56 protein-coding genes and 1 riboswitch (2 of these 57 running past the window's edge) are annotated in these 55344 nt (G+C 64.2%); of the genes, 34 read left to right on the forward strand and 22 right to left on the reverse strand.

Annotation, left to right across the window (positions count from 1 at the left end; translation table 11 throughout):
- From O0880_RS26160 to O0880_RS26210, 11 genes are all read left to right on the forward strand, one after another.
- Positions 1 to 631, forward strand: partial view of an ATP-binding protein gene (locus O0880_RS26160; RefSeq protein WP_289889422.1) — the 3' portion only. 1274 nt of this gene lie to the left of the window's left edge; 631 of the gene's 1905 nt are visible here — the last part of the coding sequence; its start codon lies beyond the left edge, outside the window; its stop codon occupies positions 629 to 631.
- Between the two features lie 28 nt (positions 632 to 659).
- A complete protein-coding gene (locus O0880_RS26165) occupies positions 660 to 1466 on the forward strand; it encodes a response regulator (protein ID WP_071325387.1) in 807 nt (268 codons plus the stop codon).
- Positions 1467 to 1520: 54 nt separating this feature from the next.
- Positions 1521 to 1790, forward strand: a complete 270-nt coding sequence (locus O0880_RS26170) for a hypothetical protein (RefSeq protein ID WP_071325386.1) — start codon at positions 1521 to 1523, stop codon at positions 1788 to 1790.
- Positions 1791 to 1898: 108 nt separating this feature from the next.
- A riboswitch (TPP riboswitch) is annotated at positions 1899 to 2014 on the forward strand.
- Positions 2015 to 2103: 89 nt separating this feature from the next.
- The gene (gene thiC, locus O0880_RS26175; RefSeq protein ID WP_289889423.1) at positions 2104 to 4017 is read left to right on the forward strand and encodes a phosphomethylpyrimidine synthase ThiC; all 1914 of its coding nucleotides are present in this window, start codon (positions 2104 to 2106) and stop codon (positions 4015 to 4017) included.
- Between the two features lie 10 nt (positions 4018 to 4027).
- Positions 4028 to 4240 (forward strand): sulfur carrier protein ThiS, encoded by a 213-nt coding sequence (gene thiS / locus O0880_RS26180; protein ID WP_232250976.1) that lies wholly within the window; start codon positions 4028 to 4030, stop codon positions 4238 to 4240.
- Positions 4241 to 4397: 157 nt separating this feature from the next.
- Positions 4398 to 5192, forward strand: coding sequence for a thiazole synthase (locus O0880_RS26185; protein ID WP_289889424.1), 795 nt, complete (start codon positions 4398 to 4400; stop codon positions 5190 to 5192).
- Entirely contained in the window at positions 5192 to 5956 is a 765-nt protein-coding gene (locus tag O0880_RS26190) for a hydroxymethylpyrimidine/phosphomethylpyrimidine kinase (RefSeq protein WP_289889513.1), read from the forward strand. The genes O0880_RS26185 and O0880_RS26190 overlap by 1 nt, the downstream gene beginning before the upstream one ends.
- 10 nt (positions 5957 to 5966) lie before the next feature.
- A complete protein-coding gene (gene thiE, locus O0880_RS26195; RefSeq protein ID WP_289889425.1) occupies positions 5967 to 6590 on the forward strand; it encodes a thiamine phosphate synthase in 624 nt (207 codons plus the stop codon).
- 79 nt (positions 6591 to 6669) lie between these two features.
- Positions 6670 to 7302 carry a response regulator gene (locus tag O0880_RS26200; protein ID WP_071325380.1) on the forward strand — a complete coding sequence of 211 codons (633 nt, stop codon included), beginning with the start codon at positions 6670 to 6672 and terminating at the stop codon, positions 7300 to 7302.
- Between the two features lie 101 nt (positions 7303 to 7403).
- Entirely contained in the window at positions 7404 to 8510 is a 1107-nt protein-coding gene (locus O0880_RS26205) for an S-(hydroxymethyl)glutathione dehydrogenase/class III alcohol dehydrogenase (RefSeq protein WP_034749160.1), read from the forward strand.
- Positions 8511 to 8856: 346 nt separating this feature from the next.
- The gene (locus O0880_RS26210) at positions 8857 to 9711 is read left to right on the forward strand and encodes a hypothetical protein (protein WP_289889426.1); all 855 of its coding nucleotides are present in this window, start codon (positions 8857 to 8859) and stop codon (positions 9709 to 9711) included.
- Positions 9712 to 9715: 4 nt separating this feature from the next.
- Here the strand turns inward: O0880_RS26210 and O0880_RS26215 are convergent, their stop codons facing one another.
- Positions 9716 to 10237, reverse strand: coding sequence for a GNAT family N-acetyltransferase (locus O0880_RS26215; protein ID WP_289889427.1), 522 nt, complete (start codon positions 10235 to 10237; stop codon positions 9716 to 9718).
- Positions 10234 to 10509: a hypothetical protein gene (locus O0880_RS26220; protein ID WP_289889428.1), complete on the reverse strand. Its 276-nt coding sequence runs from the start codon at positions 10507 to 10509 to the stop codon at positions 10234 to 10236. Before O0880_RS26220 ends, O0880_RS26215 begins: the two co-directional genes overlap by 4 nt.
- Positions 10510 to 10621: 112 nt before the next feature.
- On the opposite strand from O0880_RS26220, the gene O0880_RS26225 reads away from it, so the two are divergent.
- On the forward strand, positions 10622 to 12931 hold the full coding sequence (locus O0880_RS26225; protein ID WP_289889429.1) for a UvrD-helicase domain-containing protein: 2310 nt from the start codon (positions 10622 to 10624) through the stop codon (positions 12929 to 12931).
- A gap of 181 nt (positions 12932 to 13112) precedes the next feature.
- Here O0880_RS26225 and O0880_RS26230 read toward each other — a convergent pair whose 3' ends face one another.
- From O0880_RS26230 to O0880_RS26240, 3 genes are all read right to left on the reverse strand, one after another.
- Positions 13113 to 13904, reverse strand: a complete 792-nt coding sequence (locus tag O0880_RS26230; RefSeq protein WP_289889430.1) for a BPSS1780 family membrane protein — start codon at positions 13902 to 13904, stop codon at positions 13113 to 13115.
- Between the two features lie 2 nt (positions 13905 to 13906).
- On the reverse strand, positions 13907 to 14863 hold the full coding sequence (locus tag O0880_RS26235) for a homoserine kinase (RefSeq protein ID WP_071325374.1): 957 nt from the start codon (positions 14861 to 14863) through the stop codon (positions 13907 to 13909).
- Between the two features lie 92 nt (positions 14864 to 14955).
- The gene (locus O0880_RS26240; RefSeq protein ID WP_071326705.1) at positions 14956 to 15351 is read right to left on the reverse strand and encodes a hypothetical protein; all 396 of its coding nucleotides are present in this window, start codon (positions 15349 to 15351) and stop codon (positions 14956 to 14958) included.
- A 290-nt stretch (positions 15352 to 15641) separates the two neighbouring features.
- Between O0880_RS26240 and polA the strand changes: the two genes are divergently transcribed.
- Complete coding sequence (gene polA, locus O0880_RS26245; RefSeq protein WP_289889431.1) at positions 15642 to 18404, forward strand: DNA polymerase I; 2763 nt, start codon at positions 15642 to 15644, stop codon at positions 18402 to 18404.
- Between the two features lie 30 nt (positions 18405 to 18434).
- On the forward strand, positions 18435 to 19319 hold the full coding sequence (locus O0880_RS26250) for a dienelactone hydrolase family protein (RefSeq protein WP_289889432.1): 885 nt from the start codon (positions 18435 to 18437) through the stop codon (positions 19317 to 19319).
- A 226-nt stretch (positions 19320 to 19545) separates the two neighbouring features.
- On the opposite strand, the gene O0880_RS26255 is transcribed toward O0880_RS26250, so the two are convergent.
- Positions 19546 to 19800 carry a hypothetical protein gene (locus O0880_RS26255; protein ID WP_289889519.1) on the reverse strand — a complete coding sequence of 85 codons (255 nt, stop codon included), beginning with the start codon at positions 19798 to 19800 and terminating at the stop codon, positions 19546 to 19548.
- Here O0880_RS26255 and O0880_RS26260 point away from each other — a divergent pair.
- A complete protein-coding gene (locus O0880_RS26260; RefSeq protein WP_071325371.1) occupies positions 19688 to 20446 on the forward strand; it encodes a ZIP family metal transporter in 759 nt (252 codons plus the stop codon). The two genes, O0880_RS26255 and O0880_RS26260, sit on opposite strands and share 113 nt — an antisense overlap.
- 257 nt (positions 20447 to 20703) lie before the next feature.
- A complete protein-coding gene (locus O0880_RS26265; RefSeq protein ID WP_289889433.1) occupies positions 20704 to 22446 on the forward strand; it encodes an ATP-binding cassette domain-containing protein in 1743 nt (580 codons plus the stop codon).
- Between the two features lie 48 nt (positions 22447 to 22494).
- Here O0880_RS26265 and O0880_RS26270 read toward each other — a convergent pair whose 3' ends face one another.
- The 3 genes from O0880_RS26270 to O0880_RS26280 form a co-directional block, all read right to left on the reverse strand.
- Complete coding sequence (locus O0880_RS26270; protein WP_289889434.1) at positions 22495 to 23346, reverse strand: sulfurtransferase; 852 nt, start codon at positions 23344 to 23346, stop codon at positions 22495 to 22497.
- Positions 23347 to 23359: 13 nt separating this feature from the next.
- Positions 23360 to 24283, reverse strand: a complete 924-nt coding sequence (locus O0880_RS26275; protein ID WP_071325368.1) for a DMT family transporter — start codon at positions 24281 to 24283, stop codon at positions 23360 to 23362.
- A 183-nt stretch (positions 24284 to 24466) separates the two neighbouring features.
- The gene (locus O0880_RS26280; RefSeq protein ID WP_289889435.1) at positions 24467 to 25567 is read right to left on the reverse strand and encodes an aromatic ring-hydroxylating dioxygenase subunit alpha; all 1101 of its coding nucleotides are present in this window, start codon (positions 25565 to 25567) and stop codon (positions 24467 to 24469) included.
- 406 nt (positions 25568 to 25973) lie between these two features.
- Here O0880_RS26280 and O0880_RS26285 point away from each other — a divergent pair, with 406 nt between their 5' ends.
- From O0880_RS26285 to O0880_RS26330, 10 genes are all read left to right on the forward strand, one after another.
- Positions 25974 to 26225, forward strand: coding sequence for an exodeoxyribonuclease VII small subunit (locus O0880_RS26285; protein ID WP_071325366.1), 252 nt, complete (start codon positions 25974 to 25976; stop codon positions 26223 to 26225).
- Positions 26222 to 27139 (forward strand): polyprenyl synthetase family protein, encoded by a 918-nt coding sequence (locus O0880_RS26290; protein ID WP_289889436.1) that lies wholly within the window; start codon positions 26222 to 26224, stop codon positions 27137 to 27139. The genes O0880_RS26285 and O0880_RS26290 overlap by 4 nt, the downstream gene beginning before the upstream one ends.
- Entirely contained in the window at positions 27140 to 29008 is a 1869-nt protein-coding gene (gene dxs / locus O0880_RS26295) for a 1-deoxy-D-xylulose-5-phosphate synthase (protein ID WP_289889437.1), read from the forward strand.
- Positions 29009 to 29165: 157 nt separating this feature from the next.
- The gene (locus O0880_RS26300) at positions 29166 to 31265 is read left to right on the forward strand and encodes an FUSC family protein (protein ID WP_289889438.1); all 2100 of its coding nucleotides are present in this window, start codon (positions 29166 to 29168) and stop codon (positions 31263 to 31265) included.
- A 212-nt stretch (positions 31266 to 31477) separates the two neighbouring features.
- Entirely contained in the window at positions 31478 to 34030 is a 2553-nt protein-coding gene (locus O0880_RS26305; protein ID WP_289889439.1) for a TonB-dependent receptor plug domain-containing protein, read from the forward strand.
- Positions 34031 to 34055: 25 nt separating this feature from the next.
- Entirely contained in the window at positions 34056 to 35204 is a 1149-nt protein-coding gene (locus tag O0880_RS26310; protein ID WP_289889440.1) for a cytochrome c peroxidase, read from the forward strand.
- Between the two features lie 277 nt (positions 35205 to 35481).
- Positions 35482 to 35667 (forward strand): hypothetical protein, encoded by a 186-nt coding sequence (locus tag O0880_RS26315; RefSeq protein WP_289889441.1) that lies wholly within the window; start codon positions 35482 to 35484, stop codon positions 35665 to 35667.
- 89 nt (positions 35668 to 35756) lie between these two features.
- Positions 35757 to 36134 carry a glutaredoxin family protein gene (locus O0880_RS26320; RefSeq protein ID WP_071325361.1) on the forward strand — a complete coding sequence of 126 codons (378 nt, stop codon included), beginning with the start codon at positions 35757 to 35759 and terminating at the stop codon, positions 36132 to 36134.
- Positions 36135 to 36165: 31 nt separating this feature from the next.
- On the forward strand, positions 36166 to 36357 hold the full coding sequence (locus O0880_RS26325) for a hypothetical protein (protein WP_289889442.1): 192 nt from the start codon (positions 36166 to 36168) through the stop codon (positions 36355 to 36357).
- Positions 36358 to 36448: 91 nt separating this feature from the next.
- Positions 36449 to 36643, forward strand: a complete 195-nt coding sequence (locus tag O0880_RS26330; RefSeq protein WP_071325359.1) for a hypothetical protein — start codon at positions 36449 to 36451, stop codon at positions 36641 to 36643.
- Positions 36644 to 36694: 51 nt separating this feature from the next.
- Here the strand turns inward: O0880_RS26330 and O0880_RS26335 are convergent, their stop codons facing one another.
- Positions 36695 to 37249, reverse strand: coding sequence for a cob(I)yrinic acid a,c-diamide adenosyltransferase (locus O0880_RS26335; RefSeq protein WP_289889443.1), 555 nt, complete (start codon positions 37247 to 37249; stop codon positions 36695 to 36697).
- Between the two features lie 162 nt (positions 37250 to 37411).
- Here O0880_RS26335 and O0880_RS26340 point away from each other — a divergent pair, with 162 nt between their 5' ends.
- The 3 genes from O0880_RS26340 to glcF are packed head-to-tail and all read left to right on the forward strand — an operon-like array spanning position 37412 to position 41225.
- Positions 37412 to 38902 (forward strand): FAD-linked oxidase C-terminal domain-containing protein, encoded by a 1491-nt coding sequence (locus O0880_RS26340; RefSeq protein ID WP_289889444.1) that lies wholly within the window; start codon positions 37412 to 37414, stop codon positions 38900 to 38902.
- 16 nt (positions 38903 to 38918) lie between these two features.
- Entirely contained in the window at positions 38919 to 39989 is a 1071-nt protein-coding gene (gene glcE, locus O0880_RS26345; RefSeq protein ID WP_289889445.1) for a glycolate oxidase subunit GlcE, read from the forward strand.
- 6 nt (positions 39990 to 39995) lie between these two features.
- A complete protein-coding gene (gene glcF, locus O0880_RS26350) occupies positions 39996 to 41225 on the forward strand; it encodes a glycolate oxidase subunit GlcF (RefSeq protein WP_289889446.1) in 1230 nt (409 codons plus the stop codon).
- Here the strand turns inward: glcF and O0880_RS26355 are convergent.
- The 4 genes from O0880_RS26355 to O0880_RS26370 form a co-directional block, all read right to left on the reverse strand.
- Entirely contained in the window at positions 41218 to 43329 is a 2112-nt protein-coding gene (locus tag O0880_RS26355; RefSeq protein ID WP_289889447.1) for an EAL domain-containing protein, read from the reverse strand. The two genes, glcF and O0880_RS26355, sit on opposite strands and share 8 nt — an antisense overlap.
- A gap of 186 nt (positions 43330 to 43515) precedes the next feature.
- Positions 43516 to 44001 (reverse strand): glutathione peroxidase, encoded by a 486-nt coding sequence (locus tag O0880_RS26360; RefSeq protein ID WP_289889448.1) that lies wholly within the window; start codon positions 43999 to 44001, stop codon positions 43516 to 43518.
- A gap of 1 nt (position 44002) precedes the next feature.
- Positions 44003 to 45142, reverse strand: coding sequence for a PilT/PilU family type 4a pilus ATPase (locus O0880_RS26365; protein ID WP_289889449.1), 1140 nt, complete (start codon positions 45140 to 45142; stop codon positions 44003 to 44005).
- A gap of 3 nt (positions 45143 to 45145) precedes the next feature.
- The gene (locus O0880_RS26370; RefSeq protein ID WP_071325353.1) at positions 45146 to 46189 is read right to left on the reverse strand and encodes a type IV pilus twitching motility protein PilT; all 1044 of its coding nucleotides are present in this window, start codon (positions 46187 to 46189) and stop codon (positions 45146 to 45148) included.
- Positions 46190 to 46259: 70 nt separating this feature from the next.
- Here O0880_RS26370 and O0880_RS26375 point away from each other — a divergent pair, with 70 nt between their 5' ends.
- Positions 46260 to 46961, forward strand: coding sequence for a YggS family pyridoxal phosphate-dependent enzyme (locus O0880_RS26375; protein ID WP_289889450.1), 702 nt, complete (start codon positions 46260 to 46262; stop codon positions 46959 to 46961).
- Between the two features lie 18 nt (positions 46962 to 46979).
- Positions 46980 to 47810: a pyrroline-5-carboxylate reductase gene (gene proC / locus O0880_RS26380; protein WP_289889451.1), complete on the forward strand. Its 831-nt coding sequence runs from the start codon at positions 46980 to 46982 to the stop codon at positions 47808 to 47810.
- Between the two features lie 7 nt (positions 47811 to 47817).
- On the opposite strand, the gene O0880_RS26385 is transcribed toward proC, so the two are convergent.
- From O0880_RS26385 to O0880_RS26420, 8 genes are all read right to left on the reverse strand, one after another.
- Positions 47818 to 48537, reverse strand: a complete 720-nt coding sequence (locus tag O0880_RS26385; protein ID WP_289889452.1) for an anti-sigma factor — start codon at positions 48535 to 48537, stop codon at positions 47818 to 47820.
- Positions 48534 to 49100: a sigma-70 family RNA polymerase sigma factor gene (locus tag O0880_RS26390; RefSeq protein WP_071325349.1), complete on the reverse strand. Its 567-nt coding sequence runs from the start codon at positions 49098 to 49100 to the stop codon at positions 48534 to 48536. Before O0880_RS26390 ends, O0880_RS26385 begins: the two co-directional genes overlap by 4 nt.
- Positions 49101 to 49192: 92 nt before the next feature.
- Positions 49193 to 49666, reverse strand: coding sequence for a DUF3455 domain-containing protein (locus O0880_RS26395; protein WP_232251323.1), 474 nt, complete (start codon positions 49664 to 49666; stop codon positions 49193 to 49195).
- A 182-nt stretch (positions 49667 to 49848) separates the two neighbouring features.
- Positions 49849 to 50199, reverse strand: coding sequence for a hypothetical protein (locus O0880_RS26400; RefSeq protein ID WP_071325347.1), 351 nt, complete (start codon positions 50197 to 50199; stop codon positions 49849 to 49851).
- Positions 50196 to 50582, reverse strand: a complete 387-nt coding sequence (locus O0880_RS26405) for a phage holin family protein (RefSeq protein WP_289889453.1) — start codon at positions 50580 to 50582, stop codon at positions 50196 to 50198. The genes O0880_RS26400 and O0880_RS26405 overlap by 4 nt, the downstream gene beginning before the upstream one ends.
- Before the next feature lie 79 nt (positions 50583 to 50661).
- On the reverse strand, positions 50662 to 51015 hold the full coding sequence (locus O0880_RS26410; protein WP_071325345.1) for a DUF883 family protein: 354 nt from the start codon (positions 51013 to 51015) through the stop codon (positions 50662 to 50664).
- Positions 51016 to 51132: 117 nt separating this feature from the next.
- Positions 51133 to 51987, reverse strand: coding sequence for a 4-hydroxybenzoate octaprenyltransferase (ubiA, locus tag O0880_RS26415; protein ID WP_071325344.1), 855 nt, complete (start codon positions 51985 to 51987; stop codon positions 51133 to 51135).
- Positions 51988 to 52080: 93 nt separating this feature from the next.
- Positions 52081 to 53013 (reverse strand): hydrogen peroxide-inducible genes activator, encoded by a 933-nt coding sequence (locus O0880_RS26420; RefSeq protein WP_071325343.1) that lies wholly within the window; start codon positions 53011 to 53013, stop codon positions 52081 to 52083.
- A 134-nt stretch (positions 53014 to 53147) separates the two neighbouring features.
- Here O0880_RS26420 and O0880_RS26425 point away from each other — a divergent pair, with 134 nt between their 5' ends.
- The 3 genes from O0880_RS26425 to O0880_RS26435 form a co-directional block, all read left to right on the forward strand.
- Positions 53148 to 53390, forward strand: coding sequence for a DUF3717 domain-containing protein (locus O0880_RS26425; RefSeq protein WP_289889454.1), 243 nt, complete (start codon positions 53148 to 53150; stop codon positions 53388 to 53390).
- Positions 53391 to 53423: 33 nt separating this feature from the next.
- Entirely contained in the window at positions 53424 to 53900 is a 477-nt protein-coding gene (gene rfaE2, locus O0880_RS26430; RefSeq protein ID WP_071325341.1) for a D-glycero-beta-D-manno-heptose 1-phosphate adenylyltransferase, read from the forward strand.
- 133 nt (positions 53901 to 54033) lie between these two features.
- Positions 54034 to 55344, forward strand: the 5' portion of a protein-coding gene (locus O0880_RS26435; protein WP_289889455.1) for a hypothetical protein. 177 nt of this gene lie beyond the right edge of the window; only the first 1311 of its 1488 coding nucleotides appear in the window; its start codon is at positions 54034 to 54036; the stop codon falls past the right edge of the window.

A 55344-nucleotide genomic window follows, 5' to 3' on the forward strand; every position in this document is an offset into this window, starting at 1 on the left:
GTTCAACCGCCTGGGGCAGGAAAACAGCACGGAAGAGGGCACGGGTATCGGCCTGGTCGTCACCAAGCAGCTGGTCGAACTGATGGGCGGCGCCATCGGCGTCGACAGCACCGTCGGCGTGGGCACCACCTTCTGGTTCGAGCTGGCCGCCAGCACCGCACCGTCACTGGTGCTGGGTGACGGCGATGCGTTGCCGCAGGTGCAAGAGCCGCAGGAAAGCCAGCGCACCTTGCTGTACGTGGAAGACAATCCCGCCAACCTGGCGCTGGTGGAGCAATTGATCGCCCGCCGCAGCGACCTGAAGCTGCTGACGGCCATCGATGCGCACCTGGGCATCGACCTGGCGCGCACCTACCAGCCCGATGTGATCTTGATGGATATCAACCTGCCCGGCATCAGCGGCTATGGCGCGCTGCATATCCTGCACGACGATCCGCTGACCAGCCACATTCCCGTGATGGCGCTGTCGGCCAACGCCGTGCCGCGCGACATCGAAAAAGGCCTGGAAGCGGGCTTCTTCCGCTACCTGACCAAGCCGATCAAGGTCGTCGAATTCATGGATGCGCTCGACGTGGCCCTGCACCATGCGGCCGCGCATGGCCTGGCCGACGACACTCACGCAGTACGCTAATTCAGCATTTATTTTTAGGAATACCGCCATGCTTCAAGCCACCGAGATTCTGAACGCCAGCATCCTCATCGTCGATGACCAGGAGGCCAACGTCATGCTGCTGGAACAGGTGCTGCGCAATGCCGGCTATACGCGCATCACGTCCACCATGGACCCGCAAGCCGTGCGCGCGCTGCACCAGCAGCACCGCTACGATTTGATCCTGCTCGACTTGCAGATGCCGGAAATGGATGGCTTCGAGGTGATGGAAGGCTTGCGCGACATCGAGGCGGGCAGTTATCTGCCCGTGCTGGTGATCACGGCCCAGCCTGGCCACAAGCTGCGCGCGCTGCAGGCCGGCGCCAAGGATTTCGTCAGCAAGCCCTTCGACCTGGTGGAAGTCAAGACGCGCATCCACAACATGCTGGAAGTGCGCCTGCTGTACCAGAAGCTGGGCGACTACAGCAAGTCGCTGGAACAGATGGTGGAAGCGCGCACGGCCGAACTGCGCGAAAGCGAAGCGCGCTTCCAGCGCTTCACGGAACTGTCGTCGGACTGGTACTGGGAACAGGATGCGCAGGGCAATTTGACGCGCTTTTCCGGCCCCGTGGCCGAGATGCTGGGCATCGGCAGCGAAGACGAGCCGCAGCGCTGGAACGCCGCCGAGCGTGCCTTGCTCGACGCCAAGATCGCCGCGCGCGAACCGTTCCTCGACTTCATCTACAGCCGCGCCAACCCGGACGGCAGCACGCAGTACCTGCAGGTCAGCGGCGAACCGATGTTCGACAATGGCAGCCGCTTCATCGGCTACCGCGGCATCGGCCTCGATGTCACGGCGCGCCTGCGCACTGCCTGATTGGCGGGCGGCTGATTTATACTTGTTGCCATTCACATCGACAAGGAAAGCATCATGGCTGACAAACTGCCTCCGGCGACACCGCCGCAATACTGGTTCCCCGCCAAGACCTATGGCTGGGGCTGGGGCATGCCCATCACCTGGCAGGGCTGGCTGGTCTTCCTCGGCGCGCTGGCGCTGTTCGCCTGCGGCGCCTATCTGTTCCCGCCGCAGGAATCGCTGGCGCCCTACATCGTCTATGAAGTCGTCATCGCCGCCGCGCTCGTCGGCGTGTGCTGGCTGAAAGGCGAACCGACCAGCTGGCGCTGGGGCAAGAAGAAATAAACGTCCGCGCATCGTTTGCAAGGCAAGCGATGCGCAAAGACGACAGCTGCAAGAAATCATCTGGCCACGCGGCGCGAACCGCGTATAATTGGCTCGCTGCCGCAAGGCGGCAAACGCTAGGGGTCCTGCCTTTCGCTGTGGAAACACGGTGCAAGCGCGGGTGAGAAATACCCTCCGAACCTGATCTGGATAATGCCAGCGAAGGGAAGCTTTAGGATGAACGCACCCCGCTTTTCCGCGTGCGCGCAGCCGAACCTCCTTAGCTGGCTCCAGGCTATAAATAGTCTAGCTGCAGTCTAGCCAAGGAGCCAAAATGAACGCCAATCCGAAATTCCTTTCCGCCACCGCCACGGTCGACGAAGCCGCCATCGCGCCGCTGCCCAATTCGTGCAAGATCTATGTCGAAGGCAGCCGCCCCGACATCCGCGTGCCCATGCGCGCCATCAGCCAGTCCGACACGGAAGCGTCGTTCGGCGGCGAAAAGAATCCGCCGATCTACGTGTATGACACGTCCGGCCCGTACACGGACCCGGACGTGCAGATCGACATCCGCTCGGGCCTCGATACGCCGCGCCTGCCGTGGATACTCGAGCGTGCCGACACGGAAGAATTGCCCGGTCCCACCTCCGACTACGGCATCGCCCGCCTGGCCGACCCGAAACTGGCCGAGCTGCGCTTCAACCTGCACCGCAAGCCGCGCCGCGCCATTGCCGGCAAGAATGTGACGCAGATGCACTACGCGCGCCAGGGCATCATCACGCCGGAAATGGAGTTCGTCGCCATCCGCGAAAACATGCGCCGGCAAGAGTATTTGCGCGAGCTCAAGGCTTCCGGCCCCATGGGTGAACGCATGGCCGAGATGATGGGCCGCCAGCACCCGGGCCAGTCGTTTGGCGCCAGCATCCCTGCCGAAATCACGCCCGAGTTCGTGCGCGAGGAAATCGCCCGCGGCCGCGCCATCATTCCCGCCAACATCAACCACCCGGAAGTCGAGCCGATGATCATCGGCCGCAATTTCCTGGTGAAAATTAACGCAAATATCGGCAACTCGGCCGTCACGTCGTCCATCGGCGAGGAAGTGGAAAAGATGACCTGGGCCATCCGCTGGGGCGGCGACAATGTGATGGACTTGTCGACTGGCAAGCACATCCACGAGACGCGCGAATGGATCGTGCGCAACAGCCCCGTGCCCATCGGTACCGTGCCCATCTACCAGGCGCTGGAAAAGGTCAATGGCAAGGCAGAAGATTTAACGTGGGAAATTTTCCGCGACACCCTGATCGAGCAGGCCGAGCAGGGCGTCGACTACTTCACCATCCACGCCGGCGTGCTGCTGCGCTATGTGCCGATGACGGCCAAGCGCTTGACGGGCATCGTTTCGCGCGGCGGCTCCATCATGGCGAAATGGTGCCTGGCCCACCACCAGGAATCGTTCCTGTACACGCATTTCGAAGAGATTTGCGAGATCATGAAGGCGTATGACGTCTCGTTCTCGCTGGGCGACGGCCTGCGTCCCGGCTCCATCTACGACGCCAACGACGAGGCGCAGCTGGGCGAGCTGAAGACCCTGGGCGAGCTGACGCAGATCGCCTGGAAGCACGACGTGCAAGTGATGATCGAAGGCCCGGGCCACGTGCCCATGCAATTGATCAAGGAAAACATGGACTTGCAGCTGGAGCAGTGCGGCGAGGCGCCGTTCTACACCCTGGGGCCGCTGACGACCGATATCGCGCCCGGCTACGACCACATCACCTCGGGCATCGGCGCGGCCATGATCGGCTGGTACGGCACGGCCATGCTGTGCTACGTGACGCCGAAGGAGCACCTGGGCCTGCCGAACAAGGCGGACGTCAAGGACGGCATCATCACCTACAAGATCGCGGCGCATGCGGCCGACCTGGCGAAGGGCCACCCGGGCGCGCAGATCCGCGACAACGCACTGTCGAAGGCGCGTTTCGAATTCCGCTGGGACGACCAGTTCAACATCGGCCTGGACCCGGACAAGGCGCGCGAATTCCACGATGAAACCTTGCCCAAGGATTCGGCCAAGGTGGCGCATTTCTGCTCCATGTGCGGCCCCCACTTCTGTTCGATGAAGATCACGCAGGAAGTGCGCGAATACGCGGCCGGCATGGGCATCGCGGAAGACAAGGCGCTGAAGCAGGGCATGGAAGTGAAAGCCATCGAGTTCATCAAGAATGGCGCCGAGCTGTACCGCAAGGTCTGAGGGAGGCGTGATGAGTGCATTGATACCGATCATGCTCAACGGCGCGCCGCACCAGGTGCCGCCCGGGCAAACCCTGGATCAACTGATTGCCGCGCTGTCGCTGGAAAACCAGGCGCTGGCGCTGGCCGTCAACCGCAGCGTGGTGCCGCGCAAGGCGTGGCGGGACAGGGTCCTGGAAACCCAGGACCAGGTGGAGATCGTCCGCGCCATCGGCGGCGGCTAAAAACGTCCAAGCAAACCTGCTGCGCGTCGCGCTTTGCGGCCTGCGATGCTCACCGGCTCGGCGCGCCCGTGCCCTGGCACGGTGGCGCGTCTCGGCCACAAATCATCGCCGCTCGCGACGGTTTTCTTCGGACGTTTAAAAACTTAAGGAACAGCATATGCATACCGCAACAAACAACGACCTGCTGACGATCGCAGGAAAACAGTATCCATCGCGCCTGCTGGTGGGCAGCGGCAAGTACAAGGACTTGCCGCAGACGCGCGAAGCGACGGACGCGGCCGAGGCGCAGATCATCACGGTGGCGATCCGCCGCGTGAATATCGGGCAAGATCCGAATGCGCCCAGCCTGCTCGACTTCGTGCCGCCCGAGCAGTACACCATACTCCCGAACACGGCCGGCTGCTACAACGCCAAGGATGCCGTGTACACCTTGCAGCTGGCGCGCGAACTGCTGGGCGGGCGCAATCTGGTGAAACTGGAAGTGCTGGGCGACGAAAAGACCCTGTTCCCGCACATGCCGGAAACCCTGATCGCGGCCGAGGCGCTGGTCAAGGATGGCTTCGACGTGATGGTGTACTGCAGCGACGACCCGATCCAGGCGAAGATTCTGGAAGACATCGGCTGCGTGGCCGTCATGCCGCTGGCGTCCCTGATCGGCTCGGGCATGGGCATCTTGAATCCGTGGAACTTGTCCCTGATCATCGACCAGGCGAAAGTGCCCGTGCTGGTGGACGCGGGCGTGGGCACGGCGTCGGATGCGGCGATCGCCATGGAGCTCGGCTGCGATGGCGTGTTGATGAACACGGCGATCGCGGGCGCGCGCGACCCCGTGCGCATGGCGCGCGCCATGAAGCTGGCCGTGCGGGCCGGGCGCGAAGCGTTCCTGGCGGGACGCATGCCGCGCAAATTCGCCGCCTCGCCATCGTCGCCGATGGCAGGCCGCCTGGCGTGATGGTGCCTACGCTGCCGGCGGTGCTGGTGTTTGCCGGCGTCGATCCTTCCGGCGGCGCGGGCATCGCCGCCGATATACTCGCCATCGCGGCGCAGGGCGCGCATGCCTTGCCCGTCGTCACGGCGCTGACCGTGCAGGACAACGACCGCGTGTTTGGCGTGCAAGCCGTGGCGCCGGAGCTGCTGCGCCGGCAGGCGCAGGCGTTGATCGACAAGATCGCCATCCACGCCGTGAAAATCGGCATTCCCGGCAGCGCGGCAAACGCGGCCGTCATCGCCGACTTGATCGGGCAACTGCGGCAGGCCCGGCCGAATCTGCCCGTCGTGCTCGACCCCGTGCTGGCCAGCGGCCATGGCGACGTGCTCAGCCTGGACGATGCCGTGCTGGCGCTGGCGCCCCTGCTGGCAGTGACTACTGTCATCGTACCGAACGGGCCGGAGGCGGCGGCCCTGGGCGGAGCGGAAAACCTGCGCGCGCAAGGCTGCGAACATGTGCTGGTGACGGGCGGCCATGGCGCCGGTGACGAGGTGATCAACCGCTGGCGCGATGCCGATGGCGTGGAGCGCGAGTGGTGCTGGCCGCGCCTGCCCGGCGCCTTCCACGGCAGCGGCTGCACCCTGGCGTCCGCCATCGCGGCGCGGCTGGCGTCGGGTCAGCCACTCGCGCAGGCGCTTGATGGCGCGCAAACTTATTGCCATGCGGCCCTGGCTGGCGCGTATGCCATTGCGCCAGGTCAATTCATGCCGCAACGACTGACTGATTAAGGAAAACATCATGCGTGGACTGTATCTCGTCACTCCCAACTGGGATGACACCGACCGCCTGCTCGACGTAAGCGAGCAAGCCTTGCAGGGCGGCGTGGCCCTGCTGCAATACCGCCACAAGAGCGCCGATGCGGCGCAACGGCGCGAGCAGGCGGGCGCCTTGCTGGCGCTGGCCCGCAAGTATGGCGTGCCCTTCATCATCAATGACTTCATCGAGCTGTGCGAAGAGCTCGACGCGGACGGCGTGCACGTGGGTGGCACGGATGCGTCCGTCGCGCAGGTGCGCGCGCGGCTGGGGACGGACAAGATCGTCGGCGCTTCCTGCTATGGCGACATGGCGCTGGCGTACGCGGCGCAGGCGGGCGGCGCCAGTTACGTGGCCTTTGGCGGCTTCTATCCGTCGCTGGTGAAACAGTATCCGGTGACGACGCCGCTGGACATCGTGCTGCAGACGAAACGCGAGATCAGCTTGCCGTGCGTGGTGATCGGCGGCATGACGCCGGCGAATGCGGCGCCGCTGGTCGCGCGCGGCGCCGACATGGTGGCGGCGATCAGCAGCGTATTTGGCAACGGAGACCAGGCGGACGAGGTGGATATTGCAGTGCAGCAATTCAATCTGCTGTTTGCGCGTTAAGCGAAGGTCTTGCGCGGCGGATTTCACGCATAATCGGCATATAATAAGAGCATCATTCATTACCGAGGTTCCTTTGCCCATGAGTCAGCCTGCCGCCGCGAAACGCCTTATCCTGATCGTTGACGATGACCAACTCCTGTTGGAATTCCTTGGCGAAGTCCTGCGCCATGCCGGTTACGAGACGGCCCTGGCCAATTCCGCCGAAGTGGCGCTGCAGCTGATCGCGCAGCGCGAACCCGACCTGGCCTTGCTCGACATCCACATGCCGGGCATGTCCGGCCTGGAGCTGGCCAAGCGCCTGCACGGCGAGACGGCCGTGCCGTTCATGTTCCTGTCCGGCAGCGGCGACAGCGAGTCGGGCAAGCAGGCGGCCGCCTACGGCGCCGTCGGCTATGTGGTCAAACCCGTCGACGAAGGCCGCCTGATGCCCGCATTCGAAGCGGGCCTGGCGCGTGCCGACGAGATCCGCCAGCTGCGTCGTACCGAGCTGAACCTGAATGCGGCGCTGGCCGCCGGCCGCGAAACGAGCCTGGCCGTGGGTCTCTTGATGGGCAAGTTCCAGACGGACCGCAACACGGCGTTCGAGGTGCTGCGCGACCATGCCCGCTCGAGCCGCCGCAAGATCAATGAAATCGCCAGCCAGCTGCTGCTGGCCGAGGAAACCCTGAACGGCTTGCACGGCGCATTCCTCAACCGCGCGAAAACCAAGTAAGTGTTTCCCCTTGCGCCGGTGTGGCACGCCGGTGCGTGCCTTGTTATGATGTGACGATACGGCGCGCTGGCGCGCCTGATTCAACCACTGACAGGACACACATGAAAACCAAAGCCGCGATTGCATGGAAGGCGGGCGCTCCGCTGACGATAGAAGAAGTCGACCTGGCCGGCCCGCGCGAGGGCGAAGTACTGGTCGAGATCAAGGCCACCGGCATTTGCCATACCGATTACTACACCTTGTCGGGCGCCGACCCGGAAGGCATCTTCCCGTCCATCCTTGGCCATGAAGGCGCCGGCATCGTCGTCGACGTGGGGCCGGGCGTGAAAAGCCTGAAAAAGGATGACCACGTCATTCCCCTGTACACGCCGGAATGCCGCCAGTGCAAGTTCTGCCTGTCGCAAAAAACCAATCTGTGCCAGTCGATCCGCTCGACCCAGGGCCGCGGCCTGATGCCGGACGCCACCTCGCGCTTTTCCATCGACGGCAAGCCCATCTTCCACTACATGGGCACGTCCACTTTCTCGAACTACATCGTCGTGCCGGAAATCGCTCTCGCCAAGATCCGCGAGGACGCGCCGTTCGACAAGGTGTGCTACATCGGTTGCGGCGTGACGACGGGCGTGGGCGCCGTGCTGTTCACGGCCAAGGTCGAGGCGGGTGCCAACGTGGTCGTGTTCGGCCTGGGCGGCATCGGCCTGAACGTGATCCAGGCGGCGAAGATGGTCGGCGCCGACAAGATCATCGGCGTCGACATCAACCCGGCGCGCCAGGCCATCGCGCGCAAGTTCGGCATGACGCATTTCGTCAACGCCAATGAAGTGGAAAACGTCGTCGACACCATCGTGCAGCTGACGGACGGCGGCGCCGACTACAGTTTCGAGTGCATCGGCAATACCACCACCATGCGCCAGTCGCTCGAGTGCTGCCACAAGGGCTGGGGCCAGTCCATCATCATCGGCGTGGCGGCGGCCGGCCAGGAAATCTCCACGCGGCCATTCCAGCTGGTGACGGGGCGCGTGTGGAAGGGTTCCGCTTTCGGTGGCGCGCGCGGCCGCACGGACGTGCCGAAGATCGTCGACTGGTACATGGAAGGCAAGCTCAATATCGATGATTTGATCACACACCGCCTGAAGCTTGATGATATCAATCAAGGCTTCGACTTGATGAAGAGCGGCGAATCGATCCGTTCCGTCGTCTTGTACTAATGTAAATACGCCGTACCACGGCGTTTTTGCGGAGGCTGCGGCCTCCGTTTTTTTTTTGCCGTCGCGATTTACCATCCATCGCGCCTATCGGTCGTCCAGTCCCTCATCCGGGCACTTCATCGCATGGCGCTGGAAGCGCCGCCGGCACGCGGCTATCGTGGTCCCTGTCGCCGTACCACGGCGGCTTTGCGGAGGCCACTGGCCTCCTTTTTTTTTGCCCGCCGACTACCATCCATCGCGCAAGCCTGCCGTCCAGGCGCGCCTTTTTGCAGCCTGTCGCACGGCGCTGGAGCCGCCGGCCGGGCATGGCTAGAGTGGACGCTCCAACCATACCTATGAGGCAGCCATGTCCACTTCCCACCGTTTGATCCTCAGCCTGGCCGGCATCCTATTCGGCGGCAGCGCCCTGGCCGTGCAGCCGCCGCAGCCGCCCGCGCCGCCGGCCCCGCCTGCTGCGCCAAGCAAGCAGATCAGTATTTCCATGGACAGCGGCGATGGCTATGCACTGGTCGATGGCCAGAAGGACAGGGTCACCATGAGCGGCAGCGATGTGGATAACCAGCAGATCAAGCAGTTGAAACAGTCGATCAAGGGACAATTCCTGTGGTTTCGCGACCAGGGCAAGAGTTATGTGATGCAAGATCCGACGCTGCTGGCGCGGATCGACGAGGCCTGGAAACCATCGCAGCAACTGGGCCAGCAGATGAGCGTTCTGGGCCGGCAGATGGGGGCGCATGGCAAGGCGATGGGCGACTTGGGCAGCAAGATGGGCGACCGCGGACAGGCGCAGGCCAGGGCCGGCACGCGCGAGTCGGAACAGCTGCGCGCGCTGGGCCGCCAGCAGCAGGAACTGGGTCGCAAGCTGGGCGAGGCGTCGCGGCGCCAGGCAACGGCGACGACGGATGCGGCGCGCCGCACGGCCGAGCGCGATGTGGAACGCTTGCAGCAGCAGATCGAAGATGCCCAGGATGAAATGGAAGAAGCCAACGACCGCATCGCCGCCATCCATGAGAGCGAGGCCCAGCAGGCTGAAGTGATTTCGCGCCAGATGGAGCAGCGCAGCAAGCCGATGGAAGCGCTGGGCAAGCAGATGAGCGAACTGGGCCGCCAGCAAGAGAAGGCGGCCAAGGCGGCGGACAAGGCCACGCGGCAGGCCATCGCGCAATCGCTGAGCGAAGGCAAGGCCAAGCTGGTGCGCTGAGTGCTCAGGCCAGCCGCTTGCGCATCAGGCAGCGCAGCGCCGGATCATGGCCGTCTTGCGCCTCGCGCGCCAGCTTGTGCGCATGGCCCGCGCCCAGCGCCACGGCATCGGTTTCGCTGAAGCCGTGGCGCGCATAGTAAGGCGCATTCCAGGACAGGTGGCGATACGTGCTCAGGGTCAGGAAGGCGCAACCCAGCGCTTGCGCCTGGGCGGCAGCGGCCGCCAGCAGGCGCGCGCCCAGCCCCTGGCGCTGCTGCGGCAGGGCGACGGACAATTCCACGATGAACAGCTGGCCGTCGAGCGGTTCGGCGGCCAGGAAGCCTGCCGGCGCAGCGTGCCCATCGGTGGCGAGCCACACGCCGCCCTCGCGCTGCAGCGCTTGTAAGGTGCTCAAGGGCAAGGGGTCTCCCTGCGCCAGCCATGCCAGCTCCGGCCCGGCCTGCGCAAACAGGGCGGCGGCGCTGCGTTCGACCTGGGCCAGCAGGGGCAGATCGGCGCCGCTGGCCGCGCGGATGGCGTAGCTCATGGCGCGTGCCAGACGGCGGTTGTGGCGCGGTATTGCGCCGGCAGCAGCGCCCTGGCGTCTTCCACGCTGTCGTACAGCTGGTCTTGCTGGCATTGCCATTGGGCATCGCAGCTGAAGCGGTAGACGCGCGCCTCGCCTTCGTACTGGCACAGGGCTAGGCCGTGAATGGCGAGCGGCGCGGCGCCGGTGCCGCCGCTAACGTGGCCGAATGGCAAGTCGGACCAGGCCCAGGCCAGTACGCGGGCGCCGTCGATGTGGCTGGGAGGTGTCATGGTGGGCGGTTTCCGCGTGAATGTCATGACGCCGATTGTAGCGCGCACGCCCAAACTGGGCGACCGCTGGACAAATGCACAGTATTTTTAGCCATGCCGGTATAATCACGGCATGCAAAATCTTCTTCACAACCTCAATCCCGAACAATTGGCTGCCGTCACCTTGCCGGCCCAGCATGCGCTGATCCTGGCGGGCGCCGGTTCGGGCAAGACCCGCGTGCTGACCACCCGCATCGCGTGGCTGATCCAGACCCAGCAGGTATCGCCGCCCGGCATCCTGGCCGTGACCTTTACCAACAAGGCCGCCAAGGAAATGCTCACGCGCCTGTCGGCCATGCTGCCGATCAACACGCGCGGCATGTGGATCGGCACCTTCCACGGCCTGTGCAACCGCCTGCTGCGCACGCACTACCGCGACGCGGCCTTGCCGCAGACCTTCCAGATCCTCGATTCGCAGGATCAGTTGTCGGTGATCAAGCGCTTGTTGAAGGCGAACAATATTGATGATGAGAAGTTCCCGCCGAAGACGGTGATGTATTTCATCAACAACGCCAAGGACCAGGGCTTGCGCGCCACGGATGTGGAAGCGTATGACGCGCACGAGCGCAAGATGGTCGAGCTGTACCAGATGTATGACGACCAGTGCCAGCGCGAAGGCGTGGTCGATTTTGCGGAACTGCTGCTGCGCACGTACGAGTTGTTGAGCCGCAACCAGCCCTTGCGCGAGCACTACCAGGCGCGCTTCCGCCACATCCTGGTGGACGAGTTCCAGGATACGAATAACCTGCAATACAACTGGCTCAAATTGCTGGCCGGCCACGGCAGCCGCGATGGCGGCGCCCTGTTTGCCGTCGGCGACGACGACCAGAGCATCTACGCGTTCCGCGGCGCCAACGTGGGCAATATGAGCGCCTTCGAGCATGAATTCCAGGTGCAGAACTTGATCAAGCTCGAGCAGAATTACCGTTCGCACGGCCATATCCTCGACAGCGCCAACTTGTTGATCGCGAACAATAGCAAACGCCTGGGCAAGAACTTGCGCACGGACGCGGGCCATGGCGAGCAGGTGCGCGTGTACGAAGCCAGTTCCGACCTGCAGGAAGCGCAGTGGATCATCGAAGAGGCGAAGAGCCTGATTGCCGATGGCGCCTCGCGCAGCGAAATCGCCATTTTGTACCGCTCGAATGCGCAGTCGCGCGTGATCGAACATGCGCTGTTCTCGGCCGGCATGCCCTACCATGTGTATGGCGGCCAGCGCTACTTCCAGCGCGCCGAGGTCAAGCATGCGATTGCTTACCTGCAATTGATGGACAATCCGCACAACGATTCGGCCTTCTTGCGCGTGGTCAACTTCCCCACGCGCGGCATCGGCATGCGCTCGATCGAGCAATTGCAGGCCGCCTCCGAGCAGTACGGCATCTCGCTGTACGCGTCCGTGCCGTACGTGGCGGGCAAGGCGGGCAGCGTGCTGGCCGGCTTCGTCAAGCTGGTCGAAGGCGTGCGCTTCGAAACGCAGCAGCTGTCGCTGCCGGAAATGGTGCGCGTGGTGCTGGAAGCGAGTACCTTGCTCCAGCACTATCAGAATGAAAAGGAAGGCGCCGACCGCATCGAAAATCTGGAGCAGATGGTCAGCGCGGCCAGCCAGTTCATTTCCGAGGAAGGCTTCGGCCAGGGCGCGCCCGCGCACCTGGGGCCTGCCGCCCAGGCGCAGTCGGGTGCGCCCGTCGTCAACCAGGATGGCATCGAGATCCTCGACGCCGACGCGCCGTTGCCGGCCGTGATGTCGCCGCTCTCCGCCTTCCTCTCGCACGCGTCGCTGGAAGCGGGCGACAACCAGGCGCAGGCGGGCCAGGATGCGCTGCAGATGATGACCGTGCATTCGGCCAAGGGCCTGGAATTCGACAATGTCTTCATTACCGGCCTGGAAGAGGGCCTGTTCCCGCACGAAAGCAGCTCGAAGGAAGACAACGGCGTGGAAGAGGAACGCCGCCTGATGTACGTGGCGATCACGCGCGCGCGCAAGCGCCTGTACATGAGTTTTTCGCAGACGCGCATGCTGCACGGCCAGACGCGCTACAACATGAAGTCGCGCTTCTTCGACGAATTGCCGGAAGAATCCTTGAAATGGCTGTCGCCGAAGGTGCAGGCGAACTGGTTCGGCAACCGCAAGTCGGCGTGGGACGAGGCGCCGCGCGTGGCCAGCCTGGGCTCGGACAATGCGATTGCGCAAAAGATCGCGCAAAAAGCCACGGGCGGCGGCTGGCGCATCGGCGAATCCGTGGCGCACGCCAAGTTCGGCGAAGGCGTGATCGTCAATATCGAAGGCGGCGGCGGCAATGCGCGCGCGCAGATCAACTTCGGCCAGCATGGCATGAAGGTGCTTGACCTCGGTATCGCCAAGCTGGAACGACTGGGACGTTAACACCTAAGCAAACCTGCTGCGCGTCGCGATTTGCAGGCGCGCGGCCCCATGCCTGCGCACAGCTTCGCGTCTCGGCCACAACCCGCTGCCGCTCGCTACGGTTTTGTGCGATGTTACGGTGGCCAACGGTCATAAAAAAGGGCAGCCTGCGCAGGCTGCCCTTGTTGCATCTGGCCGACGATCAATCGTTCGGCTTGTCCAGCGATACCGCCTTGCTCTCGTCGACGGGCACGCCGAAGATCTGGCGGTAGGCGGCGTAGAACGAGCAATGCATGATGACGGTCAGGATCATCGACAGCGGCATCATCAGCTGCACGGCCATCGGCGTGCGGCCGACGATCAGGAACAGCAGCTGGCTGGTGACGACGCTGATGGCGAACCAGGTGCTGGCGAACACGACGAAGGCCGACAGCGAGCGCCAGACGGCGAAAAAGCTGAAGAACAGCGCCTTGCCCAGGCCCGTTTGCTTCCAGTAGATCAGCGGCGCGGCAAAGCAGAAGGCCATGGCGGCCGGCACGTACAGGACGATGGTCGTCAGGATGGCCATGCCGACATTCGATTCGCGGATGACGTCAGGCGACGTCTGCGGGTTCAGCTGGCCCGTGGCCAGCTGCCACAGCACGCCGCCGTCGACCAGGGTCGAGGCGCCGATGGCAACGATGGCTGTCAGGATGTACAGTACGCCCAGGCCCAGCAGCACGGGGAAGGCCGGCTTGCGGAAGCCCGAGATCAGCAGGCTGGGCAAGACGCGCTTGCCCTGGTCGATATTCAGGCAGCCTTGCACGAACGCGACGGAGAAGACGGGCACGAGGATGACGGGCAGCAACTGGCCGAGCAGGGGGACGATGCTGACGGCCAGCATGCAGAACATATAGCCGAGAAACAGCATCGACAGGCCGCCGGGTTGCTTGCGAAACAGGCCAAAGCCCTGTTTCACCCATTGCCAGCCTGTACTTGCAGGTAATTTTTCCATGTTTAAGACAGTTCCGGTGCGGGTGTGGTGATACGTTCGCGCAGAATGCGTTCGAAATGCGTGGGGTCGTGCGGGGTCAGCATTTCCGCTTCGCGCGGCTGGTAATAATCGTACAGGCGCGACAGCCAGAAGCGCAGCGCGGCGGCGCGCAGCATCGGTTGCCAAGCCGTGTGTTCCTCGGCCGTGAAGGGGCGCACGGCCTGGTAGGCGTCGAGCAGGGCGCGCACGCGCGCCGTATCGAGCACGCCCGTGTCGAGGTCGACGCACCAGTCGTTGACGGTGACGGCCACGTCGAACAGCCAGGTGTCGCAGCCGGCAAAGTAAAAGTCGAAAAAGCCCGTCAGTTGTTCGCCGTCAAACATGACGTTGTTGCGGAACAAGTCGGCATGCACGGGACCGCGCGGGATGGCTTTATACGTGTCGCAGGCGGCAAACGCGTCCTGGAAGTGGATTTCCGCGCGCAGCAAATGCGCCCTGGCATCGTCGAGGTGCGGCAAGACCAGCGGCGTGGTGGCGTTCCACCAGTCCAGGCCGCGCAGATTCGGCTGCTGCAGGGGGAAATCCTGCGCCGCCACGTGCATCTTCGCCAGCATGGCGCCGACGGCCGCGCAATGCACGGCCTGCGGTGCCATCTGCGAGCTACCGTCGAGCTTGCTGACGATGGCGGCCGGCTTGCCTTGCAGGGCCGTCACCAGTGCGCCGTCGGCATTGGCGATCGGCGCCGGCACCAGCACGCCGCGGTCGGCCAGGTGGCGCATCAGCTGCAAATAAAACGGCAATTGCTCGAAACTCAGGTTTTCAAAGATCGTCAGCACATATTCGCCGCGCTCGGTGCTGAGGAAGAAATTGCTGTTTTCGATGCCGGAAGCGATCCCTTTGAGCGCCAGAGGCTTGCCGAGTGGAAATTGCGTGATCCACTGGCCGATATCGTCCAGGTGTAGCGCGGTAAAAACTGCCATGGGAAAAGGTCTGAGGTAAAAAAGTAAAAAAGCCGGCGGCCCCGCGTGTGGCCGGGGCCGGGCAATAAGATGGTGTTGGCTGGCCGCGCCGCTTATTTTGCCGGTGCGGGAGGCGCCGGCGCGTCAGCGGCTTCTTCGTCGCGTTGTTTCTGTTTTTTCTTGCCCAGGTCGAATTCCAGCACTTTCCATTGCGGGCCGCGCAAGGCGCCGCCATTGGCCTGGTCGGCGCCGGCGGCCGGTTTCATGTAATACGTGCTGCCGCCCGTGGTGACCTTGACTTCGGACGTCACGCCCGCTTCGCGTTTCTCGGTAATCTGTTGTTTTGTTGCCGCTGGCGCTACGGTGATGGGCGCTTCGCCCATTTCCTCGATACGCTCCAGCTGTGGTGGCGCGTCGCTGGGCTTGGCCGGTGTCTGGGCGCTGGCAATGGCCGAGCATGCCAGCAGGGGCAGGGCGAGGAATGTCCAGAGTGTCGATGTACGCATCATGATGGGGTTCGCTTCCATGTGGTGGACTGCAGAAAATGCAGTGGTCATGCCGTCAATTTATCTATAGGGCATTGTAACAAACTGGTAAGCAATGCTGTTTACTTGCGCCGAAATAGGCCGCAACGGCCGCCGCTGCGCCCGCACGGTCCCGCCGAGGTGGCAAAAACGGCAAGAATAGGGCGTGCGCGGCCCGGTGGCGCGGCCCTAAACTCTGCGATAATTGTGCGATATTCCACCGCCCGCCGCGATATCTTGCCGGCCGGCGCGGTTCACCTTATTTTATTGGCATTATGCAAAACACCCTGCTGTTAGTCGACGGTTCCAGTTACCTCTATCGCGCCTTCCATGCGCTGCCCGACCTGCGCAGCCCGGACGGCTATCCCACGGGCGCCATGCACGGCATGGTCAACATGCTGCGCCGCCTGCGCGCCGATTACCCGGCCGCCTATATCGCCTGCGTGTTCGATGCCAAGGGTAAAACTTTCCGCGATGACATGTATCCCGAGTACAAGGCCACGCGCGCCTCGATGCCGGACGACCTGCGCCTGCAGATCGAACCGATCCACGAAGCCGTACGCGCCATGGGCTGGCCCATCCTGATGGTCGACGGCGTGGAAGCCGATGACGTCATCGGCACGCTGGCCGTGCAGGCGGCCGCCGCCGGCATGGACGTGGTGGTGTCGACGGGCGACAAGGACCTGGCGCAGCTGGTCAACAGCCAGGTGACCCTGATCAATACCATGAGCAATGAAAAGCTCGACGAAGCGGCCGTGCTGGCCAAGTTCGGCGTGCCGCCGAACCGCATCATCGATTATCTGTCGCTGATCGGCGATACCGTGGACAACGTGCCGGGCGTATCGAAATGCGGCCCGAAGACGGCCGTCAAATGGCTGACGCAGTACGACAGCCTGGAAGGCATCATGGACAACGCGGCCAAGGTGGGCGGCGCCGTGGGCGAAAACCTGCGCACGGCCCTGCCATGGCTGCCGCAGGCGCGCGCCTTGATCACCGTCAAGACCGATTGCGACCTGTCGGAGCACATGACGACGATCGCCGATTCGCTGGCGGCGAAACAGGAAGACAAGGAAGCGCTGCTGGCCTTCTTCCAGCGCTACGGCTTCAAGGCGCTGCTGCGCGAACTGGGCGCGGTGCCGCCGCCGATGTCGCCTGTGGGCGCACCGGCAACGGCCGGCGCATCGACCGCGAACACGACAGGCGACATGTTTGCCGACGCCGCGCCAGCGCCTGCGGCCGAGTATGAAACCGTGCTGACGGATGCCCAGCTGGATCAATGGCTCGCCCTGATCGATGCGGCACCCCTGACGGCCGTCGACACGGAAACCACGTCGCTCGAACCGATGACGGCGCAGATGGTCGGCATTTCCCTGTCCGTCGCCGAACACCGTGCCTGCTACATCCCGCTGGCGCACGATTACGCGGGCGCGCCCGAGCAGCTGACGCGCGAACACGTGCTGGCGAAACTGCGTCCATGGCTGGAAGATGCCAGCAAGCCCAAGCTGGGGCAGAACCTGAAATACGACAGCCATATCTTCGCCAACCATGGCGTGACCCTGCGCGGCATCGCCCACGATACCCTGCTTGAATCGTATGTGTTCGAATCGCACAAGAAGCACGACATGGACAGCCTGGCGCTGCGCCACCTGAACTACACGACCATCCCGTTCGAGGAGGTGTGCGGCAAGGGCGCCAAGCAGATCACGTTCAACCAGGTGGAAGTGGAGCAGGCGGCGAGATACGCGGCCGAGGATGCCGACGTCACCTTGCGTTTGCACAATGCCATGTGGGGCAATGTGGCCAATGATGACAAGCTGACCTTCATCTATGAAAAGATCGAGATGCCGACGGCCGTGGTCTTGCAAAAGATCGAGCGCAACGGCGTGCTGATCGATGACGCATTGCTCAACATCCAGTCGGCCGAGCTTGCCGTGAAAATCCTCGAGCTGGAAAAGAAGGCGTATGAACTGGCCGAGCAGCCGTTCAACCTGGGCTCGCCCAAGCAGATCGGCGAAATCTTCTTCGAGAAATTGAAGCTGCCGGTGGTCAAGAAAACCCCGACGGGCGCGCCATCGACGGACGAGGAAGTGCTGCAAAAGCTGGCCGAGGATTATCCGCTGCCGAAAGTGCTGCTCGAATACCGCGGCATGGCCAAGCTGAAGTCGACCTACACGGATAAATTGCCGAAGATGATCAACGTCACGACGGGCAGGGTGCACACGAACTATGCGCAAGCCGTGGCCGTGACGGGGCGGCTGGCGTCGAACGACCCGAACCTGCAGAATATTCCCATTCGCAGCGCGGAAGGCCGCCGCATCCGCGAAGCGTTCATCGCGCCGCCCGGCAGCCACATCGTCTCGGCCGACTATTCGCAGATCGAATTGCGCATCATGGCGCATATCTCGGGCGATGAAGCCATGCTGCGCGCGTTTGCCGACGGCATCGACATCCACCGCGCCACGGCGGCCGAGATCTTTGGCGTGCCGGCCGCGGAAGTGCAGAGCGAACAGCGCCGCTACGCCAAGGTCATCAACTTTGGCTTGATCTACGGCATGAGCGCGTTTGGCCTGGCCGGCAACCTGGGCGTGGACCGCACGGCCGCGCAAAGCTATATCGACCGCTACTTTGCCCGTTTTTCCGGCGTGAAACAGTATATGGAAGACACGCGCCAGCAGGCGAAGGCGCGCGGCTACGTGGAAACCGTGTTCGGCCGCCGTTTGTGGTTGCCGGAAATCAATTCGCCGAACGGCCCGCGCCGCCAGGGCGCGGAACGGGCGGCGATCAACGCGCCCATGCAGGGCACGGCTGCCGACCTGATCAAGCTGGCCATGATCGCCGTGCAGGGCTGGCTGGAAACGGATGGCTTGCAGACGAAGATGATCATGCAGGTGCACGATGAACTGGTGCTGGAAGTGCCGGATGCCGAGCTGGAACTGGTCAAGCGCAAGCTGCCGGAACTGATGGCCGGCGTAGCTGAACTGAAAGTGCCGCTGACGGCAGAGGTGGGCATAGGCAAAAACTGGGACGAAGCGCATTAATTTCTTAAACACACACTTCAGGAGAAACGCATGAGCGACATGATCACCGATTGTGAAAGTTTGCTGGGCCAGAGCAGCTTGTCCGGGCCCGATGGCCGGCGTGGTTTCCTGAAGGTGGCGCTGGGAACGGGCTTTGCCCTGGCCGTGCTGCCGGTGGCGGCGCAAAACGTCATCAAGACCGATACCGCCGGGCTGGTGACGACCACCGTCACGGTGATGGTCGATGGCCAGGCCGTGCCCGTGTATGCGGCGCAGCCGGAAGGACAGACGGGTTTGCCCGTGGTGCTCGTGATATCCGAAATCTTTGGCGTGCATGAGCATATCGCCGACATGGCGCGCCGCTTCGCCAAGCAGGGCTATCTGGCGCTGGCGCCCGACCTGTTCGTGCGCCAGGGCGATCCTACCAAGGTCGGCAGCATCCCGGAGTTAATGAAGGGCATCATCGCCAAGACGCCGGATGCGCAGGTGATGGCGGACCTCGATGCAGTTGTTGCGTGGGCGAAACAGAATGGCGGCGACACGGGCCGCCTGGGCATCACCGGTTTTTGCTGGGGCGGGCGCATCACGTGGCTGTACGCGGCGCACAATCCGGCCGTCAAGGCGGGCGTGGCCTGGTATGGCCGCCTGGTGGGCGAGCCCACTGCCTTGCAGCCGACGAATCCCATCGATATCGCCGCCACCCTGAAGGTCCCCGTGCTGGGCTTGTACGGCGGCAAGGATACGGGCATCACGCAGGAATCCATCGGCAAGATGGAGGAAGCGCTGGCCAAGAGCGGCAACCAGTCGGAATTCGTCGTGTATCCGGACGCGGGCCACGCCTTCAACGCCGATTACCGCCCCAGCTATGTGGCGGCCGATGCGAAGGATGGCTATGCGCGCTGCCTGGCCTGGTTCAAGAGCCATGGCGTGGCATGAGGACGTCTGACTGATCCCGCTGCCCGCCGCCGCTTGCGGCCGGCGATGCTCGCCGCCTCGGCGGCTACTCGTGCAAGGCCGCTTTTCGGCCACGATTCACCGCCGCTCGCGACGGTGTCATCCGGCGTCGGAAGCATGGCAAGAGTTAATTTTTCCAGAAATTGACGCGAAAGGCGCACCGGGCTGTAAAATGCCCGGTTCGCGTCAATGCAGTACAATTGCATCTTCAACGCGCCACGCCGCCGCCAAGCGCGACAAGAATTAAATAATAAGCAATAGTCATCAGGCCAGACGCCAGCACAGCGGGCGCCAGTGACCCGGCGCCATTTTGAGGTAAGAAAATCATCGATCCCGTCCTTTTATCCATTTTGCTCGCGACCACGATCGCGGGCGTGTTGAGCATTACCGCGGCGGCGATCTTTTCGTTTGCATTCCTGTCCAAGGTGGTCGAGCGCATGGTCAGCTTGTCCGTCGGCATCATGTTGTCGACGTCCTTGCTGCACGCCTTGCCGGAAGCGTTCGAGTCCCAGGCGGATCCGCGCAGCCTGTTCGCCACCTTGCTGGCAGGCTTGCTGGCCTTTTTCATGCTGGAAAAATTCGCCATTTTGCGCCATTCGCACCACCACGAGGGCGACGGCCACCACCATGCGCATGGTCACGACAAGCACGAGGCGGGCAAGGCCGGCTGGATGATCCTCGTCGGCGACGGCATGCACAACTTTACGGACGGCATCCTGATCGCCGCCGCCTTCCTGGCCGACCCGAAGCTGGGCCTGGTGACGGGCCTGGCCATCATCGCGCATGAAATTCCGCAGGAAATCGGCGATTTCATCGTGCTGCTGAACGCCGGCTTCTCGCGCCTGCGCGCCTATGTCTTCAACTTGCTGTGCAGCATGATGGCCGTGGCGGGCGGCCTGCTTGGCTATTTCACCCTGGACCGCGCCAGCAATTTGATCCCTTACGTGCTCGTGTTCGCCTCGTCCGGCTTCATCTATATCGCCTTGAGCGACCTGATGCCGCAGATGCAGCGCCGCGCCACCTTGCGCGAAACCATCCCGCAAGTGCTGCTGATCGCGCTGGGCGTGTGCATCGTGCTGTTCCTGACGCGGCACAAGCACGGCGGTTGATGCGCCGGCGCGTCGCGTGTAGTATGGCCTTTCTGACTAATTCAAAGCGAAAGGAGGAAAATATGGAAATTTTTGTGCTCGTCCTATGGGATGTGCGTTCTTTAAGCACATTTAGCCGCTCTTGCCCACGTTCTATCGCGCTGCGATAACCTGGCCAGAGCAAAGTTACCCTCCTCTACGAGTCCTTTCCTGGTACTCCGTTGTCGTTAGCGCTCCTGTTAACGCGGATGCTTGCATCCCGAACAAAGACAAGAGCCATGACTACCCTTATCTCTACACTCGCCTTGCAGCTGGATACCCACGACGGTTTCCTGTTCCACGACCTCGCCTTTACCTTGCGCCAGGGCGACCGCATCGGCCTGATCGGCCACAATGGCTGCGGCAAATCCACCTTGCTGGGGTTGCTCAGCGGCACGCGCGAAGCGAGCTCCGGCAGCATCCATTACGCGCGCGCCTGCCGCTTGCAGCACGTGGAACAGCACTTGCCGGCGGCATTGGCCAGCCTGAGCCTGTACGACGCCTTGCTGGCGCCCGTGCTCGATCAGCCTGAACTGCATTGGCGCGTCGACAGCCTGCTGGCCGAACTGGGTTTCGACCTTGATACGGCGCAAGTGCCCGTGCACTCGCTGTCCGGCGGCCAGCACACGCGATTGCTGCTGGGGCGCGCCCTGCTGCAGGAGCCGAACGTGCTGCTGCTCGACGAGCCGAGCAATCACCTGGACTTGCCGTCGCTGCTGTGGCTGGAGCAATTCCTGTTGCGGTGGCGCGGCGCCTTCATCCTCGTCTCGCACGACCAGCGCCTGCTCGACAACGTGACCACGCGCAGCTGGATCCTGCGCGACAGCCGCCTCTACGATTTCGACTTGCCATGTGGCCCCGCGCTGGCGGCGCTGGCCGAGGCGGATATTGCCGCCGCCGCCCGCCATGCGGCCGAACAGAAGGAAATCGACCGCCTGTCGGCCAGCAGCGCCCGCCTGGCCCTGTGGGGCCGCACCTACGACAATGAAGACCTGGCGCGCAAGGCCAAGACCATGCAGCGGCGCGTCGACAAGCTAAAGGAGGTGCAATCGTTCGTCAGCGAGGGCGCGCCCTGGCGCCTCAGCCTGCGCGGCAAGGCGCTGGCGGCCGACCAACTGCTGGCGCTCGACGGGCTGGACGTGCGCGCCGTGCCGGCCTCTCCCGTGTTGTTCCACGTCGGCCAGCTGTGGCTGAAGCCGGGCGACCGGGTCGCCTTGCTGGGTGCGAATGGCAGCGGCAAGTCGTCGTTGCTGCGCCTGTGCTGGCAGGCGATCCAGGCGCAGCAGGACCGCAGCGACTTGCGCTGCCACAAGGCGGCAAACATCGGCTATTACGACCAGTCGCTCCGGCAGCTGGCCGACGATGCGGATTTGTCCGACGCCCTGTATCCGTTCGCAGTGCAAAACGAAGCTGCGCGCAGCCAGGTGGCGCGCAAGCAGGCGTTAATCTCGGCCGGTTTCCCGTATGCCCGCCATGGCCAGACGGTGGCCACCCTGAGCGGCGGCGAGCGGGCGCGGCTGCTGTTCCTGGGCCTGTCGCTGGCCAGTTATCACCTGCTGCTGCTGGACGAGCCCAGCAATCACCTGGACATGCAGGGCAAGGCGGAACTGGGCCTGGCCTTGCAGGGATTCGAAGGCGGCTGCCTGCTGGTGTCGCACGACCGCGACCTGATCGAGACGGCGTGCAACCGCTACTGGGTGGTGGCCGATGGCGGACTGGAAGAGTGGCTTGACGCGGCCAGCGCGTATGCGCGCCTGAGCCTGGAGGATGGGCAGGCGCCGGCGGCCGCGCCGCGCGTGGAAACGGCTGCGCTGGCCCCAGCGCAAACGGATGTCGACGTGCAGCTGGAACGCTTGTGCGAACTCGAGCAATTGCTGGCCGAGGACCTGGCCCGCAAGCCGCGCCATCAGAAGCCGGCCAGCCAGCAGGCGTGGCTGGCGGAGCTGGAACGGCTGAATCAGGCGCTGGGGATAACTTCCTAGTTGCCCACAGATGAAAAAATGGCGGACCACCGGGTCCGCCATTTTTTTTTAACTGCCGGTTGCCACGGGCCGCGCCGGGTCGGCGCACCATTCGCTCCACGAACCGGGATACAGGGCTGCGCCACTCAGTCCCGCCACTTCCAGGGCCAGCAGGTTGTGGCAGGCCGTCACGCCCGAGCCGCATTGCATGATGGCCGCTTGCGGCGCATCAAACAGCGCGCTGAAATCGCGTTGCAGTGCCTCGGCCTCCTTGAAACGGCCATCGGCCTGCAGGTTATCCTTGAAGAAACGGTTTTTCGCGCCGGGGATGTGGCCGCCCACGGGGTCGATGGTTTCATTTTCGCCGCGATAACGGTCGGGCGCGCGCGCGTCGATGACGGTCAGCGCCTGCGCGTCCAGGTTGGCGATGACGTCCTGCACGGTGACCGTGCGCGTGAGGCTGGCTTTTTCCGTCAGCTTGCCGGCAGGGCGGGGCGCCACGGGCGTAACCAGCGGCAAGCCTTGCGCCTGCCATGCGGCCAGGCCGCCGTCGAGCACGGCGACGGCCGGATGGCCGACCCAGCGCAGCAGCCACCACAGGCGGGCGGCGAACATGCCGCCCTGGCCGTCGTAGGCCACCACTTGCGTGTCGTCATGGATGCCCCAGCCGCGCAGGCTGGCCAGCAAGGCGTTGCGGTCGGGCAGGGGATGGCGGCCCGTAAAGTCCACGCCGTGCGCCGTCTTCGGGCCGGACAGGGCCGTGTCGATGTCGGCAAACTGCGCGTTCTGGATGTGGCCGGCGGCAAACGCATCGCTGCCGGCCGTGGGGTTGAGCAAGTCGTGGCGGCAATCGAGGATGACCCAGTTGCTGTCATTCACGTGGCTGGCCAGTTCGCTGGCCTGGATCAAGGTGGTGTACATCAGGAACGCTCCTTTACACTTCGCTGGCGATGGGATCCGTGCGCGCGATGGCGGCGCCACGGGCCGTGTTGCGGGTATTGTAATAGGTTGCCGCGATGCCCGAGGCCAGGATGACGCCGATGCCGAGCCAGCCGTGCCAGTCGAACAGGTCGCCAAAGATCACCACGCCCCAGAAGCTGGAAAAGACGATGCCCGTGTATTGCAAATTGGCAACAACGAGGGTCTTGCCCAGGCGGTAGGCGCGCGTCATGGCCATCTGCGCCATGGTGGCGCACAGGCCGATGGCGGCCAGCAAGCCGATGCCGTAGCCGCTCGTGTGCGCGTGCCAGACGACGGGGCCGCCGCCGGCGCTGGCCACATGGCCGATCACGCCGGCGAGGAAATTGACGATGGAGAAATAAAACACGACCCGGTATTCGGGTTCGCCCAGCAAGCCCAGCTTGCGCACCTGCAGGTAGGCGAGGGCCGACAGCATGCCGGAAATCAGGGCCGTGACGGCGCCGCCCACCTGGTCCGTTTCGAACACGGGCTGCAGCAGCAGGGTCACGCCGACAAAGCTCATGGCGATGGCCGCCACCAGCGGCCACTCGACCTGTTTCATGCCTTTCCACCAGCCGCCGGCCAGCAGGATCACGGCGATCCAGATGGGGGCCATGTAGTTCAGGGTCATGGCCGTGGCCAGCGGCAGGATGGCGATCGCATAAAACCACAGCCACAGGGCCACCACGCCCACCACGCCGCGCCACAGATGCTGGCCCGGCATCGTGGTCTTGAAGCTGCCGCCCTGGTACACGATGGTGCAGCCCATGACGGTCATGCCGATGATGCCGCGGTACATGACGATTTCGGACGTCGAATACATCTCCGACGCCAGCTTGACGCACACGCCCATGATGGCGAACATAAAACTTGCAAACAGCATCCAAAGAGATTGCATTGTGGCCTTTCACCTGAGCAAACCTGCTGCGCGTCGCGGGGCGCGGCCTGCGATGCGCGCCGTACCAAAGTACAGCTGCGCTTCTTGGCCACGCCGCGCTGCCGCTCGCTGCGGTTCTGTCAGGTGTTGTAAGTGTAGAGTGAAACGAAAGAAGGGCCGCATTATGCGGCCCCTCTACTAAGATTACAGTTCGATATTGCTGCGGTACCACTCGTGGAAGTGCTGCATGCCGTCTTCCATCGGCGACTGGTAAGGACCCACTTCGCTTACGCCGCGCGCCATCAGGGCCTTGCGGCCCGCATCCATGCGCTGGGCGATTTCATCGTCCTCGACGCAGGTTTCCATGTAGGCGGCCCGTTCCGCCTCGACGAGTTCGCGCTCGAACAGCACGATTTCTTCGGGGTAATAGAACTCGACCACGTTGCGCGTCTTTTGCGGACCATCGGGCCACAGGGTCGAGACGATCAGCACGTGCGGATACCATTCGACCATGATGTTCGGATACAGGGTCAGCCAGATGGCGCCATACGGCGGCGGTTCGCCGCCGCGGAATTGCAGCACCTGCTCCTGCCACTTCTTGTAGGTCGGCGAACCGGCCTGCTGCAGGCCGCGGTGCACGCCCACCGTCTGCACGCTGTAATCCTTGCCGAATTCCCAGCGCAGGTCGTCGCAGCTGACGAAGCTGCCCAGGCCAGGGTGGAACGGCTCGACGTGGTAATCCTCGAGGTAGACTTCGATGAAGGTCTTCCAGTTGTAGTCGCACTCGTGGATTTCCACGTGGTCGAACATATAGCCGGAAAAATCGAGGTCTTTCGAGACGGACAAATCTTTCAATTTTTCCATCACGTTGTAGCCGTTTTGCTCGAACAGCAAGCCATTCCAGCTTTGCAGCGGCGTTTTCGACAGGTTCAGGCACGGCGTCTCGGGGAAATGCGGCGCGCCGATCAGTTCACCCTTGAGGTCGTAGGTCCAGCGGTGCAGCGGGCAGACGATATGATTGGCATTGCCGCGGCCGTTGAACATCAGCGCCTGCCGGTGGCGGCACACGTTGGACAGCACTTCGATGCCATTGGCGTTGCGCACGAGCATGCGCCCTTCGTTCTCAGACGCCAGGGTCGCAAAATCGCCGGTTTCCGGCACCATCAGCTCATGCCCGACATAGCGCGGGCCGGCTTGGAACAATTGCTGCATTTCACGCTGCAACAGCGTTTCGTCAAAATAGACGTGGACCGGAAGTTGCGCGTTTGAACGCGCCAGCTTGGCGTGAGTAGCCAGATCGGACATCCCAACCCCCCATAAATGTACAACGGTCAGCAGTGCCCCAGGCCATTCCCTGGGCAACCGCTACAGAGAGAAAGAATCCGCAAAGACCTGAATTCAAATTTGTTGAAACGGTATTTCGGACAGAACCGGCGATTATAGCGCGGATCGGCCTCGGCATTGCCAAACCTCCTGGCAAATTGGGTACTTTAATGAGAAACGTTGTCATTTACCGTGCAATTTCCGGTGGAGGGAGGCGATTGCGCTAAAATCCACTGACATGCTGGCAACGTCTTCCCCTTTGAACACGCCGATTGCGCTTTAGTTTTCACTTAATAGTGTGGTTTGTTCTAAAATAACGCTTCTATGCTGGCCGGGAGTCCCCGGCGTCTCCCTACAAGCCCCTCGTGCCACGAAGAGATCTGAGTCTATGTCGAAGAAATTAACTGCCGCTGCCGCAGCGCCGGCCTCGTTTGAAGAGGCAATGGCGGAACTGGCGCAGCTGGTAACGCAAATGGAAGCGGGCCAGTTGCCGCTGGAAGCATCGGTCGCGGCGTATCAGCGCGGCTCGGAACTGGTCAAGTATTGCGCGGCCCAGCTCGACGGCGTCGAAGCGCAGGTGAAAGTGCTCGAAGGCGACATGCTGAAACCGTTCGTGGATGCCGGCGAGGCCGCCCAATGACGGCCAGCGTACAACAAGGCAACATCGGCATCACCTTCGGCGACTGGATGCAAGCCACCCAGTCCGGCGTGGAGCGCCGGCTCGAGCAGTTCCTGCCGGCGGCCGACGTGGTGCCGCACAAGCTGCACGCGGCCATGCGCTATGCGCTGCTGGGCGGTGGCAAGCGCGTGCGCCCGCTGCTGGTGATGGCTGCAGGCGAACTGTTCGACGCCGATCAAGACACCCTCGCGCGCGCCGCGTGCGCGCTGGAAATGATTCACGTGTATTCGCTCGTGCATGACGACATGCCGTGCATGGACGACGATGCCTTGCGTCGTGGCAAGCCCACCGTGCACATCGCCTACGACGAGGCGACGGCCCTGCTGGTGGGCGACGCGCTGCAATCGCAAGCGTTCATGCTGCTGGCCGATGGCGCGGCCATTCCGCCGGCGCGGCAAATGGCCATGATCAAGCTGCTGGCGCACGCGTCCGGCACGGCCGGCATGTGCGGCGGCCAGGCGATCGACCTCGACAGCGTTGGCCTGGCCTTGAGCCTGCCGCAGCTGGAACAGATGCATCAGTTGAAGACGGGCGCCCTGCTGCGCGCGGCCGTGATCCTCGGCGCGCTGGCGGGCAAGGATTTGACGGCGGACGAGATGACGGCGCTGAACGCCTATGCGCGCGCCGTCGGGCTGGCTTTCCAGGTGGTCGACGACGTGCTCGACGCGACGGCCGATTCGGCCACCCTGGGCAAGACGGCAGGCAAGGATGCGGCGGCCAACAAGCCCACCTACGTATCGATCCTGGGACTGGAACCTTCCAGGGCCCTGGCAGAACAATTGCGGTGCGACGCCCATGCGGCGCTGGCGCCATTCGGGGACAAGGCACGCCGCCTGCGCGAGCTGGCGGACCTGGTCGTGCAGCGGAAGGCATAAATGAAACTGTTAGAAACCATCAATGAACCGGCGCAAGTGCGCAAGCTGGCACGCTCGCAACTGGTGCCGCTGGCGCAGGAACTGCGCAGCTTCCTGCTCGATTCCGTCTCCAAGACGGGCGGCCATCTGTCGTCCAACCTGGGCACCGTCGAGCTGACCGTCGCCCTGCATTACGTGTTCAACACGCCGCACGACCGCATCGTGTGGGACGTGGGCCACCAGACCTATACGCACAAGATCCTCACGGGCCGCCGCGACCGCATGCACACCTTGCGCCAGAAGGACGGCATTTCCGGCTTCCCGAAACGCGACGAGAGCGAATACGACACCTTCGGCACGGCCCACTCGTCGACGTCGATCTCGGCCGCGCTGGGCATGGCGCAGGCGGCCAAGATCAAGGGCGACCCGCTGCACGCGATCGCCGTGATCGGCGACGGCTCGATGACGGCCGGCATGGCCTTCGAGGCGATGAACAATGCGGGCGTGCAGGAAGACGTCAACCTGCTGGTGATCCTGAACGACAACGACATGTCGATCTCGCCGCCCGTGGGTGCCCTGAACCGCCACCTGGCGCGACTGATGTCGGGCCAGTTCTATGCGGCGGCGAAAAATGTCGGCAAGTCCGTGTTGCCCGGCCCCGTGCTGGAACTGGCGAAGCGCTTCGAGGAGCACGCCAAGGGCATGGTCGTGCCTGCCACCATGTTCGAGGAATTCGGTTTCAACTATATCGGCCCCATCGACGGCCACGACCTCGATTCGCTGATCCCGACCTTGCAAAATATCAAGCAATTGAAGGGCCCGCAATTCCTGCACGTGGTGACCAAGAAGGGCCAGGGCTACAAGCTGGCCGAGGCGGAGCCGATCTTGTACCACGGCACGGGCAAGTTCAACCCGGCCGAAGGCATCAAGCCGGCCACGGCGCCGGCCAAGATGACGTACACGGAAGTGTTCGGCAACTGGCTGTGCGACATGGCCGCGCACGACAAGCGCCTGGTGGGCATCACGCCGGCCATGCGCGAAGGCTCGGGCATGGTCAAGTTCGAACAGCAATATCCGAACCGCTATTTCGACGTCGGCATCGCCGAGCAGCATTCCGTGACCTTTGGCGCGGGCCTGGCCTGCGAAGGCTTGAAGCCCGTCGTCGCCATCTATTCGACCTTCCTGCAGCGCGCCTACGATCAGCTGATCCACGACGTGGCCCTGCAAAACCTGGACGTGACGTTCGCGCTGGACCGCGCCGGCCTCGTGGGCGCCGACGGCGCCACGCATGCGGGCAACTATGACATGGCGTTTTTGCGCTGCATCCCGAACATGGTCATCATGGCCGCGTCCGACGAAAACGAATGCCGGCAAATGCTGACGACCGGTTACCACTATCCTGGCCCGGCAGCGATCCGCTATCCGCGCGGCGCCGGCGCCGGCGCGGCCATCGTGCCGGAACTGACCAGCATCGAGATCGGCAAGGGCGAGATCAAGCGCCAGGGCAAGCGCATCGCCATCCTCGCCTTCGGCTCGATGGTGGCGCCGAGCGTGGCGGCGGGCGAGAAGCTCGACGCGACGGTGGCCAACATGCGTTTCGTCAAGCCGCTCGACGTGGCGCTGGTGAAACAGCTTGCCGCCGAACACGATTACCTGGTGACGGTGGAAGAGGGCTGCATCATGGGCGGCGCCGGTTCGGCCGTGGCCGAGGCGCTGGCCGCCGAAGGCATCGTCAAGCCTATCCTCATGCTGGGCTTGCCCGATACCTTCATCGACCATGGCGATCCCGTGCAGCTGCTGAAAAGCGTGGGCCTGGACGCCGCCGGCATCGCCGCGTCGATCGAGCAGCGTTTCCCTGCAGCCGGGCCGCGCCTGGCGATGGTCAGCTAAGAGGCGCAAGCAAGAGAGAAGCGGCACTGCGGTGCCGCTTCGCTTGCTGGAATTTTACGCTGCACTGCAACATTTTTCGTCCGGGAATGCTACGATGACGCTTTGATACCTTTCAAAGCCGATCTTGCATTTCAGGAAACTCCACCGCCGTACGCGCATGCTGGCAGGCCGCTGGCTGACGGGCTTGCACGCCTACACGGACAAGCTGGCGCAGCGCCGCCCCCTGTGGATGGTCACCCTGGCCATCGACGAAACCAATCTGTCCGAGGGCCTGCGGGCCGCGTGCGCCTCGAGCGCCATGTTGCTGCTGGGCTTGTTGTTCGACCATCCCGATTTTTCCTGGGCCGCCATCGGCGCCTTCTGGACCTGCCTGGCCGACGCGGCCGGCACGCGCCGCATGCGTTTCGTCTCGATGCTGGGCTTCGGCCTGCTGTCCACGGTGGCCGGCGGCCTGACGGCGCTGGCGGCCGGCCATGGCCTGGCGACGGCCGCCATCGCCGTGCTGCTGTTTTCCTGGGCCGGCGCGCTGGCGCGCATCTGGGGCGCGGCCACGGCGCAGGTGGCGATCCTGGCGGCCACGGCCTGTGTCGTGATGGTCACGCATCCGCTCGAATCGATGACGCAAAGCGCGCCTTTCCTCGGCCTCTACATGGTCGGCTGCCTGTTTGCCACCGTGCTCAGTTTTACGGTCTGGCGCATCCACCCGTTCGGCCCCAGCAGGCGCGCCATCCGCGCCGCATATTCGCGCCTGGCCAGCATCGCACGCGACAATGCGCGCTTCCTCGAAGCTGATGCCGCGCAGGCTGACGTTGCCGCGCATGGCGCCAGCTACCGCTCGCAGGCGCGCGCCGCGCTGGAAGCGGCGCGCGTGGCGCTGGCCGCCGTGCCGCCATCGCGCGCCGGCCGCAGCGCCCTGTACGACAACCTGCTGCTGGCCCTCAGCGACGCCGAGCGCATCTTCGCCTACCTGATCGCCGTCACGCATACCTGCGAGCGCGAGCAGCAGCGGCTGCGCCAGGACCCGCGCGCGCGGCGCAGCCTGGAAGTGATGGCCGTGCTGCTGCGCCGCCTGGGGCAGGCCGTGCAGCGCCGGCCGGAAACGCCGCCGCTGGACTTGCAGCACCGCCTGGCCGCCTGCGGACGGCGCCTGGAAGCGGCGCTGGGCGCCTTGCTGCCGCTGCGCCTGAACGTGGAATTCATGGAACTGGGCATGCCGCGCGCGACGCAGCTGCCGTGGCGCGAGGCGGCTTTCCTGGCCTTGGGGCAGGCGTGGCAGACGCTGAAAGTCAACGCCACGCCACAGTCGCTGAGCTGGCGCCACGCGGCGCGCGTGTCGCTGGCGACGACGGCCGGCTTCCTGCTGGTCGAAGCCTTGCATATTCCGTTCGGCTACTGGGCCACCATGGCGACCTTGCTGATACTGCAGCCGTCCGTGTCGACCACCTGGCCGCGCGGCATCGAGCGGGTGGCGGGCAGCGTGCTGGGCGCCGTGCTGGCCGTGCTGATCGGCCTGGCCGTGCACACGCCGCTGGCCATCTCGCTGGTGGTGTTTCCCCTGATCGTCGCCACCATGGCCTTGCGCCGCGTCAGCTACAGCCTGCACGTGCTGTTCATGACGCCCGCCTTCGTGCTGGTGGCCGACTATGCGGCGCCGGCCAGCGAGATGGTGTATGCCATGAGCCGCCTGGGCAACAATGTGCTCGGCTGCGTGCTGGCCCTGCTGGCCACGTTCTTCCTGTGGCCCGACCGCGAAGCGGACGACCTGGACCAGCGCCTGGCGAAAGCCGTGTCGGCCAATTTGAAATACCTGCTGGCCGTGCTGGCGGCGGGCGGGCGGTGGGATAGCGCGATCGCAAGGCTGCGCCGCGAGGCGGGACTGGCCAGCAACAACGCCGAGCAAGTGCTGCAGCGCCTGCGCATCGAGCGCCGCCTGGACCGCAGTAGCGGCGTGGGCCTGGCGGCCCTGCGCACCTTGCCGCTGCTGCGCCGCGTGGCGGGCAGCACGGCGCGCATCAGCCTGAGTCCCCAGGCCGAGCCGGCCATGCCCGAGTTGCAGCAGTGGATCACCGCCGTCAGCGCGGAGATCGATGCCTTGCTGCGCGGCGAGGCGGACGTTCCCGCGCCCGCTCCCTGCGGCGGCCACGGCTTGACGTCCTTGCAGGCCGATGCCGTGGCGCAGGTGCAATTGCTGCGCGGATTATTGCGCGAACACCTGCATGCGCAGCTGCAGTCCGGCGAGGTGGCGCCAGCCGCATGACGGCGGCGAGGCCGTGGTGTAGATGCAACAAGATGGCAAGAAATTTTTACGCACGTCAAAAAAACGGCGAAGTCTTGATTTTCGAGCATTGCAACAGTAAATGCTAATCGTTATCATTTGCAATTGGCGGCATGAGAAGGCGACACTGGCAGCGCGGGTGAAGGACGGCATCATGAGACTGCCCCTTTCCCATCCGCAGTTGCAAGGTTTTCATGTCTCCCATTCTTACCCTGCGCCAGTCCGTACTGGCCATCGGCCTGGCCTTTGGCGCCAGCGCCGCCACTCCCTTCGCCTTCGCCGCCGCAGCCGACACCGACGAACCCGCACCGCAAGTGCTGCCCGAAGTGCGCCTGCAGGCCGAGCGGGAGTCCGTGGGCGAACAGCGCCTGGACAAGCGCCAGATCGAGGCCATGAATGGCATCGACGGCAATATCACCAGCTTGCTGCGCATCAATCCCAGCGTGCAGTTCGATAACAAGCAGCAAGCGTCCGCCACCCAGGGCGAGCTGGCGCCGGCCGATATCAGCATCAACGGCGCCAAGTTCTACGACAATCTGTACCAGATGGACGGCATGTCGCTCAACAACGATATCGGCCCGAACAGCAGCAACCCTGCCAGCAATGCCACGCCGCCGTCGGCCAGCCAGGGCTTTGCCGTCGACACCAGCCTGCTGTGCGACGTGACGGTGCTCGATTCGAACATCGGCGCCGAATATGGCCGCTTCAAGGGCGGCGTGGTGAAGGCCAATACCTGCGCGCCCACGCACAAGCTGGCCGGGCAAGTATCCGTGGAAAGCACGCGCTCGGCGTGGATGCAATACAAGCTCAGCGACAGCCAGCGGGAAAGCGCCGCCAATTCGGCCACGGCCGATCTGCAGCCGGCATTCGAGAAATGGACCTACCGCGCCGCGCTGCAGGGCAAGGTGACGGAAAATTTCAGCCTGATCGGCAGCTTCATCCGCAAGACGTCGGAGATTCCCCTGAATGGCTACGGCAATGGCTTGCAGAGCGCAAGCGATGCCAACCGCAAGGTGCAGCGGCGTGGCAGCGACAACGCCTTCGTGCGCGGCTTCTGGACCATCACGCCCGGTGTGCTGGCCGACTTTTCCCTCATGCATGCGCCATCCGAGGGCGATTATTTCATCGCCAACACCAGGAACAGCAGCTATCACCTGAAGAGCGGCGGCAATGGCATCAACCTGGGCCTGACGCATCCCGTGGGGTGGCTGGGCAATGCCACGGCGGAACACCGCTTGAGCTGGAGCAAGATGGACAGTTCGCGCGACGCCGATGCCACCGTGTGGAAGGCGTGGCGCTACTCGAGCGACAAGAACTGGGGCGTCAAGACGGGCACGGGTGCGACGGGCTGGGCCAGCAATGAAGGCGGCTACGGCGACATCGACCAGGAACAGGAAAGCGCCCAGTACCAGGGCAAGCTGAAGTGGGAGCCGCTCGACTTGCTGGGCATGTCGCATACTTTCCAGGCCGGCCTGGAACTGGGCACGCAGCGTTCGCGTTACCAGCGCAACACCACCTATGAGCAATATACGGCATCGGCCAACACCACCACTTGCAATATGCTGGGCGGCGGCGTCGATAGCCAGTACTGCTCGCTGGCGACGCCATGGAATGCGGCCTCAAACGTGCGCGGCCAGTATCTGGCATCGCGCATCATTTTTTACGCGGGCGGCTATGAACTGAGCAACAAGACGCGCGGCGCCTTCCTGCAGGATGACGTCAAGGCGGGCGATGTGCGCGTGCGCCTGGGCGTGCGCTACGATACGGACGACCTGTCGCCGAATTCCACCGTCGCGCCGCGCCTGTCCGCGTTCTGGGATGTGGCGGGCAAGGGCACGACGCAGGTCGAGCTGGGCGCCAACCGCTACTATGGCCGCAATTTCTTCAACTTCTATGCCCAGTCGAAACGCCTGGCACTGCAGACCTCGCCGCAAACGCGTACCTTGTCGGGCGGCTTGCTGAAGGACTGGGCTGCGCCCGTCATGGCCAGCAACTGGAGCTGGCTCAAGCTCGGTGACATGAAGGTGCCGTACACGGATGAAAAACTGCTGGGCATCAGCCAGCAATGGGGCGGCGTGAAGTGGAGCGCCAAGCGCGTGCTGCGCGAAGGCCGCGACGAGATGGTGTATCACGTGGTGTCGGCCGCCAATTTCTATTGGGATAACGTGGGCCGCAGCGACAGCAAGGTGTGGACCCTGTCCGCCGAGACCATGCGCCCGCTGCGCTGGGGCGGCAGCGCCACGCAAGTGCAGTTCGGCTATGACCGCACGCGCACCACCAGCACGCATGCCACTTACGATGACTCGCTGAGCGACCTGACGAACGAACTGGATAAATTCATCTATTACCAGGGCAAGTTCGTGCGCTGGGCGGACCGCCCGGCCAACAATTACAACCGGCCCTGGACGGCGCGCCTGCTGCTGTCGACCGATATGCCTGCGTACCGCCTGAAGGTGGACCATTTCTTCCGCATGCGGGGGCCGGAAACGAATATGGTCGCCACGGGAGATGCGCTGCCATTCGACGGCGACGTGGCGAAGGTCTACCAGGACGTTTCGACCAGCAAGTCCTTCACCTGGGACATGCGCGTGCAGTACGCGCTGCCGAAGACGGGGCCGGGCGCAGGCTTCGTCAACCTGGGCATCGAGAACGTCAGCAACCGCAGCAATCCCCTGTTCGATGCCAACAACGGGGTGGTGTTCGAAAAAGGCCGCCAGTTCACGCTGGAACTCGGCTACCGCTTCTAATGACAACGACCATGACGGCAGGCGCATGAATATCGCATCCCACCTGAAAAAAACCACCTTCGCCGTGGCCGCCTTGCTGGCGGGCGGCGCGGGCCTGATGATGAGCATGGATGGCCGCGCCAGCGATGGCGTTTCCGCCAGCGTTGCCTGCGCGGCGGACAAGGGCTGGGACATGGCTTGTCTGCGCCAGAAGTATGCGCAGCCCATCGCCCACTGGCCCCGGCCGCAGGTGGCCGACGGCGTCGCGCCGCAGGAAATGGCGCCCGTCTCGGCCCTGCCGCTGGCGCAGGTGGCGCCACAGGTGGCGGCGCTGGGACAGCGGCTGTTCAATGACCCCCGCCTGTCGCGCTCGAACGCGGTGGCCTGCATCAGCTGCCACAGTCCCGCCCACAGCTTTGCCGACAGCAAGCGCACCTCCGTCGGCCATGAAGGAAGGCTGGGCCAGCGCAACGCGCCGGGCTTGCTGGGCGTGGGGCAGCTCAAGCCGCTGTTCTGGGATGGCCGCGCGAATACCCTGGAAGAGCAGGCGCTGGGTCCCTTGCAGCATCCGGACGAGATGGCCATGGACGTACCGGCCCTGGCGGCCAAGCTGGCCGCGCTCGATGACTATCCGGCGCAGTTCGACGCCGCCTTCGGCCAGGGCGCCGGCGTGACCCTGCCGCGCATCCTGACGGCGCTGGCCGACTACCAGCGCACGGTGCTGCCGCCCGTCACGCGCTTCGACACTTTCCTGGAAGGCCAGCGCACGGCCCTGAACGACCGCGAGCTGCTGGGCTTGCATCTGTTCCGCACCAAGGCGCGCTGCATGACCTGCCACAGCGGCGCCTTGCTGACGGACCAGCAATTTCATAACCTGGGCTTGACGTACTATGGGCGCAAGAAATATGAAGACCTGGGGCGCTACCTGGTGACGGGCAAGGACGAGGACGTGGGCAAGTTCCGCACGCCGGGCCTGCGCGGCGTGGCGCAATCGGGGCCGTGGATGCACAACGGCCTGTTTCCGCAGATGGTGGGTTTGCTGAACATGTATAACGCGGGCATGTCGCGCCCCGTGCCGCAGAATGCGCAGCAGGCGGCCGATCCGAAGTTTCCCGTCACGTCGCCCCTGCTGCAGCGCTTGCAGCTGACGTCCGAGGAAATCATCGCGCTGAAGAGCTTTCTGGAAGCCCTGTAGCCGCCCGGCCGGCTGCGCCCGCAGCCGGCCGTTTTCCTGCATGCGGCGCCAATATTGTATAGACGTTTGGCGCCCCCCAATCTCTCCAAATTCCACATTCCACGGGCTTTCCCAATATATTTTCCAAAATAGAAATATATAAGAAGGAAATGTTGACTCTAAAATAATCGCGCTCTATATTCGATTTTGTAGCAAGAGAATAAGGAAAATCGTCATTGATTTTTACCACTGGTGTAGTGCCATTGCCTGCTGCAATGGCTGACATGGAGAGTAGTAAATGAAAAAGATTGCGGCATTTATTTTTACCTTGGGATTGAGTGCTTCCTATGCTCTCGCTTCGGAGATCAGCTGCTCCAGCTGTGAGGAGGAATTGCGCGAGTGCACGATGATGAATGGCGACCGATCCCCATTTTGCAGCGGCAGTTACAAGGCGTGCCTGAAAGTCTGCGAAGCAGGCAGCTGATTGCAGACTCGATTTATCGCAAGGTGGCAAGCCAACGGCGTTCCGCGCTGGCTTGCCTTTGATACGCCCCTCTCTCGCCATCCCCCACTATGCAGAAAAAAATCAAAACCGTCGCCCTGTATGCGTTGATCCTGGCAGCCGGCCTGGGCAGTGGCTATGGCCTGTCCTTATTGCCTGGCCTGCTCAAGTCGAATTACACGGAAGGCAATTACGCCGCGTATTTCCCGAATGCCCAGGCGAAGGTGGTGTTATATGGCACGGACTGGTGCGGTTATTGCGCCAAGACGCGCGCGTATTTCAAGGAAAACAAGATCGATTTCGTCGATCTCGATATCGAGAAATCGCCGGCAGCGAAAAAAGCCCATGAAGAACTCGGCGGCGGCGGCGTGCCCGTGGTGTTGATCGGCAACCGCAAGATCCAGGGTTTCAATACGGATGCCTTGCAAGCGGCGTTGAAGAAAATCTGACGTTCCCACTTGTTAACTTGAAAGGCTCACCATGTTCAAAAAGATTGCCGCTTTCCTGTTTGCCGCCGGCGCCGCGTTGTCCTTCAGCGTGCAGGCAGGTGGCCCTGACTGCACCTTTGTCTGCGAACGCAACCTGCTCGATTGCGTGGAATTCGGCCAGCCGGCCTGCATGGAAAATTATCAGGCTTGCCAGAAGGAATGCCTGCGTCCGCCGCGTGGTTGACGCGCGCATGCAATACCAGTGTATGGATGGTGCGTAAGCGACGGCGCGCCATGGATGTCATTCATCGTCTGTCAATTCAACAGGAGTGCTTATGTTTAAAAAGCTGGGTTTCTTTTTGTTTGCCATGGGCGTCAGCGCCTCGTATGCAATCGCCGGCAGCGGCGAGCCGGCATGCTATTCGCAGTGTAATGACGACCTGGAACAGTGCATGACCGAGCATCCGGGCTCACCAGGCGCTTGCAGCAAGATTCATCGGATCTGTTATGAAAGCTGCGCGCCAGATTAAATAAAGATTGCCGGCCCTGCCAGTACGCTGGCAGGGCCGGCATTGGCGGCGTTAACCCCGCGTGCGGTCGTGCCGCCACAGCACGTCGCTGCCGCCGGCAAAGCGGTTCAGCACGCGCGACAGCACGAACAGCAGGTCCGACAGGCGGTTCACGTACTGGCGCGGATGCTCGTGCAGGGTTTCCACGTTGGCCAGCGCCACGATGCTGCGCTCGGCGCGGCGGCAGACGGTGCGGCACACATGCGCGAGCGAGGCGGCGCGCGAGCCGGCCGGCAGGATGAATTCCGAGAGGGCGGGCAAGTCCGCATTGTATTTGGTCAGCAAATCGTCGAGGCGCAGCACGTGCTCTTCCTTGATCAGCTGGTAGCCGGGGATGCAGATTTCGCCGCCCAGGTCGAACAGGTCGTGCTGGATGGCGACCAGCTCGTCGCGCAAGGCGTCGGGCATGGCTTCGCACAGCAGCAAGCCGATATTCGCGTTCAGTTCGTCGACGTCGCCCATGGCGTGGATGCGGACATTGTCCTTGCTGGTGCGGCTGCCGTCGCCCAGGCCGGTGCTGCCATTGTCGCCCGTGCGCGTGGCGATTTTCGAGAGTCGGTTGCCCATGATGCTGATCCTGTCAAAGTAGAATGGGGGCAGCATACGACACTGCGCCACACCTTGCCCCCGATTTGCCCCCCATGGCGACAAAAAATGCGGTGCGCGCCGCTTTTGTGCTTACAATCGTTGCACGCCCATGCACTTTTGCTCACTTAAGTTGCCCCACTTATGCTCAATGCCGCTCCCGAATCCGGATTGACCGCCGCGCGCCAGCAAGCCGTCGTCGCCGCCCTGCTGGCCGTGCTGCCGGCCCGCTGCGTGCTGTCGGACGCCGAAGACACGCGCCCGTATGAATGCGACGGCCTGGCCGCCTACCGCCAGCTGCCGATGGTGGTCACCCTGCCCGACACGGAAGAGCAGGTCGTCGCCATCCTGCGCGTCTGCCGCGAATTACAGGTGCCGATCGTGCCGCGCGGCGCCGGCACGGGCCTGTCGGGGGGCGCCTTGCCCATCGCCGATGGCGTGGTGCTGTCTACGGCGCGCCTGAACCGCATTGTGCGCCTCGATGCGTATGCGCGCACGGCCGTGGTGCAGCCGGGCGTGCGCAACCTGGCCATTTCCGAGGCGGCCGCGCCATACGCGCTGTACTACGCGCCCGATCCGTCCTCGCAGATCGCCTGCAGCATCGGCGGCAACGTGGCGGAAAACTCGGGCGGCGTGCATTGCCTCAAATACGGCTTGACCGTGCACAATGTGCTGCGCGTGCGCGTTGTTACCATCGCTGGCGACGTGCTGGAACTGGGCGGCGAATGCCTCGATTCGCCGGGTCTCGACCTGCTGGCCGTCTTCATCGGCTCCGAAGGCATGCTGGGCATCGTCACGGAAGTGACGGTGAAACTGATACCGAAACCGGCCACGGCCAGGGTCATCATGGCTTCGTTCGGCGACGTCGTCACGGGCGGCAACGCGGTGGCCAATGTGATCGCCGCCGGCATCATCCCGGCCGGCCTGGAAATGATGGACCAGACCTCGTCGCGCATGGTCGAACCGTTCGTCAAGGCCGGCTACGACATCGACGCGGCGGCCATCCTGCTGTGCGAGGCGGACGGCACGCACGAAGAGGTGGAAGAGGAAATCGCGCGCATGACGGCCGTGCTGGAAGGGGCGGGCGCCAGCGCGATCGCCGTCTCGCAGTCGGAAGCCGAGCGCATGAAGTTCTGGTCCGGCCGCAAGAACGCGTTTCCCGCTGCGGGGCGCATCTCGCCAGATTATTACTGCATGGACGGCACCATCCCGAGAAAAAAACTGGCCGAGGTCCTGACGGGCATCGCGCAGATGGAAAAGACGCATGGCTTGCGCTGCGCGAACGTGTTCCATGCGGGCGATGGCAACCTGCATCCCCTGATTTTGTTCGACGCCAACGTGCCGGCCGAATTCGAACGCGCCGAGGCGTTTGGCGCCGACATCCTGGCCCTGTGCGTGGCCGTGGGCGGCACCATCACGGGCGAGCACGGCGTGGGCATGGAAAAGATCAATTCCATGTGCGTGCAGTTTACGCGCGCCGAACTCGATGCCTTCTTTGCCGTCAAGCGCGCCTTCGACCCCCATACCTTGCTGAACCCGGACAAGGCGATTCCCACCTTGAACCGCTGCGCGGAATTCGGCAAGATGCACGTGACGGCGGGGCGCCTGCCGTTCGCCAACCTGCCCCGTTTTTAACCTGCCGGAGACCTCCTTGCAAGCGATAGTGGAACAATTCAGGCAGACCATCCTGGCGGCCAGCGCGGCGCGCAGCCCCCTGCGCCTGCGCGGCGGCGGCACCAAGGACTGGTATGGCCAGCGGCTCGAAGGCGAGGTACTCGATACGCGTGCGTATGCGGGCATCATCGACTATGAACCGACGGAACTGGTGATCACGGCCCGCTGCGGCACGCCGCTGGCCGAGATCGAGGCGGCGCTGGCCGCGCGCAACCAGATGCTGGCTTTCGAGCCGCCGCATTTCGGCCCCGGCGCCACCGTGGGCGGCGTTGTCGCTTGCGCCTTGTCCGGTCCGCGCCGCGCCAGCGCGGGCGCGCTGCGCGACTTCGTGCTGGGCGCCGTGCTGCTGGACGGCCATGGCGAGCGGCTGGCCTTTGGCGGGCAGGTGATGAAGAACGTGGCCGGCTACGACGTCTCGCGCCTGCTGGCGGGGTCCCTGGGCACACTGGGCCTGATCCTGGAAGTGTCGCTGAAGGTGCTGCCGCTGCCGCTGCGCGAAACCACTTTCCGCATCGCGTGCGCGGAGATCGCCGCCCTGCGCCTGCTCAATGAGTGGGCCGGCAAGCCGCTGCCGATTTCGGCCAGCTGCTGGCATGACGGCGTGCTGACGGTGCGCCTGTCCGGCGCCGAGGCGGCCGTCTCGGCGGCGCTGCAGACGCTGGGCGGCGAGGTGCTGGCGCCGCAGGACGCGGCCGCCTTCTGGAGCGCGCTGCGCGAGCAGACGCATGACTTCTTTGCGGGCGCGGGCAGCCTGTGGCGCCTGTCGCTGCCGCCGCACGCCAGCGCCGTGATCCTGAAAGGGCGCCAGCTGATCGAGTGGGGCGGGGCGCAGCGCTGGCTGAAACTTGACACCGACGCCGATGTCGCCGGCGCGCAGCGCATCCGCCAGGCGGTGGCGGCCGCCGGCGGCCACGCCGCCTTGTTCCGTGGCGGCGACAAGGCCGTGGGCGTGTTCCAGCCGCTGGCGCCGGCCATCGATGCCATCCACCAGCGCCTGCGGCAGGCTTTCGATCCGGCCGGCATCTTCAACCCGCACAGAATGTATTGAGCGCGCATGCAAACCAATCTCGCCGATTTCATCAAGAATACGCCGGCAGGCGACGAAGCCGAAGCCATCCTGCGCGCCTGCGTGCACTGCGGCTTTTGCACGGCCACCTGCCCCACCTACCAGTTGCTGGGCGATGAACTCGATGGCCCGCGCGGACGCATCTACCTGATCAAGCAGGTGCTCGAAGGCGCGCCCGTCACGGTCAAGACGCAGACGCACCTGGACCGCTGCCTGACCTGCCGCAACTGCGAATCGACCTGTCCGTCCGGGGTGCAGTACGGGCGCCTGGTCGACATCGGCCGCCACGTCGTCGAGCAGCGCGTGCAGCGCCCCTTGCGCGAGCGCGCGCTGCGCTTCGCCCTGAAGGAAGCCCTGCCGCGCCGCTGGCTGTTTACGCCCGTGTACAAGGCGGGCCAGGCGCTGCGGCCGCTGCTGTCGCAAGGCTTGCAGGACAAGCTGCGCCCGGGCGTGAAAGCCGGGGCATGGCCGGTGCGCCAGCACGCGCGCACCATGCTGCTGCTCGACGGCTGCGTGCAGCCGGCCATGTCGCCGAACATCAACGCGGCCACCGCGCGCGTGCTCGACGCGCTGGGCGTGCAGCTGATAGTCGCGCCGAAGGCCGGATGCTGCGGCGCGCTGCGCCATCATTTGAACGACCAGGAGGCGGCGCTGGACGACATGCGCCGCAATATCGACGCCTGGTGGCCCTACGTGGAGAGCGCGGAAGCCATCGTCATGACGGCGTCGGGCTGCGGCGCCACCGTCAAGGAGTACGGCCACCTGCTGGCGCATGACGCCAGCTATGCGGAGAAGGCGCGGCGCATCGCCGCCCTGACGCGCGATTTGTCCGAGATCATGCCGGCGTTTGAAAACGAGCTGGTGGCGCTGTTGAAAGACCGTATCGCACAGAGGGTGGCGTATCACCCGCCGTGCACCCTGCAGCACGGCCAGCAGATCCGCGGCAAGGTGGAGCAGGTGTTGCGCGCCGTCGGCGTCGACGTGCGCCTGTGCGCCGACAGCCACCTGTGCTGCGGTTCGGCCGGCACGTATTCGATCCTGCAGCCGGCCCTGTCGCAGCAGCTGCGCGACAACAAGCTGGCGAACCTGGCGGCGTGCGAGCCGGAGATGATCGTCTCGGCGAATATCGGCTGCCTCACGCATCTGCAGTCGGGCACGGAAACGCCCGTGCGGCACTGGATCGAGCTGATCGATGCAGCATTGACAGCCGTCAGATAGGTGCCTCGCTGAACTGCGCAATCCTCCATTGCGGTGCCGGCACAAAATGGCTCGCCCATTCCAGCACGGCGTCGGCCGGCATGGGGCGGGCGATGCCGTAGCCTTGCGCCAGGTCGCAGCCCAGCTGGATCAGGCGCGCGCCGTGTTCGATGCTTTCCACGCCCTCGGCGATCACCGTCAGGCTGAATGAGCGGGCCAGGCCGATGACGGCGCGCACCAGATGCAGGTCGTCGCGGTCGTTGAGCATGTTGCGCACGAAGCTCTGGTCGATCTTGACGATATTCGCCGGCAGGCGTTTCAGGTACGACATCGAGGAATAGCCGGTGCCGAAATCGTCGAGGGCGAAGGTGATGCCCAGCGCCTGGCAGGCGCGGATGATGCGGCGCACGTGCTCGATGTCGTGCAGGGCCGACGATTCGAGGATTTCCAGTTCCAGCATGCTGGCGCGCACGCCGGGAAACTCGCCGAGGATGGTTTTCAGGCGCGAGACGAAATCGGGCTGCTGGAAGTGGCGCGCCGCGATGTTCACGCTGACCACCCAGTGCTTGCCGGCCGCGCTCCAGCGCTGCATCTGCCACAGGGCCTGGCGCAGCACCCATTCGCCGATGTCGATGATCAGGTCCGTCTGCTCCACCAGCGGCAGGAATTGCGCCGGCGCCAGCACGCCGCGGCGCGGATGCTGCCAGCGCAGCAGCGCCTCCATGCCCACCACCGTGCCGGCGCGCATGTTCACCTTGGGCTGGTAGTACAGCCGCAGTTCGCCGTTGATCAGGGCCTGGCGCACTTCCGTGCGCTGGTTGTGGTGCGTGCGCACCTCTTCATCGAGATTGGTGTCGAAGAAGTGGTACTGGTTGCGTCCCGTCAGCTTGGCCTGGTAGACGGCGTGGTCGGCGTGGCGCAGCAGGCTTTCCGTGTTCAGGTCCTTGCCCGCGTAGACGGCGATGCCGACGCTGGCCGTCATGTGCAGCGCCTGCTGGTCGCACAGGTAGGGGCGGCTCAGCTCTCCCATCAGCTGCGTGATGTTCTGCTCGATGCTGGCGATGCTGGCCTGGCCGCACAGCAGCAGGACGAATTCATCGCCGCCCAGGCGCGCCGCGTAGTGCACCTGGCCCGTGTAGCCGTGCAGGCGGGCCGCCACCTGCTTGAGGATTTCATCGCCGGCCTCGGCGCCGTAGCGGTCGTTGATGGCCTGGAAGTGGTCGAGATCGAACAGGCACACGGCCAGCAGGCGCTGGCGTTCGCGCGCGAGGAACAGCTCCTGCTCGAAGCGGGCGGCCAGCGCGGCACGGTTGGGCAATCCCGTCAGCACGTCATTGTAATTTTGCCATGACAGCTTTTGCAGCGCCTGCTGCATGTGCACGGTTTCATTCAATTGTTCGCCCAGCTGGCGCTGGCTCGTCTTCAGCGAGGAAAACAGTTCCTCGACATCGCCGGCCATGCTGTTGAACGAGCCCGACACGGCTTGTGCCTCGGGCGTGGCGCCGGCCGCCATGCGCACGGCGAAGTCGCCGCCGCGAAAGCGGTCGGTCGCCTGCACCAGCCGCGCCAGCAGCCTGCGGTGCGAGGCCAGGATCAGGGCCAGCAACACATAGATGAGGACGATATTGATGGTGCTGAGCACGGCCTGGTGGCGCACGCTGTGCCACACTTGCATCAGGGGCAGGCTGGGCGTGTAATGCAGGTCGACGATGCCGTCGCCGCCGCCGGGCAGCGCCACCGTCAGGCGGCTGCTGATGGCCGTGATGCCGGCCAGGCGCGCAAACCAGGGCGGCACGCCGGCCGCCAGTTCATCGGCCAGCTGCCTGTCGGCTTGCACTTCGATATGCGTGGAGGCGCTGTCCCAGCGCACGGAAGCGAGGTTGCGGTTCAGCGGCATGGCGCCGCGCAGCGCCTGCTGCACGCTGTCGCGCAGCGACTCCATATTCGCCTGCACGGCCAGCGGCAGCACGGTATTGGCCAGGTAGAGATCGAGTTGCCGCGCATCGCTCTGGTAGCGCGAATTGGCCAGCGCCGTTTCCGTGTCGAGCAGGGCGTGGTAGCGGACGGCGGAAACGGCAAGTATCAGGAAGAAAATAGGGATGAAGAGGCGGGAATAACAGCCCATCCGCATCCATGAAGATAATATTTTCCCAAAGATTGGCATCGTTTTTTGATCGATATCTGCGAATAATTATGCAAACATTATCACCGAAAAATTGCTATTTGAAACACAATATTGATATCAGTCATGAAATAAATACGGATTGATTGATTTCGCATGGATGTTGTCATTAATCAAGGTGCATACGTGCTATTCCTGTAGCAATTGGCGTATGTCGGCGGCCAGGGTGGCCGGCTTGCTGGCCGTCGCATAGCGGCGAAACACGCTGCCATCCTTGCGCACCAAGAACTTCGTGAAATTCCACTTGATCGCCTGCGTGCCGAGGATGCCGGGCGCCGCCTGCTTCAATTGCGCAAAGACGGGATGGGCATGGGGGCCATTCACGTCGACTTTCGCAAACAGGGGAAAGGTGACGCCGAAGTTCTTTTCGCAAAAGGCGCCGATGTCCGCGTTCGAGCCCGGTTCCTGCTGGCGGAATTGATTGCAGGGAAAACCCAGCACGACCAGGCCCTGATCCTGAAACTCGCGGTACAGCGCTTCGAGTCCCGCGTATTGCGGCGTGAAGCCGCAGGCGCTGGCCGTGTTGACGATCAACAGCACCTTGCCCTTGTATTGCGCCAGATCAATTGGCGTACCGTCCAGCGCCGTGGCCTGGAAATCGTGGATGCTGGTCATGTCAGAGGAGTCCCAGTTTGAGGTTGCCCGCGGGTGCGGCTGGTTCCGGCGCCGTCTTGCCGTTCAGTTTGATCGTCAGGCGCAGGTCGTTGACGGAATCGGCATTGCGCAGCGCGTCTTCGTAGCCGATCCGTCCCGCCTCGTGCAGGTCGAACAGGGCCTGATCGAAGGTCTGCATGCCCAGTTCGCGCGATTTTTTCATCAATTCCTTGATTTCGTGCACCTGCCCCTTGAAGATCAGGTCGCTCATCAGCGGTGAATTGAGCAGGATTTCCAGCGCCGCCTGGCGTCCGCCGCCCTCCTTGTTGGGGATCAGGCGCTGCGAAATCATGCCCTTCAGATTCAGCGACAGGTCCATCAGCAACTGCTGGCGGCGCTCCTCGGGGAAGAAATTGATGATGCGGTCGAGCGCCTGGTTGGCGTTGTTCGCGTGCAGGGTCGCCAGGCATAAATGGCCCGTCTCGGCAAACGCGATGGCGTGGTCCATCGTGTCGCGGTCGCGGATTTCGCCGATCTGGATGACGTCGGGCGCCTGGCGCAGGGTGTTTTTCAGGGCCGTGGCCCAGTCGTCCGTGTCGACGCCCACTTCGCGCTGGGTGACGATGCAGTTGCCGTGCGGATGGATGAATTCCACGGGGTCTTCGATGGTGATGATGTGGCCGTGGCTGTGGGCGTTGCGGTGGCCGACCATGGCGGCCAGCGTGGTCGACTTGCCGCAGCCGGTGGCGCCCACCATGATGACGAGGCCGCGCTTGCTCATCACCACATCCTGCAGGATGGCGGGCAGGCCCAGCGCATCCAGCGTGGGGATGGCGGTATTGATCGTGCGCAAGACCATGCCTGCCTGGCCCATCTGCATGAAGGCGGACACGCGGAAGCGCCCGAGGCCGTCCGGGCTGATGGCGAAATTGGCTTCGCGGCTGGCTGCGAACTCCGCCGCCTGGCGCGCGTGCATGACGGCGCGCACGTAGCCGGCAGCCTGGGCCGCATCGAGCGGGGCGCCGGGCAGCGGCGTCAGCTTGCCGTCGAGCTTGATGGCGGGCGGAAAGCCGGCCGTGATGAACAGGTCGGAGCCGCCCCGTGCGCGCATCTGCGCCAGCAGCGCGTGCATGGCGTCGTAGTGTTCGTGGGTCGTCTGCATGGCTTAGCCGGGGAAGTTTTCGGGGGCCTTGGCGGCCGAGCGGGCCGTTTCCGCCGAGATCGTGCCGCGCCGCACCAGGTCGGAGAGGCACTGGTCCAGGGTTTGCATGCCCACGTTGGCGCCCGTCTGGATGGCCGAATACATTTGCGCCACTTTCGCTTCGCGGATCAGGTTGCGCACGGCCGGCGTGGCCAGCATGATTTCATGCGCGGCCACGCGGCCCGCGCCATCCTTGGTTTTCAGCAAGTTTTGCGAGATGACGGCTTGCAGCGATTCGGACAGCATGGCGCGCACCATTTCCTTTTCCTCGGCGGGGAAGACGTCGATGATGCGGTCGATCGATTTCGCCGCCGACGAGGTGTGCAGGGTGCCGAACACGAGGTGGCCCGTCTCGGCCGCCGTCAGCGCCAGGCGGATGGTTTCCAGGTCGCGCAACTCGCCCACGAGGATGACGTCCGGGTCTTCGCGCAGGGCCGAGCGCAGCGCGTTGCTGAACGAATGCGTGTGCGAGCCCACTTCGCGCTGGTTGATCAGGCATTTCTTCGGTTCGTGCACGAACTCGATCGGGTCTTCGATGGTGAGGATGTGGTGGTTCAGGCGCTCGTTGACGTGGTTGACCATGGCCGCCAGGGTGGTCGACTTGCCCGAACCGGTCGGGCCAGTCACCAACACCAGACCGCGCGGGCGCATGGCCAGTTCGCCGAAGATGCGCGGGGCGTTCAGTTCTTCCAGCGTCAGCACCTTCGACGGAATCGTGCGCAGCACGGCCGAGGCGCCGCGTTCCTGGTTGTAGGCATTCACGCGGAAGCGGGCCAGGCCGGGAATCTCGAACGAGAAATCGCATTCCAGCGCTTCTTCATACGCCTTGCGCTGGCTGTCGTTCATGATGTCGTAGATCATGCGGTGCACTTCCTTGTGCTCGAGCGGCGCCACGTTCAGGCGGCGCACGTCGCCATTCACCCGTATCATCGGCGGCAGGCCGGAAGACAGGTGCAGGTCGGAAGCCTTGTTGCTGACGGAGAAAGCGAGTAGTTCGGAGATGTCCATTTATAATCCCTGTGCCTGCATTGATGGGCGGCCTGAAGCGGCTTTGCCCCGTATCCACTAGAAAATGATTATGTCCACAATCGAACAGAACTTGCAAGCCGTGCGCGACGCTATCGCGCAGGCGGCGTTTGACGCGCAGCGCCCGCCTGCCGACGTGACCCTGCTGGCCGTCTCGAAGACCTTTGGCGCGGACGCCGTGCTGGCCGCGGCGCGCGCGGGCCAGACGGCGTTTGGCGAAAATTATCTGCAGGAAGCGCTCGACAAGATTGCCGCCGTCAACCTTGCGCTGCCGCAAGGCGGCCTGGCCTGGCATTTCATCGGCCCCATCCAGAGCAACAAGACGCGCCCCATCGCCGAGCATTTCGACTGGGTGCATACGGTCGAGCGGGAAAAGATCGCCGCGCGCCTGTCCGAACAGCGCCCGGCCGGCTTGCCGGACCTGAATATCTGCCTGCAAGTCAATATCAGCGGCGAAGCCAGCAAGAGCGGCGTCTCACCTGCGGACCTGCCGGCGCTGGCGCGCGCCGTGGCGCAGCTGCCGCGCCTGCGTTTGCGGGGCCTGATGGCCATCCCCGAGCCGGAAACGGACGTCAAGCGCCAGCGCCTTGCGTTTGCGCAATTGCGCGCGCTGTACGAACAATTAAAGGCCGACGGGCTGGCGCTCGATACCCTGTCGATGGGCATGTCGGCCGACTTGCGCGCCGCCGTGCTGGAAGGGGCCACCATCGTGCGCGTGGGCAGCGCCATCTTCGGTTCCCGTAACTATTCCTGATTGAATGAAAGAGCAACCATGACGACAGAACTGAACATCGCCTTTGTGGGCGGCGGCAACATGGCGGCGGCCCTGATCGCCGGCCTGGCGGGCAAGCTGACCCTGGGCGGCAACATCCACGTGATCGACCCGTATGCGCCGGCGCTGGAAAAACTGCAGGCGCAATTCGGCGTTACGACGGCCACCGCCGCCGGCCAGGCGCTGCGCGGCATGGACGTGATCGTGCTGGCCGTCAAGCCGCAAAGCATGCGCGAGGTGGCGGCCCAGCTGCTGCCCTTCCTCGATGCGGACAAGGCGCCGCTGGTCCTGTCGATCGCGGCCGGCATCCGCGCCGCCGACCTGTCGCGCTGGCTCGGCGGTTATGCCGCCATCGTGCGCTGCATGCCGAACACGCCGGCCCTGATCGGCATGGGCATCACGGGCATGGTGGCCAGCAGCGGCGTCAGCGAAGAGCAAAAGAAGACGGCCGACGCCATCCTGCGCGCCGTCGGCCAGACCGTGTGGCTAGCTGACGAAGCGAAGATCGACCCCGTCACGGCCGTATCCGGCAGCGGTCCCGCCTATGTGTTTTACTTTATCGAAGCGATGCAGCAGGCCGCCGCCGAGCTGGGCCTGACGCCGGAGCAGGGCACGCAGCTGGCCATCGCCACCTTTACGGGTGCGGCGCAGCTGGCGGCCAATTCCAGCGAGCCCGTGTCGCTGCTGCGCGAGCGCGTCACCTCGAAGGGCGGCACGACGTATGCGGCGCTGACCAGCATGGAAGAGAGCGGCGTGAAGGCGGCCATCGTCAAGGGCATCAAGGCGGCTGCGCAGCGCGGGCGCGAGATGGGTGACGAGCTGGGCAAGTAAGTTCGGCTTACATCACCTTGACGGCGCGGCCGATATACAGGATTGGCCCTGTCGGCCGGCCCGTCGGCGAGCCCGCTTCCGGCTCCAGCGTGATTTCAAACAACTGATCGGGCTGCAGCGGCGGCAGCTTGTCCAAGGTCAACTTGAGGCTTTGTCCCGGCTGCACCAGGCCCAGCGAGACGGGCGCGCCCCAGTCCTTGCCCTTGGTCCAGAATTGCAGGGCTTTTTGCTGCGGCACGGCCGTCGGGCCCAGCGGAATCAGGCTCAGATCGCGGCTCTTGCCGCCACGGCTGCCCGCCTGCACGATCCAGCCCGGCGACTTGTCCTGCGGCGCCACCAGCACCACCAGGTAGCCGGGGCCGGCAGGTGCCTGCAGCTGCAGCGTCACCATGACGGCCAGCGCGGCAGTGGCCAGCAAGCCGCCGCCGGCCAGTATTCTCCAGAAGGCCAGGCTGTTCCACCACGCTTGCCAGCCGCCCGCCTGCCTGACTGCTTGCGGCGTAAACAGGCTGGCGCCGATGCGCGGCCACAGTTGCTCGGATGGCTGCACGGGCGGCGCCAGGCTCGTCAATGGCAGCAAACGCTGTTCCCAGGCCGCGATGGCATCGCGCAGGGCGGCGTCGCGCGGCAAACGCTGTTCCACTGCACTGCGCTCGGCCAGTTCCAGCGTGCCCAGCACGTATTCGCCGGCCAGCCGCTGCAGTTCGTCTTCGTCGTGGCGCGTCATCCCATGCACTCCCGCAAGGCGGCCAGGCCCCGCTTGACCCAGGCTTTCACCGTGCCCAGCGGCGCCTGCAGGCGCTGTGCGATTTCGCTGTGGGAACAGCCATCGACATAGGCGTACAGGATGCTGTCGCGCTTGGCGTCGTCCAGATGGCCGAGGCAATCGCGCAGCTTGCCCATATTCGCCTGCAAGGCGTAGGCGTCCGAGGCGTCGCCGGCATCGTTGCCTTGGCGTTCATGCAGCAGGGTTTCCACGCTATCCTCGTCGGCCGATACTTCATGCGCGCGCGCCCGCGCCACGTTCAGCGCCTGGTGCCGCACCACCACATAGATCCAGCCCTTGCCGCTGCCGCGCGTGGCGTCGAAACTGCCGGCGCGGCGCCAGATATTCAGGAAGGCGTCGTGCAGCACGTCTTCGGCCAGCGCCCGCTGGCGCACGATGCGCAGGGCCACCCCCAGCAGATAGCGGCTTTCCTGCTGGTACAGGCCGTGCAATGCCTGCTGCTCGCCCCTGGCGCAGGCGCGCAGGGCGGCATCGTAATCGTATGGGGCGGCGTGGCTTGGCAAGGTGGGCGCAATCGTCAGGGGTTAACGGTTAGCAAGTTTTCAATGGCGAGTATAGGCCAGAAACCTGCTTGCCAACCGTTAACTCCATGCATTTAAGCGGCTTTCCAGAAGATGTAGTCGGCCTGGTAGGGTACCCATTGCTTGGCGCCCAGGGTTTCCGCACCGCAGGGGCTGCTGGGCGCCACGCCGCCGCTGGTGGCCACGCGCTGGATGTAGCTGACGCCCTGCATGGCGCCGCTGCCCGTGGCCGGATTGGCTTTCACCAGTTGATACGGGATGTTGCCGGCGCCGGCAGGCGCCACGGCCACTTGCGTCGCCGTCACTTTCGAGCCGTCGAGGTTGGCCCAGGTGGCCGGCGGGCCCGCATACGTGCCGACCTTCATGCCGCTGCGGTCGTTCAAGGCCGCGTCCGGGCCGACGAACGTCCATTCGTGGCCCGTCATGTCCTTTTTCGCCTTGCATTCATAGGCGATCTTGCCCACGCCCACGGTCTGCATGGCCACCTGATGGCCATCGGGCACCTGGACGGCGGCCGGCAAGGCGTCTTGCGTATAGCGCGCACCCATCGGCGCGCAGGCGGCCACGAACAGGACGGCGCACAGGACGGTGAGCGAGGGGGCGGTATGGCGCGGGGTGGCGATGGCGGTGTACATGGCAGGCTCCTGGTAGCGTGTAGTCTCAACCCGGTGGTTGATACCATTACTACGCACGGGCCTGCCATTTGGATGCAGCCAGGAAGAAATATTTTTTAAGGCGGCGGCGCGTCCTGCCTGCCGAAACGCTGCAATACCGTGCGGATCAGGGGCAGGGCCGCATTCGCGTGCTTCAGCAGCGAGGCGCCGGCCAGCAGCAGCGGCACGAAACGGCGCGGGCGCACCAGCAGCAGGCCCAGCGCGGCGCCGCCCAGCATCAGCGGGATTTTAAAGCGCGTGGCCAGGGTGTGGCGCAGCCTGCCGCCCGTCAGCGGTTCGAGCAGCTGGCGCGTTTCCACGCCCAGGGCCAGGCGCTGCAGCGCGCATTCGGCCAGCAGGGCGTCGCGCCGTTGTGCCAGGCTGGCGGACGTGTGCACGTGGGACAGTTTGGTGGGATGCGTGGTCATGGCAGCTCCGATCCCCGGCGGGCCAGCAGTTGCAGCTCGTCCAGATCCTTGTTCAATTCGCTCATGGTGAAGGACAGCAGTTTCGGCTTGCTGCGGAAACTCGCGCGCACGCCCAGCAGGGTGGCGATGGCGGCGACGATGAAGACGGCGGCCGTGATGGCGATGGCGGCGATGCGGTGCGTGTCCCAGAACAGCACGATGACGAGGAAGACCAGCAGCACGAGCCCGACGAACAGGCAGAGCAGCGCCAGCATGGCCAGCGCCAGATAGGACAGGAAGCGCAGCGACTCTTCTTCCATTTCCACGGCCGCCAGGGCCAGACGGGTCTGGACGATGGCGGCGAGGGTCGCTGCGACCTGGGCGACATGATGCACGATAGCCATATGCTGCCTTTCGCGTCAGGGGACGGCCATGCCGTCGAGGCTGCCCAACGGCCCAGCCGCTGGCGCAGTCAGGTGTTGCTTAGCGGCGCGACGACAATAGCAAGCCGAACAGCACGCCGACGACGGCGCCCGCGCCCACGGCTTTCCACGGATTGTCTTGCACGTACTCGTCGGTGGCCTTGGCCGCCTTCTTGGTGCGTTCGAGCAAGTCTTCTTCCAGCTTCAGCAAGTCTTTCTTGGCCGTTTCCACGGTGGCGATGAACTTTTCCTTGACGGCTTTGACATTCTCGCCCGTCTGGTCCTTGGCGCCATCGAGCCAGCCTTCGGCTTCGTTGATGACGTTTTTCAGGTCGCCGACCAGTTTATCGCGGGCCTTGTCGGCGTCGGCGAGGATGCTGTCGCTGCTGGATTTGCCGGTATGTGTCGAGCTCATGTATTACCTCATGGAAGTGAAACTGCACAGTGAAATACCAGTGTAGGCAGCAGCGGCCAGGCTGCCTTGCGCCGCCTCAACGGTTGCCGGGGCGCAAGGCTTTTTGTCGTGCGCAAATTAACGGAAAGCAAAGTCGAGCGCCACCCCCGCAAACACCGCTGCTCCTAGCCAGTTATTATGCCGGAATGCCGCAAAACACGGCATACGCTCGCGTGCGCGGATCAGGGTGTAGTGGTAAACGGCGCAGCCGGCTGCCACGCACAGGCCCGCGACGAACCAGGTGCGCAAGCCCAGATACCAGCCGCACGCCAGCCACAGCAGCAGGAACACGGCATAGCACAGCATGACGATGGCGACGTCGTAGCGGCCAAACGTGATGGCCGACGTCTTGATGCCGATTTTCAAATCGTCGTCGCGGTCGACCATCGCATATTCCGTGTCGTAGGCCACGGCCCAGAAGACGTTGCCGAGCAACAGCAGCCAGGCGACGACGGGCACGGAGCCGGTGATGGCGGCAAAGCCCATGGGAATGCCGAAGCCGAAGGCGATGCCCAGGTAGGCTTGCGGAATCGCAAAGAAGCGCTTGAAGTACGGGTAGGTGGCGGCGATGATGACGGCGGCCACGGACAATTGCTTGGTGAGGGTGTTCAGGGGCAGGATCAGGCAGAAGGCCAGCACGGTGAGTACGCCGGCCACGGCCAGCGCTTCCTTGCCGCTGATGCGCCCGCTGGTGATGGGGCGTTCCGCCGTGCGCTTGACGAATTTGTCGATATCCTGGTCGGCGTAGTCGTTGATGGCGCAGCCTGCCGAGCGCATCAGGAAGGTGCCGAGGGTGAAAATGACTATCAGTCGCCAGTCCGGCATGCCCTGCTGCGCCAGCCACAGCGCGCACAGGGTAGGCCACAGCAGCAATACGGTACCGATAGGCTTGTCCAGCCTGATCAGGCGGAAATACAGCGCCAGCTTGTTCATGGAAGACTCGATCTTGTTGAAGAGAAAGGTCGATTATCGCAAATAGTACGCAAATGTACTATTTTGACCATCCCGCCTGCCTGGCTATCCCGTTTATTCTTCGCAGAGAGGAATAATGCCGGGCAAGTCGCAACTGGCGATGGCCGCGCACAGGGCGTCGATGGCGGCCTTGCGCGTGAAACTCTTGCGCCAGAGCATCACCACTCTGCGCGATGGCACGGGATCCGCGAACTGCCGGTATTCGAGCATGCCGTCGGTGGCGTGCATATTCGTGACGGAGGCGCGCGGCAGGACGGTCAGGCCGATGCCGCTGGCCACCATGTGGCGGATGGTTTCCAGCGAGGAACCCTCGAAGGTGCGCTGCATGCCGTTGCCGGGCGAGGAAAAGCGCGCCATTTCGGGGCACACTTCCAGCACCTGGTCGCGGAAGCAGTGGCCGTTGCCCAGTAGCAGCATGGTTTCCGACTTCAAGTCCTGCGCGGCGATGCGCTCGCGCGCCGTCCACGGATGGTGGCGCGGCATGGCCACGACGAACGGTTCGTCATACAGGTCTTGCATGGCCATGCCGTGCTCGGGCAGGGGCAAGGCCATGATGGCCACGTCCAGTTCGCCCTGGCGCAACAGTTCCAGCAGGCGAACCGTGAAGTTTTCCTGCAAGATCAAGGGCATTTGCGGCACCTGGTCTATCATGGCCTTGACGAGCGGCGGCAGCAGGTAGGGGCCGATCGTGTAGATCACGCCCAGGCGCAGCGGGCCGGCCAGCGGATCCTTGTTCTGCTTGGCGAGTTCCTTGATGGCGGCCGTCTGTTCCAGCACGCGCTCGGCTTGCGCGATGATCTGTGCGCCCAGGGGCGTGACGGAGATTTCCGCGCCGCCCCGTTCGAACAGCACCACGCCCAGTTCGTCTTCAAGTTTCTTGATGGCCACTGACAGGGTGGGCTGGGCAACGAAACAGGCTTCGGCGGCGTGGCCGAAGTGCTTCGCTCGCGCGACTGCAACGATATATTTCAGTTCAGTCAGTGTCATAAGGTGATTGAAACACAGGAAGTACTTACTTGCAATGAATGAAAGGTGGCGCTAACGTCAAACTGTGGCGCCGATGGCGTATTGTAGCGGATCGCCCCCTATAATGCGGGACGAGGCGATGCAAGGAGAGGGCGATGGAAGTGCGCATACAGGCGCTGGAAGCGGCGATCAATTACTGGCGTGCCAGGCAGCCGGCGCGCGGCAACGAATATGCGCTGTCGGCGCCCGTCAGCCGGCTGGCCGGCGTGTACGCGCGCATGATTTATTACCGGCAAGATGCCATCGCCGCGGACAGCCTGGAAGCGGCCACCCTGGCCCTGATCGAGGCCTGGCGCCTCGATGCCGGCAGCATCCATGGCGATAGCCACGCCGAATGAAGACAAGAGAATTAACCCCTACAAGAGAGTGCCATGCCTGATTTTGAAAACAAACTATGCAGCCGTGATGAACTGCGCGCCCGCGCGCAAGCGCTGCCGAAACCGGTGGTGGTGACGAATGGCGTGTTCGATATTCTGCACCGCGGCCACGTGACGTACCTGGCGCAGGCGCGCGCGCTGGGCGCTTCGCTGGTGGTGGCCGTGAATACCGATGCCTCCGTGAAACGCCTGGGCAAGGGCGATGACCGTCCCCTGAACAGCTGCGAAGACCGCATGGCCGTGCTGGCCGCGCTGGAAGCGGTGAGCCTGGTCGTGCCGTTCTCGGAAGACAGCGCGCTGGAAGTGGTGCAGGAAGTCCAGCCGGAAATCTATGCCAAGGGCGGCGACTACGACATGGCGGCCATTCCGGAAGGCCGGGCCGTGCTCGCGTATGGCGGCCAGGCGGTGGCCATCGATTTCGAACACGACCGCTCGACCACCAAATTGCTGACGAAAGTGCGGGCGCAGTAGGGGAGGGAAACGTCGTCAATGTTTCCATACAGATAAAAAGACGTTACTATGAGAACCGCCAGGGCTGCGACTTCGTTTCGACCGCCCCAGCACGTTACACCGTCTGATACGCATTGCTAGTCATAGAAAATACATGGACCTTAAAACTTCTGGGGATTGGCCGCTGCCCTCTGGCGTGTGGCAGGTGGATGCCGCCGATGGCGCGTGGACCTTGCAGCGCAGCGCGGACGGCCAGAGCGTCTCGCCCTTGTTGAGCAATGCCGATATCGGCAAGCTGATGCACGCCCGGCGCCTGCCCGGCGCGGCAGGCGAGGCGCTGCGGCAATTTCCGCCCGAATTCGCCTTCGATCCCGCCACCGGCGCGGCGCTGCAAGTGCCGCCGGACACGGTCGCGGCACCACCCTGGGTGCCGCCTTTCGGCGCGCCTGCCGTCAGCGACGTGCCGCCGCCTGGCGCGGCCGGCTTGCGCCAGGCCAGCGTGCCGTTGAAACTGGCCGATCAGCGCGCGCGCGACGAGCATGCGCCGGCGGAAGCGTCGCTGCCCATGCCGCCGCCCGGCGAGTACGAATTCTTCTCCGCCCAGTTCGGCACCTGCGGCGCCGCGCTGCTGGCGCTCGATCCGCGCAAGGCCGTGCTGCATGCCTGGCTGCCCGCCTCGAAACGCTGGCTGGCGCTGGACCCCGACTATGGCAGCCTGCTGGCCGAATCGGACATCGCCCACGGCGCCTGGCGCGCCGAAGTCGTGCCCGATTTCAACAGCGTGCTGGTCTTGCCGACCAGCCACGGCCTGGCTTGCATCCGTCCCGACGTGCCTTCGCTCACTTACGTGGTCGAGCATGTGGGCGGCGCGCCGTGCGTGGCCGGCCCCATCTGGTTCCAGAACCGCCTGTGGGCGCCGCTGCGCGACGACGATGGCCGCATCCGCTTCGTCAACCTTGACGCCGCGCAAAAGCCGGGCAGCGACGTGCTGCTCGACGGCGTGGCGGACCTGGGCGCCGTCAGCGCGCCCGTGGCCTACAACCGCATGGCCGTGTGGCCGTGCGCCAACGGCCAGCTGCGGCTGCAACTGCAGCCGGACGGCAACGTGGCCGCCTCGTTCACGCCGTGGCCCGAGGGGCTGGTGCCGCATTTCGAGTTCGGCAGCCCCTATCTGTCGCGCGACGGCGGCCTGTGGCAGCTGTGCTTCGAGCGCAGCCGCCATACCTATGTCTACGTCAAGCTGGGCAGCCAGCCCGAGCGGGCCGACGCGCTGGCGCCGCGCCTGTGTTCGGGCAGTTTCAATTACCGCTTCGCCACCAAGCTGAAGACGGCGCCGTGGGAAGAGCCGGAACACGGCGACGATGGCGGCAAGAACCAGGCCGTCATGCCGCTGCTGGAATCGGGCGCCGGCAATGGCGTCTTCGGCGTCAAGTTCGAGACCAGCGCCGGCCTGTCCAGCGTGCTG

The sequence above is a fragment of the Janthinobacterium sp. SUN118 genome, assembly GCF_030397695.1.
GTDB lineage: Bacteria > Pseudomonadota > Gammaproteobacteria > Burkholderiales > Burkholderiaceae_D > Janthinobacterium.

Excerpts from the sequence above, each read along its gene's own strand:
- O0880_RS26220 (WP_289889428.1), bottom strand. The coding sequence starts at position 10,509 with ATGACACCTCCCAGCCACATCGACGGCGCCCGCGTACTGGCCTGGGCC.
- O0880_RS26395 (WP_232251323.1), bottom strand. The coding sequence starts at position 49,666 with ATGGGTGCGCGCTATACGCAAGACGCCTTGCCGGCCGCCGTCCAGGTG.
- O0880_RS26280 (WP_289889435.1), bottom strand. The coding sequence starts at position 25,567 with ATGTCCGATCTGGCTACTCACGCCAAGCTGGCGCGTTCAAACGCGCAA.
- O0880_RS26340 (WP_289889444.1), top strand. The coding sequence starts at position 37,412 with ATGCTCAATGCCGCTCCCGAATCCGGATTGACCGCCGCGCGCCAGCAA.
- O0880_RS26190 (WP_289889513.1), top strand. The coding sequence starts at position 5,192 with ATGGTGCCTACGCTGCCGGCGGTGCTGGTGTTTGCCGGCGTCGATCCT.
- O0880_RS26325 (WP_289889442.1), top strand. The coding sequence starts at position 36,166 with ATGTTCAAAAAGATTGCCGCTTTCCTGTTTGCCGCCGGCGCCGCGTTG.
- O0880_RS26250 (WP_289889432.1), top strand. The coding sequence starts at position 18,435 with ATGAGCGACATGATCACCGATTGTGAAAGTTTGCTGGGCCAGAGCAGC.
- thiC (WP_289889423.1), top strand. The coding sequence starts at position 2,104 with ATGAACGCCAATCCGAAATTCCTTTCCGCCACCGCCACGGTCGACGAA.
- O0880_RS26330 (WP_071325359.1), top strand. The coding sequence starts at position 36,449 with ATGTTTAAAAAGCTGGGTTTCTTTTTGTTTGCCATGGGCGTCAGCGCC.
- O0880_RS26165 (WP_071325387.1), top strand. The coding sequence starts at position 660 with ATGCTTCAAGCCACCGAGATTCTGAACGCCAGCATCCTCATCGTCGAT.
- O0880_RS26360 (WP_289889448.1), bottom strand. The coding sequence starts at position 44,001 with ATGACCAGCATCCACGATTTCCAGGCCACGGCGCTGGACGGTACGCCA.
- O0880_RS26200 (WP_071325380.1), top strand. The coding sequence starts at position 6,670 with ATGAGTCAGCCTGCCGCCGCGAAACGCCTTATCCTGATCGTTGACGAT.
- O0880_RS26335 (WP_289889443.1), bottom strand. The coding sequence starts at position 37,249 with ATGGGCAACCGACTCTCGAAAATCGCCACGCGCACGGGCGACAATGGC.
- glcF (WP_289889446.1), top strand. The coding sequence starts at position 39,996 with ATGCAAACCAATCTCGCCGATTTCATCAAGAATACGCCGGCAGGCGAC.
- O0880_RS26270 (WP_289889434.1), bottom strand. The coding sequence starts at position 23,346 with ATGTACACCACCTTGATCCAGGCCAGCGAACTGGCCAGCCACGTGAAT.
- O0880_RS26400 (WP_071325347.1), bottom strand. The coding sequence starts at position 50,199 with ATGACCACGCATCCCACCAAACTGTCCCACGTGCACACGTCCGCCAGC.
- O0880_RS26365 (WP_289889449.1), bottom strand. The coding sequence starts at position 45,142 with ATGCAGACGACCCACGAACACTACGACGCCATGCACGCGCTGCTGGCG.
- O0880_RS26290 (WP_289889436.1), top strand. The coding sequence starts at position 26,222 with ATGACGGCCAGCGTACAACAAGGCAACATCGGCATCACCTTCGGCGAC.
- O0880_RS26255 (WP_289889519.1), bottom strand. The coding sequence starts at position 19,800 with ATGATGCCGACGGACAAGCTGACCATGCGCTCGACCACCTTGGACAGG.
- O0880_RS26370 (WP_071325353.1), bottom strand. The coding sequence starts at position 46,189 with ATGGACATCTCCGAACTACTCGCTTTCTCCGTCAGCAACAAGGCTTCC.
- rfaE2 (WP_071325341.1), top strand. The coding sequence starts at position 53,424 with ATGCCTGATTTTGAAAACAAACTATGCAGCCGTGATGAACTGCGCGCC.
- thiE (WP_289889425.1), top strand. The coding sequence starts at position 5,967 with ATGCGTGGACTGTATCTCGTCACTCCCAACTGGGATGACACCGACCGC.
- O0880_RS26310 (WP_289889440.1), top strand. The coding sequence starts at position 34,056 with ATGAATATCGCATCCCACCTGAAAAAAACCACCTTCGCCGTGGCCGCC.
- O0880_RS26285 (WP_071325366.1), top strand. The coding sequence starts at position 25,974 with ATGTCGAAGAAATTAACTGCCGCTGCCGCAGCGCCGGCCTCGTTTGAA.
- O0880_RS26265 (WP_289889433.1), top strand. The coding sequence starts at position 20,704 with ATGACTACCCTTATCTCTACACTCGCCTTGCAGCTGGATACCCACGAC.
- O0880_RS26355 (WP_289889447.1), bottom strand. The coding sequence starts at position 43,329 with ATGGGCTGTTATTCCCGCCTCTTCATCCCTATTTTCTTCCTGATACTT.
- O0880_RS26230 (WP_289889430.1), bottom strand. The coding sequence starts at position 13,904 with ATGGAAAAATTACCTGCAAGTACAGGCTGGCAATGGGTGAAACAGGGC.
- O0880_RS26300 (WP_289889438.1), top strand. The coding sequence starts at position 29,166 with ATGCTGGCAGGCCGCTGGCTGACGGGCTTGCACGCCTACACGGACAAG.
- dxs (WP_289889437.1), top strand. The coding sequence starts at position 27,140 with ATGAAACTGTTAGAAACCATCAATGAACCGGCGCAAGTGCGCAAGCTG.
- O0880_RS26235 (WP_071325374.1), bottom strand. The coding sequence starts at position 14,863 with ATGGCAGTTTTTACCGCGCTACACCTGGACGATATCGGCCAGTGGATC.
- O0880_RS26225 (WP_289889429.1), top strand. The coding sequence starts at position 10,622 with ATGCAAAATCTTCTTCACAACCTCAATCCCGAACAATTGGCTGCCGTC.
- O0880_RS26410 (WP_071325345.1), bottom strand. The coding sequence starts at position 51,015 with ATGAGCTCGACACATACCGGCAAATCCAGCAGCGACAGCATCCTCGCC.
- O0880_RS26185 (WP_289889424.1), top strand. The coding sequence starts at position 4,398 with ATGCATACCGCAACAAACAACGACCTGCTGACGATCGCAGGAAAACAG.
- O0880_RS26205 (WP_034749160.1), top strand. The coding sequence starts at position 7,404 with ATGAAAACCAAAGCCGCGATTGCATGGAAGGCGGGCGCTCCGCTGACG.
- O0880_RS26405 (WP_289889453.1), bottom strand. The coding sequence starts at position 50,582 with ATGGCTATCGTGCATCATGTCGCCCAGGTCGCAGCGACCCTCGCCGCC.
- O0880_RS26375 (WP_289889450.1), top strand. The coding sequence starts at position 46,260 with ATGTCCACAATCGAACAGAACTTGCAAGCCGTGCGCGACGCTATCGCG.
- O0880_RS26210 (WP_289889426.1), top strand. The coding sequence starts at position 8,857 with ATGTCCACTTCCCACCGTTTGATCCTCAGCCTGGCCGGCATCCTATTC.
- O0880_RS26320 (WP_071325361.1), top strand. The coding sequence starts at position 35,757 with ATGCAGAAAAAAATCAAAACCGTCGCCCTGTATGCGTTGATCCTGGCA.
- O0880_RS26425 (WP_289889454.1), top strand. The coding sequence starts at position 53,148 with ATGGAAGTGCGCATACAGGCGCTGGAAGCGGCGATCAATTACTGGCGT.
- O0880_RS26275 (WP_071325368.1), bottom strand. The coding sequence starts at position 24,283 with ATGCAATCTCTTTGGATGCTGTTTGCAAGTTTTATGTTCGCCATCATG.
- polA (WP_289889431.1), top strand. The coding sequence starts at position 15,642 with ATGCAAAACACCCTGCTGTTAGTCGACGGTTCCAGTTACCTCTATCGC.
- O0880_RS26420 (WP_071325343.1), bottom strand. The coding sequence starts at position 53,013 with ATGACACTGACTGAACTGAAATATATCGTTGCAGTCGCGCGAGCGAAG.
- O0880_RS26385 (WP_289889452.1), bottom strand. The coding sequence starts at position 48,537 with ATGACGCGCCACGACGAAGACGAACTGCAGCGGCTGGCCGGCGAATAC.
- O0880_RS26170 (WP_071325386.1), top strand. The coding sequence starts at position 1,521 with ATGGCTGACAAACTGCCTCCGGCGACACCGCCGCAATACTGGTTCCCC.
- proC (WP_289889451.1), top strand. The coding sequence starts at position 46,980 with ATGACGACAGAACTGAACATCGCCTTTGTGGGCGGCGGCAACATGGCG.
- O0880_RS26240 (WP_071326705.1), bottom strand. The coding sequence starts at position 15,351 with ATGATGCGTACATCGACACTCTGGACATTCCTCGCCCTGCCCCTGCTG.
- thiS (WP_232250976.1), top strand. The coding sequence starts at position 4,028 with ATGAGTGCATTGATACCGATCATGCTCAACGGCGCGCCGCACCAGGTG.
- ubiA (WP_071325344.1), bottom strand. The coding sequence starts at position 51,987 with ATGAACAAGCTGGCGCTGTATTTCCGCCTGATCAGGCTGGACAAGCCT.
- O0880_RS26315 (WP_289889441.1), top strand. The coding sequence starts at position 35,482 with ATGAAAAAGATTGCGGCATTTATTTTTACCTTGGGATTGAGTGCTTCC.
- O0880_RS26305 (WP_289889439.1), top strand. The coding sequence starts at position 31,478 with ATGTCTCCCATTCTTACCCTGCGCCAGTCCGTACTGGCCATCGGCCTG.
- O0880_RS26215 (WP_289889427.1), bottom strand. The coding sequence starts at position 10,237 with ATGAGCTACGCCATCCGCGCGGCCAGCGGCGCCGATCTGCCCCTGCTG.